The sequence below is a fragment of the Mesorhizobium sp. M1217 genome (assembly GCF_040318275.1).
In the GTDB taxonomy this organism is placed as follows: Bacteria; Pseudomonadota; Alphaproteobacteria; order Rhizobiales; family Rhizobiaceae; genus Mesorhizobium.
Genome location: NZ_JAMYMA010000020.1, coordinates 1 through 56,051, shown reverse-complemented (window position 1 = coordinate 56,051; position 56,051 = coordinate 1). Strand labels below are relative to the sequence as shown.

The following is a 56,051-nucleotide window of genomic DNA, read 5'->3' as shown; positions in this document are numbered from 1 at the left end:
TGCTGCGCACCCCGAGCGTCTTGCCGCCCTCGCTCCCGCCGGTAGGAATCAATCGCGAGCAGGCTGCGACGTTCATCGGCGTAAGCTCAACGACCTTTGATGAAATGGTCCAGGACGGCCGGATGCCGCAGCCACGAATGCCGAGCAAGGGGCGCATTGTTTGGGACGTCGAGGAACTTGTATTGGCGTTTCGAAAGCTCCCTCACCGCCAAATCGGAGGAGCACCAAAGCTTGACGAAGATTCGCCGCCACTAGACAATCCTTGGGATCGAAAACCACGAACATGACGGATGAGCCCGTGAAGGTCGATCTTAAGGGCGTAGTGAAGGACACTGATCGCCACGGCAATGATCGGTACTATTTTCGCGCACCGGGTCGGAAGAAGGTCCGGCTCCGTGAACCGACCGGCAGCGACGAGTTCCTCGAGGAACTGCGGTGCGCGCGCGCCGAGGTCACTTATGTTCGGCCCGGCACTCTTCCCGAGATTTGCCGGCGCCTCCCCAAGCCTTCCGAGCCAGCGAAGAAAGGCACGTTGCTGTGGCTTTGCCAGGAGTATTACCGTCGGGGCGGCACGGAAATCACCCAAGACACTATGGCGCGCCGACGAGCAATTCTGGAGCGCGTATGCGAATTACCTCATCCCCTCGAAGGTGACCCGGATCCTCAGTATCCCACCAAGGGATCTCTGCCATTCGCCGGTATGAAACGGTCTCATGTTAAGGAGATCAGGGACACCAGGCTCGACGCCCTTGGCGCGGCAAACAATATCGTAAAAGCCATCAGCGCGATGTTTGAGTGGGCAAAGGACACAGAGATTCCGGGCGTCGACTCCAATCCCGCCCGCGGCATCAGACGGCTAAAGAGCGGCGACGGCTGGCACCCATGGGACGTGTCGGAGATCGTTCAATATGAGAAGCGGCATCCGCTGGGTACCGCAGCCAGACGTGCGCTCTCGATCTTCATGTTTACTGGCCTGCGGTTGTCCGACGTCGCGATCTTCGGTCGACAGCACATCACGCTCGTCTACAACGAGGAGACCGAGCAGTGGGAGAAGTGGATCAGAATTAAGCCTGGGAAGACCAGTCGTAACAAGGATGCGGTGTTGGTGGAGCTCCCGCTTCTGCCCGAACTAGAGGCGGAACTTGAGCACACGCCCTCCGACCAGATGACCTTCCTGGTCAATGAGTATGGTCGCCCGTTCTCGGAGAACGGTCTGGGCAACAAGATGCGCCAGTGGTGTGATCAAGCTGAGCTGCCGCACTGCAGTGCTCATGGAATTCGCAAGGCCGGCGCGACGATCGCCGCTGAGAACGGCGCGACGCACGAGCAGCTGAAGGCGATATATGGGTGGACTACGTACCAGCAGCCCGACCACTACATCAAGAAAGCGCGTCGCCGGAAGGTAGCGAGAGCGGCGAAATACCTGCTGGTTATCGATCGAAAAGAGAACAAAATTGTCCCACTTTCTGAGGGGGTTGAAAGAGGTGGGACAAAAATGGCCAAAAAATCCAATTAAATCAACGGCCACAAAAGCCAATGGTGGGCCCGGAGGGACTCGAACCCCCAACCAAGCGGTTATGAGCCGCCGGCTCTAACCATTGAGCTACAGGCCCCACGGCGTTGGATTAGTGTTTTTCCCTGAACCGCACAAGGCTTTCAGAGCGGCTTTCCGAGGGGGCTGGCCGAGACCGCCCAAATCAGCCCATATTGATAACCTATTGCACGTCCCCCATTGGAGCCGCTCGACACTCGGCAGTCTTGGGATCGCAGATCGAGGAGATTTCATGACCAGACGTATTTTGCCACTGGCGATTGCCGCCGCAATCGCATTTCCGGCGATCGCCGGCGCCGCCGATTCGCCGCCGCCGCCGCGCATCGTCGTCACCGGCGAAGGCGAGGCGGCGATAGCACCCGATCTGGCTCTGCTGACGCTCAGCGTCATGCGCGAGGCCAAGACGGCGCGTGCCGCGCTCGATGCCAATAACGACGCCATGGCCGCGGTGATCGCGGCAATGAAATCGTCCGGCATCAAGGAGCGCGACCTGCAGACCGCGGGCATCCAGATCAACCCGCGCTATAACTACACCAACAAGCCCGACGGCAGCCAGGAGGCCGAACTTGTCGCCTATCAGGTGACCAACACGCTTTCGGTGCGCATCCGCGACATCGACAAGACCGGCGACATTCTCGACAAGGCGGTGTCGCTCGGCGTCAACCAGGGCGGCGGCATCTCCTTCTCCAACGACGATCCGGCGGCAGCCGTCACTGAAGCGCGCAAGAAGGCCGTCGCCAATGCCATGGCCAAGGCCAAGACGCTGGCCGAAGCGGCCGGCGTCGGCATCGGCCGGGTCCTGGAAATCACCGACCAGAATTTCGCACCGCCGCCGATGCCAATCAACGCCAAGGCTTTCGATGCGGCCGGCGCATCGGTCCCCGTGCAGGCCGGCGAGAATTCCTATACCGCGCAGGTGACGGTGACTTTCGAACTGAAGTGATCGTCGATCGCAGCGCATGAAAAACCCCGGAGGACCGATCCTCCGGGGTTTTCGAGCCGCACCTTTCCGTCCTGGCGGAAAGAGGCTCCGCTACTTTACCGGCTGAAAGACGCCGGCCGCAAAGCTTCGACCGGCTTAGCGATAGATAATCGGACAACCGCGCTCGTTGGCGAATACGATCACCACGCGGTCGCCGTACTGGCGGCCAGCGATCTTGACCGTGCGGCGGTTGATGTCGACGATGCGGGCGCGGCGCAGGCCCATACGTTCGGCCTTGTCGAGTGCACGCTCCGGCGAACAGGAGCGGCGCCAGTTGCGCTCACGGCGGTGTTCGCGATAGTAACCATCATCTTCGTCGCCGGTATAGACGCCGACGCGCGGATCTTGGTTGTTGCCGAAGCCGAGATAGATACTGTCTGCATGGGCTGGGATGGCAGCAAGCGTGCCAAGGCCGACAAGAGCCGAAAGAGCCGCCGTCTTGATAGTGTTGAACATTGTCTTCTCTCCTTGTTTGAGGGTTTCCACCCGTTTTCGTCGAACCGATGGGAGGAGAATGCACCCGCCTGTCTGAATTTTTTGCGAACCGGCCGTTCATCTCCGGTTCATGCGGCAGAACCGGGATAGTCTCTCGCTTCCGGAACCGGTGCTATGGACGGCGGTCCTACATAGGGTGGACCGGCATGGGCGGATAGGGAACGTCCGTTTTGCTGTCGGTTCTGGGTCCTCGATTCCGGAGTAAATCCTAAGGCTCGTCTGCAAGCATATGGTCGAAATAATCCTCCGGCTCGGCAAGCTCCGTCTCGCTGGCGCTGACCCGGCCGCGCATCGAGATGCCGGCCTCGTGCACAGTCTCGTCGCTTCCCGACACCAGCCTGTGCCACCAATAGAGATCGCGGCCCTCGGCAACCAACCGGTAAGCGCAGGTCTTGGGCAGCCAGCTGATGGTGCGCACATTCTGCGGCGTCAGCCCGACGCAATCCGGAACACGCGCCAGCCGGTTGGTATAATCGGAGCAGCGGCAGCTTCCAGCGTCGAACAGCCGGCAGCCGACGCTGGTCCAGTAGATATCTCCGGTGTCCTCGTCTTCGAGTTTGGACAGGCAGCATTTGCCACAGCCGTCGCAGAGCGATTCCCACTCGGCCGGGGTCATCGCCTCCAGCGTCTTGGTTTTCCAGAACGGCTTTTCCATCGTCGGCATGTGGACCTCGGAGGCGTCAAGGTCAAGCGCAGCAACCCATGCACCCTCGTCCGAACCATACGCCGGGACCATACGCCAAGACCATACGAATGACATGAAGTCGCCTTCAAAACGCCGGTCAATCGCCCTGTGCCACCGCTAAGACCTACAAACAGGAACCAAACATGGTTGCTGAAAGTTTGGGCAGGGATGGGACGCCACAAGGAGTGTTTATGATGAAACGCCAACCACGGATTCTGGCAGGCACGGCGCTTGGCCTGTTGATGGCGTCCGCGCCGTTAGGCGCGTTCCCGCTGCAAGGCAGCGCCGCATTCGGCCCCGCTCGGAACAGCGCAGTGCTTATCCCGGCGCAGTCGAATTGCGCCGAAGGCGAGTCGGCCGAAGCCTGTGCCCAAGGCGGGCAGGCGGAGCCGGAACAGAAGCCCGGCAAGAGGCGCGAACGGCAGGAGCGAACCGAAGCACCCGCCGAACAATCGGGCGAGTCCGAGCAAAAGCCGCGCCGGAACAAGCGCGAGCAGCAACAGACCGAATCCGCGCCCGCCGAACAACTCGCGCCCTCGGGCGGAGAGGAGCAGGGCAATCAACGCAGGAAAAAGAGGCAGCAACAGCAGATCGAAGCCGAACAGCCGGCCGAGCAGGCTGCACCCGTGAATGACGATCAGCAGATCAAGCCGCGCAGGAAGAAGCGCGACCAGCAACAGCGGGAAGCCGCACCTGCTGAACAGCCGGCCGAGCAAGCTGCGCCCGCGAGCGACGATCAGCAGCAGCTCAAGCCGCGCAGGAAGAAGCGCGACCAGCAACAGCAGGAAGCCGCACCTGCTGAACAGCCGGCCGAGCAGGCTGCGCCCGCGAACGACGTTCAGCAGCAGCTCAAGCAGCGCAGGAAGAAGCGCGACCAGCAACAGCAGGAAGCCGCACCTGCTGAACAGCCGGCCGAGCAGGTTGCCCCTGCAAACGACAACGAGCAGGGCAATCCGCGCAAGAGGAAGAATAAGCAGGACCAGCAGGCGGCGCCGGCTCTCCCACAGGCCGAGCCACTTCCAACCGACAAGCAAGCCGCTCCTGCTCAAGCCGAACAGCCCCAGGACCAGACGAAGAAACGCGGCAAGAAGCCCGTTGGGGAAGAGCCGGTGACAGGCGAACAGCAGCCCGCAACCGGTGAGCAACCCGCCACCGGCGAACAGGCAGCACCCGCCGAGGGTGGGCCCCCTGCTTCGGGCGAAGCCGCGGCCAACCCGAACGAGGCGCCCATACTGGACAGTCAGAAGGATGTCAGGCGCAGGCACGGCAAGGACCAAGGCGGCCAAAACGCGGGTCGCCAAAATGGCGGCAAAACGGGTGGTCAGGAAGGCAACCAGCCCGTCGAGGAGAACGGCAACCAGGCGGAAGTCTCGAAACCGGCTCCGGTCGACCAGGGGCCGCCCCCGACCGACGACCGGGCAGCGCAGCAGGAGATCAAACCTGAAAAGATCGCTCCCGTGACCGAGGAAAAAGGCAAGCGCGTCGAGCGCTCAGCCGATTTCGAGGATGTTCGTCGTCGGCGGCGCCCGCAAGGCACCAATGTCCTCAGGGAATTCGGCGACCGCGTCATCCTCCAGTTCAACAACCAGACGTTCGTCGAAAGCAGCGACGCCCCGCGTATGCACCGCGGCGCCAGGAATGTCTATTATGAGGACCTGTCGGGCGATCGCACCCGGGAAATCGTCGAGCGTGACAACGGTTTCCGGATCGTCACCATCCGCAACCGCTACGGCGACGTGATCCAGCGTTCACGCATCGCGCCTGACGGACGCGAATATGTGCTGAGCTATGTCGACGAGCGGAACTATGACGATGATGCAGACTGGCGCGACCCGGGCGACGACCTGCCGCCGATGCGCCTTACCATCCCGCAAGAGGAATACATTCTGGATTCCGAAGAGGTCGAGGATCCGGACGACTACTACACCTTCCTCGAACGACCGCCGGTGGAGAAGGTCCAGCGCCTCTATTCGATCGACGAGGTCAAACGCTCGGCCCGCGTGCGCGACATTGCCCGCCGCATCGACCTCGATACGCTCAACTTCGAATTCGGTTCGGCTTCGATTTCCGACACCGAGGTCCAGAAGCTGGAGGGTGTTGCCAACGCCATGGACAAGCTGCTGAAGAAAAACCCGGCCGAGACCTTCCTGATCGAAGGCCACACGGATGCAGTCGGCAAGCCGGAAGCGAACCTTGCATTGTCCGACCGCCGCGCCGAGGCAGTCGCCGAAGCCTTGACCAATGCCTTCGGCATCCCGCCGGAGAACCTGACGACACAGGGCTATGGCGAGGAGTATCTCAAGGTAGACACGTCGGGACCCAACCGTGAGAACCGCCGCGTCGCCATCCGCCGCATCACCTCGCTGGTGGCGCCGGTGGCCAGCGCCCAATAAGCGGAATGTGAACCGCGCGATCCGATCAACCATTGAATCGCGCGGTCACCAATCTTGAAACGCGAGGTCACCAATCCCAAATTTTGGAAAGGGCGTCCCTGCCCCGTCCCGACTCCAGCGGGACACACGAGCCCCGCCGGTTCCCCTCCCCGGCGGGGTTTCGTTTTTTAGAACCTTGCAAACCGCCGCAGCCTGCCCGAAATACGGCACTCCGACAACGGAGCCCGGAATCGCCGCATGAAGCGCCTCGAACTCGCCATCGAATCGATCATTCTCGCCTCGCGCTGGCTGCTGGTCGTCTTCTATCTCGGACTGGGCGCGGCGCTTGCCATCTATGCCGTGTCCTTCGGCAAGAAGCTGTTCGAGTTCGTCTCCGTGGCCTTCACGCTCGACGACACCGATACCATCCTGAAGATCCTCGGCCTCATCGACGCCGCGCTGGTCGCCTCACTGGTGGTGATGGTGATCATCTCGGGCTACGAAAACTTCGTAAGCCGCTTCGATGAAAATGACGGCAAGGTGCATTGGCTGGGCACGATCGATGTCGGCTCGCTGAAGGTCAAGGTCGCCTCGACAATCGTCGCCATCTCCTCGATCCACCTCTTGCAGGTTTTCCTGAACTCGGTCTCCTACACGACCGACCAGCTGATGTGGCTGACCATCATTCATCTGGCCTTCGTTCTATCGGCACTGATGCTTGCCTATATCGACCGGCTGATGGGTCTTGGCAAAGCCAAGAAAGCCGAAGGCTGAGCACGCGTCTGTGCCGGTCTTTAAGAGATACGCCTGTCAGCTAGATGCTTTCCGTCAGTAAATACCTTTGATTTTGGTATCAGTCCGCTCGAACACCTCGTCCGGCACAAAAAAGTCGCCGGCGAGCGGGCCTGTCGCGCCCGGCGCATAGGCTGAGAAATCGCTGACGCCTTCGGCGCGCAGCACTTCTTCGTCGATGTAGAAATTACCGGTTGCCCCGCGCGACGGCCTGACCAGGATGGCGTGTGCGGCATCGGCCATGATGTCGGGCGAACGGCTCATCGCCGCCACCGTCGCCCCGCCCAGGAGGTTGCGCACCGCCGCCGTGTCGATGGTCGAGATCGGCCAGAGCGAATTGACCGCAATGCCATCCCTAGCGAACTCGGCGCTCATGCCCAGCGTGCACATCGACATGCCGAACTTCGCCATCGTGTAGGCGACATGGTTCTTGAACCACTTGGCCTTCATGTCGAGCGGCGGCGCCAGATTCAAAATGTGAGGATTTTCCGCCAACCTCAAGTGTGGAATGCACATTTTGGAGACGAGAAAAGTACCGCGCGTGTTGATCTGGTGCATCAGGTCGTAGCGTTTCATGTCGGTCTCCAGCGTGCCGGTGAGTTGGATGGCGCTGGCATTGTTGATGCAGATATCGATGCCGCCGAACGTCTCCACGGTTTTGGCGACGGCTTCGGCGACCTGCGCTTCATCGCGGATGTCGCACAGCGCCGGCAGCGCCTTGCCGCCGGCCCGCTCGATCTCTTGCGCCGCTGTGTAGATCGTTCCCGGCAGCTTCGGATGCGGCTCGGCGGTCTTGGCCGCGATCGTCACATTGGCGCCGTCGCGCGCGGCGCGCAGCGCAATCGCCAGCCCGATGCCGCGTGACCCGCCAGAGATGAACAGCGTCTTTCCCTTGAGCGACATCCTCGCCCCTCCCTGTGCTACTCTCTTTTCTACCATCTTTTCTCCTTGCGATCCTTGCCTGCACCGCCGGCGGATACAAGCGCCCTTAACCCGCAGCGGTGGTGTGACGCTACGGAGGGTCGTGGATTTCGCGGGAGCGCGCGTTGAATCTGTCGGGCAAGTTGGTATATATTCTATACGAAAAGGGAGAATATATAAATGGCCTTATCGATCAAGAATATGGCGGTCGAGCAACTGGCACGTGAGCTCGCCCGCCGGCGCCAGGTATCGGTGACGGAGGCCATCCGTCAAAGCCTCGAGCGCGAAGTTGCGCGCGAGCGGCTTGTGCCGCGCGACGAGACCGGTGACCTTTTTCAACGTCTGATGGCGATTGCGGAACGAGCTGCACGAATACCGGAGCGCAAAGACGCGATGAGCGACGATGAAATTCTCGGTTATGACGAACTGGGTATCCCGACGCGATGATCATCGATTCCTCGGCGCTGGTCGCCATTTTACGCACGGAGCCGGGCTACGACCGCTTCGTTTTGGCGATCACCCAGGCTGAAAGACGTTTGCTTCCGGCACCGACACTGCTTGAAACGACAATGGTGCTCGTCGGCCGCTGGCAGGACCAGATTATCGATCGCTTCGAAACTTTTTTGCGCACCGCCTCGATCGAGACGATCCCCTTCACGGCCGACCACGCCGCGGTCGCTCGTCAGGCGTTCCTGCGCTATGGCAAGGGCCGGCATCCGGCCGCCCTCAACTTCGGCGACTGCATTGCCTATGCTGCGGCACGTATCGAAGCCATGCCGTTGCTGTTCAAGGGTGACGATTTCCGGCTGACCGACATCGAACCGGCTGTTTGATCCACGGCTAGACCAGCACCAGGCCCTGCCGCATGGCGATGGCGATCGCATCGGTGCGGTTGGCGGCACCGAGCTTCGTCAGGATCGCTGCGACGTGGAATTTCGCCGTATGCACGGAGATGTTCAGCCGCCGCGCGATGACCTTGTTGGGCGCGCCTTCGGCGAGCAGTGCCAGCACCTCGCTTTCGCGCGGCGAAAGCGTCGGCCGGACGATTTGCTCGTTACTCGGTTCCTCGTCGAACCGGTCGCTGTCATGAAAGGTAAAATCGTGCCCGTCTGACAGAGCGTGGCTGTCACGCGAAATCCGGTAGCCAGCCGCCGCCAGCCGCGCCGCAGCGGCGATCAGCACGTCGTCCGCTGCCACCGGCAGCACGGCAAACACTGTATCGGCCGGCCGCTCCCCGGCCGCTCGCGACGATAGCAGCACCCGAGGCATAGCGGCGTCGACGAGCCCGCCTTGCACCCCATGATCATCGACGATGGCGACATCCGCCGCCCAACGCCCGTCGACTTCGCCCGCCAGAAAAGGCTGCAGGTCATCGGTCGCAGCGAGAGCCGCGGACAGACTTCGCGCGCGCTCGACGTCACCGAGCACGATCAGCACCGTCAGCCGTCTGCCAGCGACCTCACCGCTTACCATCTATCCCTCAGCTCAGTGGTTTTTCACCGATGGTCAGTGAGACCTCACGGTTCTCGCCGCCGCGCACCACGCCGAGTGTCACCAAGGCACCGGCGCTGTCCGGCCCGAGCTTGCGGATCAGCTCGCGCGGGCCATGCACCGTCTCTGCGTTCCACGATACGATGATGTCGCCGAGACTGAGACCGGCGGCTTTCGCCGGGCCGCTATCGTCAAGGCTCATCACCATGGCGCCCTGTGTATCACCATTGCGGACCGGATGCAGGCCGGCACCAAGATAGCCCCTCGCCACATGACCCTTCTCGCGCAGCGTCGTGACTGCCCGCTCGATCGTTTCGTAAGGCATGACCAGCGCCCGCCGGCGTGGCCCGAACAGCAGCATGCCGATCAGTCCGCCCTTGGCGTCGAGCACAGGGCCGCCCTCGAAACGGCCGCCGGCATTGACGGCAAGGTTGATGCGCCGGTCGATCGTGCCGCCGCGCATTGAACGCCAGGCCGGGCCGACCTCGCCGACCGTGCCGAAGGTAGCGAGCGAGGTGCCGTCGCTATTGCCCGCGACGATCGCCAGATTGCCCGGCCGCACTGCATCCGCCTTCACCAGGGACGGCACGCTTGGTGCGCCGGTGGGTTTCAAAACGGCCGTGCCGGTGGACGGGTCGCGGCCGACTAGCTCGGCCTTGACGGTTTCGCCCGAAGGAAACGTCAGCTCGATCTCCTCGCCGGCCTCGACCGCCTCCTCGGCAGTGACGAAATAGCCGTCCTGCCAGTGGAAAGCGGTAGACGTGCGGTGGTGGTGCGTCGCGAAGCTGGCCGTCGCTGGAGCCGCGGCTGCGGCGATGTCGGCAATGGCGTCGGAAAATGTGCTCAGATTGAAATCGCTCATGACTTGTCTCCTGGGTTCCTCGTGACCCAGATATCGCCCGGCAGGGCGTTGGCGGATACTCGCCTGACGGCTAGTTGGGCGTTTGACTGGCCATCTGGTCAGGTCGCGGCCGGTCCGGCCGCTCCGCACATATAGGCATTGTTCATCTTGTTCCAAAAGCTACGGAGCCCCGCAGATGGCCCTGCCCGCCCAGCAATTGCAATATGACGATGCCCTTCTCGATGCCTATTCGGCGACGGTCGCCGATGCCGTCGACCGCATCGGGCCCGCCGTCTGCCGCATCGAGCGTGTCGGTGGCCCGGGCGGCCATGGCTCAGGCTTCGTCATCGCGCCGGACGGGCTGGTCGTCACCAACTTCCACGTCGTCGGCGATGCGCGCAGTGTGCGCGTGTCGATGCCGGACGGCGCCTCCAGGGAAGGCCGCGTGCTCGGCCGCGACCCCGACACCGACATTGCGCTGGTGCGCGCCGACGGCAACTTTGCCGACGTTGCGCCGCTTGGCGATTCCAAGCGTTTGAGGCGCGGCCAGATTGCAATTGCCATCGGCAACCCGCTCGGCTTCGAATGGACCGTCACCACCGGCGTCGTCTCGGCGCTCGGCCGCTCGATGCGTGCCTCCACCGGCCGGCTGATCGACGACGTCATCCAGACTGACGCCGCGCTCAACCCCGGCAATTCCGGCGGACCGCTGGTGTCCTCGGCCGGCGAGGTGATCGGCGTCAACACCGCGATGATCCACGGAGCGCAAGGCATCGCGTTCGCGGTTGCCTCCAACACCGCCAATTTCGTCATCTCGGAGATCATCCGCTTCGGCCGCGTGCGCCGCGCCTTCATCGGCGTTTCCGCCGACACCACCAACCTGCCGCGCCGCGCAGCACTCTTGTCGCAAGTGTCGAGCAGCACGGCGGTGCGCCTGCGCAGCGTCGAGAAGAACAGCCCGGCGGACAAGGCCGGCCTCAGGGAAGGCGACATTATTGCCGCCATCGACGGCCGCCCGGTCACCGGCGTCGACGATCTTGTGCGCATGCTCGACGCCGAGCGCATCGGCCGCGAGACACTGTGCACGGTGGTGCGCCGCTCCGGCATTGCCCAGGTCACGGTGATGCCGTTGGCGAGGGCAAGCTAGCTCGCTGCAGCACCCTGCGCATATTGCGCCAGGAATTCCGGGCTCGGCGGGATCGGCCTGATCACGTCGATCAGCACGCCGTTGGGATCCTTGGTGATGAAATGGCGCTGGCCGAAGGGTTCGTCGCGCAGCGTTAGCAGGATCGGCAGGCCGGCGGCGGTGATCCGCTCATAGACGGCATCCGGGTCCCTGACCTCGAAATTGATCAGCACGCCAGACGCGCGGCCCCGCCCCTCCTCCGGGATCGTCTCATGATCGCCCTGGACGATGCCGAGGTTGACGCGGCGATCTTCGGCTGAGCGCAGATGGATGTACCAGTCGGCCTCGAACAGCGGCTTGAAGCCGAAATGCGCGACATAAAAGGCTGCAGTGCCGGCAACATCGCCCGTCATCAGCACCGGATAATAGCTCGTCGTCCTCATCTTTCCTTCTCCCGGCGAACAACATACAATCTGCATGTAAATGTAACTAACATACAGGCTGAATGTATGCAACAGCGATCCGCTCGCCGCTCCAACCGTGATCGCACCGAAGCGACACGCGCCGAGCTCATCGCCGCGGCGCGAAAACTGTTCACCGAAAAATCCTATGCCGAGACCAGCACACCCGAGATCGTCGCCGCTGCCGGCGTAACGCGCGGCGCGCTTTATCATCACTTTGCAGACAAGCAGGCGCTGTTTGCCGCTGTGGTCGAACAGGAGGCGCAAGCCGTGGCGGAAGAGATCGAACGCGCGTCGCCGCCTTCGCTATTTGCCCGCGATGCGCTGATTGCCGGCTCGGATGCCTATCTGGCTGCCATGCGCGCCCCCGGCCGAACTCGGCTCTTGCTGCTTGATGGCCCCGCCGTGCTCGGCCGCGCCGCCATGGATGCGATCGACAATCGCCATGGCAACCGTTCGCTGTGTGAGGGCCTTGTTGCCGCGATGCGCTCGCACTCTATGACGAGATTGCCTGTGGAAGCTCTGACCGCTTTGCTCGCCGCTGCCTTCGACCGCGCAGCGCTCGCCATTGAAGCTGGAGCATCGATCGAGGACTATCGCGCCGTTCTCATCGCGCTGATCGACGGTCTGTCTCCGGCTCCTCCTTAGGCACCTCACCCGGCTCGAATTCGTTGAAACAACCAAGCTGGCGCTTGAACTGATCGATCAGCCAGGCGGCCGCCGGTTTCGGGCTGCGATCGGCGCGGTGCATGGCATAAAGCGGCGAGCGGACTTCGCTGTAAGGCTCGAGATCGAGTTCGACGAGCCGGCCGTTCGCCAGATCATCGGCAATCAGCCATCGCGGCAGCCCGCCCCAGCCCAGCCCCTCGCGCATCAGCACGTGCTTGGTGCGCACATCCGTCAGCCGCCAAGTGCGGTAGGCGAAGACGCCATAGTCGCGCCCGCGCGTACGCTCGGACTGGTCCGAGACGACCAGTTGGATGTGTTCGCGGACATCCTCCAGCGCCACTGGTCTGGGCAGCAGCGCCAGCGGGTGATCAGGCGCTGCGGCCGGCACCAGGGAGAAGAAACCGATGCGCAGCAGATTCACGTCCGCCTCGCCCAGAAGCCCTCCGATGCCGAGATCGGCCTGTCCGCGGACAACATGATCGAGGATAAGGCCAAGCGAGCCGATATGCAGACGCAGTGTCACGGCCGGAAACTGCACCTCGAATGCCTTTAGCACCCGAACCAGCACCGGCGACGGTAGCGTCACGTCGACCGACAGCGCAACTTCCGCCTCCAATCCCTGCCGATATCCGTCGATACGCGAGCGGATGCGTTGCAGCACGCCGACCATGCGCCGCGCATCTTCCAGCGTCGCCTTGCCGACATCGGTCAGTTGCGGCTCACGCGTGCCCTCACGCTCAAACAGCTTCAGCCCAAGCTGCGCTTCGAGGTTGGCAATGGCGTAGCTGATGACCGACTGCGCGCGGTTGAGCTTACGGCCGGCAGCCGAGAAGGAACCGGTGTCGGCCACCGCAACCAGGATCTGCAGTTGGTCAAGCGTCGGGTTGGGCTGCATCTTTCAATCCACAATTTAGATGGATCATATACAAAATATACCAGTTTTTCAAATGGGTCTGCGCACACATATTTGCCGGGAGATTTTAATCCAACCCTGGAGAGTCACCATGTCCATCCTTCTTGTCACATCCAGCCCACGCGGCGCCGCCTCGCACTCGACCCGCGTCGCCAACGAACTCGCCGACAAACTGCTTGCCGCCGATCCTTCGGCCAAGCTTGTCGCCCGCGACCTCGTCGCCAACCCGCTGCCGCATATCGACCCCGACTATTCGACCGGCATCTATACGCCGGCCGAAGCGCGCACCCAGCGCCAGGCTGAGGTCGTCGGCGTTTCCGATACTGTACTGGACGAGCTGTTTGCGGCCGACACCGTCATTCTCGCCACTGGCTTCATCAACTTCAACATCTCGTCGACGCTGAAATCCTGGGTCGACCACGTCGCCCGCTCCGGCAAAACCTTTGCTTATGGCGATGCTGGCCCGAAAGGCCTCGTCACCGGCAAGAAAGTCTATATCGTGCTGGCCTCGGGCGGCATCTATTCCGAAGGTGCAGCCGTGCAGTTCGATCATGCCATTCCCTACCTGCGCAGCGTGCTCGGCTTTCTCGGCATGACCGATGTGGAGGTCATCCGCATCGAAGGAGTCGGCATGGGCGCCGATGCGGTAGCAGCAGCGCTGGCCAAGGCCTCGACCAAGGTCGACGCCATTGTGGCTGCAACCGGAAGCGCCGAGCGCGTCGCCGCCGCGGCGTAAAGCCAGCATCGTTTGAATTGAACAAGGGCAGGCGCTCGGTGCCTGCCCTTGCTGTCGTTGGCGACAACCTATTGTGGTGGGCCAACAACTGCCATTGGTTATTCCGCTTGTCTGCGCTATCGGTCGCGGATGTTCCTGTCCGTTGCCACAACGCACCGTCCGGCCACCGATCTCGGTTTCCTGCTGCACAAGCATCCCGATCGTTTGCACGAGACCGACCTCTCCTTTGGCAAAGGGTGGCTATTCTATCCCGAAGCGACCGAAGAGCGTTGCGAGGCAGCACTCCTGCTCGATGTCGACCCGATAGGGCTAGTGCGCGGCAAGGGGCGGGCGGAAGGCTTGCTGGACCAATATGTGAACGACCGGCCTTACGCGGCATCGTCTTTCCTGTCCGTGGCGCTAAACAAAATGCTGCGGACGGCGATGACCGGAATGTCAAAGGAGCGCCAGGAACTGGCTAGCGGCGAACTGCCGCTGGAGGCAGTCGTGACTCCACTGCCGATGCGCGGCGGTGAGGCTCTGGTTCGAAGCCTGTTCGAACCCTTGGGCTGGACAGTCGATCTGACGCCAATCGAGGGAATCGGGTCTGGTGCAGGCGAGTCCCGGTACGGCCATCTGAAGCTGACCGGCACGGGCCGGCTCAGCGCCTTGTTGAACCACCTCTACGTACTGATCCCGGTGATGGACGATGCCAAGCATTATTGGGTCGGCGAAGCAGAGGTCGACAAGCTGCTGTCCAAGGGAGAGGGCTGGCTGGAAAAACATCCCGCCAAGGACCTGATAGTTCGCCGATACTTGCGCAACCGCGGTGCCTTGGCCCGCATCGCTCTGGAACGACTGGTTCCTGAAACGGCCAGGGAGACTTTGCCGCCCGAACTGCGTGTCACACCTGAGGAAGCGCTGGAGACGCCGATCCGGCTCAACGATCTGCGCATGGAAGCTGTTGTCCGAGCCATCCAGGCAACGGGTGCAACCACGGTTGCGGACCTGGGATGCGGCGAAGGCAAGCTACTTTATCGGCTCGTGCGCGAGCGATGGGTCCATAAGCTGTTCGGGTTGGATCCAGCGGCACGCGAACTGGAATGGGCTGCAAAGCGTCTCAAGCTGAACGAGTTTGGCGGGCCGCCGGGGGGCCGGGTTACGCTGCTGCACGGATCTCTGACATACCGGGACGGCCGCTGGGCGGCAGCCGACGTCGCCGTGCTGGTCGAGGTCATCGAGCATCTCGACGAGGACAGGCTGCCCCTGGTCGAACGCATCGTTTTCGGCGAGACGGCGCCTAAATCCGTCATCGTGACCACTCCGAACGCGGACTACAACGCTCTGTTTCCCAGATTGGCCCCTGGCGCATTTCGCCATCCCGATCACCGTTTCGAATGGAGCCGGGCTCAGTTCGAAACCTGGGCGGCCAAAATCGGTGAGATCTATGGCTATGCAGCCACCTTCAGCGGTATCGGAGCCCAGGATTCTACCCTCGGCGCGCCCACGCAGATGGCGGTGTTCACCCGATGAGAGAACTGGACAAGACCGATCTCGCCATTCCTGACTTTGCCCTCGTCGTGCTGATCGGCTCGACCGGATCGGGCAAGTCGACTTTCGCGGCCAGGCATTTTCTGCCGACCGAGATCATCTCCTCGGATCAGTGCCGGGCGCTGGTCTCCGACGATGAGACCGACCAGGACGTCTCTGCAGATGCCTTCGATCTGGTGCGCGAAATAGCCGGCAAGCGGCTTAAACACCGCAGGCTGGCCGTCATCGACGCCACCAACGTGCGAGCCGCCGACCGCAAGGCCTGGATTGAGCTGGCGCGCAAGTGGCACGCTTTGCCCGTCGCCGTGGTCCTCGATCCAGGCGTCGAGGTGTGCGTCGCACGCAATGCGGTGCGAGCCGACCGGCCGGTCGGCGCCGGGGTCGCCCAGCGCATGACAACCGAGATCCGCAAGGGTCTTGGCGGCCTGCAACGCGAGGGCTTCCGCCAGGTCTGGACGCTTTACCAGCGAGGCCAGCATCGACGCGGCCGAGGTGTCGCGGCAGCCGCTATGGACCGACAAGCGCGACGACCACGGCCCGTTCGATATCATTGGCGACATCCACGGCTGTTCGGATGAACTTCAGATGCTGCTCGCTCGACTGGGCTACAGCGTCGCCTGGTCTGAACATCAGGGCGACCGAACGGCCACTGTGATCCCGCCGCAGGGCCGCAAGATCGTCTTTGTCGGCGACCTCGTCGATCGCGGCCCCAACTCGCCCGACGTACTGCGCATCGCCATGAGCATGGTCGCGGCCGGGACCGCCTATTGTGTCCAGGGCAACCATGAACGCAAACTCGGCCGCTGGCTGGAAGGTCGCAAGGTCACGGTCGCCCACGGCCTCGAGCAGACGATAGACCAGTTGAACACGCAGGACCGCGGCCTGCGAGAGGCGCTGCCGGCCGTTCTCGACGGCCTGCGCAGCCACGTCTGGCTGGACGGCGGACACCTCGCCGTCGCCCACGCCGGTCTCAAGGAGGAAATGATCGGACGCGGCTCCGGCGCCGTGCGCGAGTTCGCTCTGTACGGCGAGACCACAGGCGAGACTGACGAGTTCGGGCTGCCCGTCCGCGCGGACTGGGCCGCAGCCTACCGTGGCAAGACAGCCGTAATTTATGGACATACGCCAACGCTGTCGGCCGAGTGGGTCAACAACACCCTGTGTATCGACACTGGATGCGTGTTCGGCGGCAAGCTGACGGCCTTACGCTGGCCGGAACGCGAACTGGTAGAGGTGCCGGCAATCCAGACATGGTCGGAGCCGATACGTCCGCTGGGCGGGTCCTGTCTGGGCAAATCGGCACAGGCCGACGCCGACGGCGTGCTCGATTACCAGGATGTCTCCGGTCGCCGCTGGATCGAGACCGGGCTGAGGGGCCGGATTGTGGTGACCGAGGAGAACGCCTCGGCGGCACTGGAAGTGATGAGCCGCTTCGCGCTGTCGCCGCAATGGCTGATCTATCTGCCGCCGACCATGTCGCCGTCCGAGACCAGCAGCCAACACGGCTGGCTGGAACGTCCGGAAGATGCCTTCGCTTATTTCCGCGAACGCGACGTCGCCCAGGTCGTGTGCGAGGAAAAGCATATGGGTTCGCGGGCGGTGGTCGCGCTGTGCCGGAACGCGCAGGCGGCGCGCAGCCGCTTCGGGATCCCGGGCGACGAGACCGGCGCAATCTGGACCCGCACCGGACGTTCCTTTTTCAACGACGGCACCATGACGGAAGGCCTGCTCGCTCGTCTCCGGGTCGAGGTCGACGCGGCGGATCTGTGGACGGAATTGAACAGCGACTGGCTGCTGCTGGACACCGAGATAATGCCTTGGTCGGCAAAGGCCGGCAGCCTGATCGAAAGCCAGTATGCGCCGGTGGCGACATCCTCAGCCGCCGGTTTCAAGGTCAGCCGCGAGGCGCTAGCCCGTGCGATGGCGCGCGGCGTCGATGCGGCCGGCCTGAACGCACGCCTTGAAGACCGGGCCGCCCGTGCGGCTAAATACGCCACGGCCTGGGCGCCTTACGTGTGGCCGGTCTCCGGCGTCGACGACCTTAAGGTCGCGCCTTTCCACCTGCTCGCCAGCGAGGGACGTGTTTGGTTTGACCAGGATCATGTCTGGCACATGTCGCTCGCGGACCGTCTGGCTGCCCATGTTGGCGTGGTCACGCCGACCCGATGGCGTACGGTTGATCTGGCCGACGGCAGCGCGTGTGCGGAGGCTATTGCCTGGTGGGAGGCGCTGACTGGCTCGGGCGGCGAAGGCATGGTGGTCAAACCACGCGACTTCGTCAGCCGTGGCAAGAAGGGACTCATCCAGCCGGCGCTGAAGGTCCGCGGCCCGGAATATTTGCGCATCATCTATGGTCCCGAATATGACGCGCCGGACAATCTCATCCGCCTGCGAGAACGCGGCCTGAGCGGCAAGCGCAGCCTGGCACTCAGGGAGTTCGCGCTCGGTCACGAGGCGCTGACGCGATTTGTCGCCAAGCAGCCGCTACGCCGCGTTCACGAGTGTGTCTTCGCCGTGCTGGCGCTGGAAAGCGAGCCAATCGACCCAAGGCTGTAATAACGATCTACCCGAAGATCTTCTCGCCTTGCTCATCGACCAGCTGGATGCCCTTCTTGATCGAGATGTCGACAGCGTCATCAAGCCCGGCAAAGCGATCGGCGCGGATGAATTTGTGCTCCTTCATCACGCCGTCGATCTCCTTCGAAACCACGCCGCAGGTCTGGTACTGGCCCTCCGCCTTGTAGGGCGTGGCGCTGATCAAAAATCCCTTGTGCTCGATTTGCTTTACCGGCGCCGCTGTCTTTGGCTCAGCGGCTTCGTTGCCGCCGCCGAAAAGACGCTTCAGAAAAGACATGGGGTATCCTCCAACGGCAATCATCCTGCACCACATAGCGTGGTGCAGGATGATTTTCAGTACCGGTCCTTGGCCGAGCGGGCAAGGGCCGCAGTTGGCTTGGCACTCAGGGGTCAGTCGCGCGACAGCGCTTCCAGGGCCTCTGCGGCAGCTTCCAATATGCTGATTGCCTCGGCCTGCTTTGCTTCAGGCGCATCTACGATTTCGCCGAGCGCGGCGCGCAGCCGGTGGCGCACGGCGCGGAATTCGTCGCGCTTTTCCGAGCGGCCGCGGCCGCGCCGGCCACCGTCGCCGTCATCGTTCCAGCCGAACCACTCGCGCGCCTTCGCCATCTTGCGGCCGAAGCGCTCGAGATGGTCGAGCACGTGGTCGATCATCTCGCGATTTTCGTTGAGATGCGCCTGCCCTGCCTCGGTGATCGAAAACACCTTCTTGTTGCCTTCCGCCGCAGAAACGGCATAGCCGGCCTCTTCCAGGAAGGTCAGCGTCGGATAGACGACGCCGGGGCTCGGGCTGTAGACGCCGCTGGTGCGCTCCTCCAGCGCCTTGATGATGTCGTAGCCGTGCCGCGGCGCCTCGGCCAGCAGCGACAGCGTGATCAGCTTGAGATCGCCGTCAGCCAGCATACGCCCGGCGCGGAACATGTCGCCTGGTCCGCCGCGTCCGCCGCCGCCTCTCATGCCATGCCCGAACGGGCCGAACCCGCCGCGTCCGCCGAACTTGCCGGCCATATGCATGAAAACGCGCTCGGCGTGTTCGCCAAAACGATGATGCCCGAAATGATTGTCTTTGTGCATTGTCTGCTCCTTGAGTTATGTCTTACGATATATCTCAATTAGGTGCTCGCCACGATCGAGTCAAGATATATCTTACGATGTATCTGAAAATGCGCCAGCAGGATTGATTTCGCCGGCAAGGGCAGCTAGGAAGCGCGTGAGGGTCGAAGACCCCTCCGTAAGCGTCTGACGTGAAGCAACGCATCCACCCCGGTCGTTTCCGGGCAGTTACGCCGGAAGACCGGCGAATGGATGCCAATGCGACGGACCGGATGCTTCAGGGAAAAATCCAAATGACCATGAAAACCCCGCGCAGGAAGCTGCCTGCGCGCTATGCCGCCGTCCTCGGCCCGCTGGTGCTGTCGTTGCTGATGACGTTCATCGTGTCGTTCATCTCGACACTGAAAAGCCTTGGCTTCCAGCCCGACCTGCCGGCCACCTGGCTGACGGCTTGGGGCCTGTCCTGGATGGTGGCCTTTCCGACGCTGCTGCTGTTGCTGCCGGCGGTGCGCCGCATCGTTGGCTGGCTTTGCGAGCCCGTGGCTCGATAGCAGGCTGCGCCAAGGGCCCGAAGCAACTTACGGGTCTTTCAGTGCGAAGTGAACGGACACTATCACCAACGGCCTTTGCGGCGGTTCCAGGCATAGAGCAGATCGGCGAAGCGATCATAGGCATAGCGCGTCAACGGCAGCGTGGCGGGATTGCCAAACAGCGTCGCCAACCAGCCCTCGCCCGGCGTTATCAGCCAAACCGCAACGGCAACATCGGCGCCGACCAGCAATTTGCCACCGGCGTCGGTCGCATGCAGCCGGCGCCGGATATCCTCCAGCCCGATGCCGTAGCGGGCCAGCGCCGTCGGTTCGGCATTGATGTCGCGAAATTCGATCCGCCCCGCCTTGACCGCCTCGATCAGCCGCCGCTTCTGCCGGCTGATGCCGGCATCGCAGACCGGACAGCGCGTATTGTACCAGACGGTCAGCAGAGGCTTGGCCATGGTTCGCAACACCAGCGGAGGACGCGCGACGACTATCCAGCAAATGCCGTTGCGCCGCAACGTGACGCGACACCGCGGAATGTCCCGGCTTCGGCTAATGCACGTCGCCCCAAAAACATGTCCTCGGGCCTGGCCCGAGGGTGCGCGGCGGTTTGCCATACCGACCTGTTTAAAAAGAAGAGCGTAAAGCGCGTCGCAAGAGGCCGTTCAAGCGCGACGCGCTTCAGGCACGGCACTCAGCCGAGCGAGGTAATGATCTCGCGATAGGCATCCTCCGGGAAAGCCTTGAGTGTCCGCGTCCTGACGTTTCCGCCCGCCGCCAGCATCAGCGAGAAACGAGCTAGTACGGCATCGTCGGGGGCTTCGACCACCGCCACCATGTCGCAATCCCCCATGGTGAGATAAAATGCCTTGAAGGACCCGCCCATGTCTCCCAACAGCTTCTTGGCGGCATCGAGCCGCTTCGGCGACTCGCGCACGTTTTTGGCGCCTTGCTCCGTCCAGTTGATCAGCACGATGTAAGTTGTCATGGCACACCTCCCTCCGGGGCCACGGAGCACGGCGTCACAGCCGGGGCGGGCATCCGGGTTTGTCGCCCAGAAAATGCATCCGTCGCGGAATTATCCTCTCGTAGGGCACGACCCGCAAGAGCGGCGCGTCCAATCGTGATCGCCTGTGCCCAAACGGAAAAGGACGCCACCGGCGCCCTTTAAACTGCTTATCCGTCACCCAGACTCAGCTGTCGAGGAAGCTTCTGAGCTTGCGCGACCGGCTCGGGTGCTTGAGCTTGCGCAGCGCCTTGGCTTCGATCTGGCGGATGCGCTCGCGGGTGACCGAGAACTGCTGGCCGACCTCCTCAAGCGTGTGGTCGGTGTTCATGCCGATGCCGAAGCGCATTCTGAGCACGCGCTCTTCGCGCGGCGTCAGCGAGGCCAGCACGCGCGTCGTCGTCTCGCGCAAATTGGCCTGGATCGCCGCGTCGATCGGCAGGATCGCCATCTTGTCCTCGATGAAATCGCCGAGATGCGAATCCTCCTCGTCGCCGACCGGCGTTTCGAGCGAGATCGGCTCCTTGGCGATCTTCAGCACCTTGCGCACTTTTTCCAGCGGCATTGCGAGCTTTTCCGCCAGTTCTTCCGGCGTCGGCTCACGGCCGATCTCATGCAGCATCTGACGCGAGGTGCGTACGATCTTGTTGATCGTTTCGATCATGTGCACCGGAATGCGGATGGTGCGCGCCTGGTCGGCGATCGAACGGGTGATCGCCTGCCGGATCCACCATGTCGCGTAGGTCGAGAACTTGTAGCCGCGGCGGTATTCGAATTTGTCGACCGCCTTCATCAGGCCGATATTGCCTTCCTGGATCAGGTCGAGGAACTGCAGGCCGCGATTGGTGTATTTCTTGGCGATGGAGATGACGAGACGCAGATTGGCCTCGACCATTTCCTTCTTGGCGATCGCGGCTTCGCGCTCGCCCTTCTGCACCTGGTTGACGATCTTGCGGAATTCCTGGATCGAAATCGCCGTCTCGGTGGCGAGGTTCTGGATCTCGGCGCGCAGGTCGCGGATGGCGTCCTTCTCGTTCTTGGTGAACTCCTTCCAGCCGCGCGAGGTCAGATTGCCGATCGAACGCGTCCAGTTCGGATCGAGCTCCGAGCCCTGATATTCCTTGAGGAACTCCTCGCGGCGCACGCCATAGCTTTCGGCCAGCCGCAACAGCTTGCCCTCGTTCTGCACCAGGCGCTTGTTGATGTCGTAGAGCTGCTCGACCAGCGCCTCGATGCGCGCCGTGTTCAAGGACAGCGACTTCACCGCCTTGATCAGCTGGTCCTTCAGCTCCTTGAGCCGACGGTCCTGGCTTGGCGACAGCGTGCCGGCGGCGGCCAGCCGGTTCTCGACCTGCTGGTCCTGCAGCTTGCGCAGCTTCTTATAGGTGTCGGCAATGACGTCGAGCGTCTCCATCACCTGCGGGCGCAGTTCCGCTTCCATCGCCGCCAGCGACAGGCTCGCCTCGTCATCGTCCTCCTCGTCGTCGTCCACCAGGCCACGGGTGTCGCCGCCGACATTGGTGATGTCGTCCTCGTCCTCGCGCGAACGGCGCGGCTTTTCCTCGGTCTTGGCTTCCTCGATACGCTCGACCACCGGCGCCTGCTTGGCCTCCGGCCCGGCATAGGTCGCCTCGAGGTCGATGATCTCGCGCAGCAGGATCTTCGATTCGTTGAGCTCGTCGCGCCAGATGATGATGGCCTGGAAGGTCAGCGGACTTTCGCAGAGGCCCGCGATCATCGTCTCGCGGCCGGCCTCGATGCGCTTGGCGATCGCGATTTCGCCCTCGCGCGACAGAAGCTCCACCGAGCCCATCTCGCGCAGATACATGCGAACCGGATCGTCGGTGCGGTCGGTCGGCTCTTTTTTGGTCGTGGTGGCGGCGACGGCGGTGCCGGTCTGCTCGGCCAGCTCGTTGGCATCCTCCTCGGCGTCAGCGGCGGTATCGGCGGCTTCGGGCTCCTCGCCCTGCTCGTCGTCCTCGACCACGTTGATGCCCATGTCGGAAAGCATGGCCATCGTGTCCTCGATCTGCTCGGAGGTCACTTCCTCCGAGGGCAGCACCGAATTCAGCTCGTCCATGGTGACATAGCCGCGCTTCTTGGCGGCCTTGATCATCTTCTTGACAGCATCGTCGGAAAGGTCGAGCAGAGGGCCATCGGTCGCGGCCTCGCGTTCGGTCTCGACTTCTTCCTTTTCTTTTGTCGCCATAGTCTTTATTTTCTCCAAGCGGCTGAGTATCAAAGCCGCGTAAGCTGCCGGTCCGGTCAAATTGGATGCGCTCTTTCCAGAACGCGCTTTACCGGGCCAGTAACTGCATCTCTCGTTAAGTCCAGATTAACCCTGATATCTGTGGCAAGCTGACTGCCTGTCCAGTGATCAGTACCTTACATCGCTGCATTCCCGTCGATGCCGGGGCGGGTTAACGTTTCGAATCGACCTGATTCCGCCATTCTGCCGGAAGGTCAAGCGCCTCTCGCATGATTCGCATGAAAAAAGCGAATCAATTACCCGACTTAGAGCGCCGCACGCTTGATTCGACGCGCAAGCACGTCCTTACATTCAGTCTTCTGGAGGCTTCGATCTAAACGCGCCCAGCCCTGCCCGACGATACGCCAAACCCTTCGATCAGCGCTTCCGTTGCCTGCACATCACGAAATTGCGCCTGGATTTCGACCAGGTGCCGGTAGTTTTCGTCCGTGGGGTCGCTGGCGAGCGCTGCTTCCGCCTGCTTCAGCTCCTTATGTAAGGTGCGCGCGCTGCGCTGCAAGTGGAGGGCCTGGCTGAACGCATCGCGGGCATCGTCGAGTGCCGCCGTTTCCAGCGCCGGCCATTGCCGCGCACGTTTGATCAGCGCCACCGCACGCTGCCAGATCTCGCCGCAGCCGGCCCGCTCGATCGTCGCGATCACCGCGTCGCGGTCATTGGCCATATCATGCGCCATGGCGTCGAGGATCGCCGCATGCAGCCGCTTCAGATCGGAGTTGGCGAGATCGAGGAACTCGACATGGGCGAAATTCTCGTCGATCAGCACGGGATGGTTGACGAGGGCGGCAATGATCGTCGCCTCGCGTACCGACATGCCCTCGCCGCCGCGCTTGACCAACGCCGAGCGACCGAGGCTTTCGGTGATCGCGGTGCGCCCACCGGCATTGCCGCCGCGCGCAAACTGTCCGCCGGGTGCTGAACCCTTGCCCTGGAAACGTTCGCCGGGCCGTCCGTCCTGACGCCCCGGGCGTCCGCGCTGGGCACCGAAGAAGCTCTGCACCCGCTCGCGCATTTCCTGTTGGTAGTGATAGCGAAGGCTCTCGTCGCGGATACGGCTGGTCAGTTCGCGCAGCGTCTTTTCGAGCTCGGCTCGCCGTTCCGGCGTGTCGAAGATGCCGCCGGCCGTCTCGCGCATCCACAAGAGGTCGGCCAGCGGCCGCGCCTCGGAAAGCACGGCGCGGAACGCATCCGGTCCGTCACCCTTGACCAGATCGTCGGGATCCTTGCCCTCCGGCAGCAGGGCGAAGCGAACCGAGCGGCCCGCCTGGACCGCCGGCAGCGCCATGTCGGCGGCGCGCCATGCTGCCTTCAACCCGGCGTGGTCGCCGTCGAAGCACAGCACCGGCTCGCCGGCCATGCGCCATAGAAGTTCGAGCTGGTTTTCAGTCAATGCGGTGCCGAGCGGCGCCACCACGTTTTCGAAGCCGGCCTGCGCCAGCGCGATCACATCCATGTAGCCTTCGACGGCAATGACCGTGCCGCCCTTGGCCAGCGCCCCCTTTCCCAGCACTTGGCGTGCACGAGCGAAATTGTAGAGCACGTTGCCCTTGTGGAAGAGCTCCGTATCGGGCGAGTTCATATATTTGGCCAGCGCATCCGGCGCTAGCGCCCGCCCGCCGAAGGCGATGATCTTGCCCCTGGAATCCGGGATCGGGAACATAATGCGGTCGCGGAACCAATCGTAGGAAACCGGGACGTCGTCGCCATGGCGCACCAGCCCGCACGCCTCGATGTCGGCCTTGGGGACGCCCTTGGCGGCAAGATGCTCCTTCAGCGCGTTGCGGCTGTCGGGCGCATAGCCGAGGCGGAAGGACTGCTGCGTCGCCGGTGTCAGTCCCCGGTCGCGCAGATAGGCGCGGGCCTTTGCGCCTTCCGGTCCCTGCAGCCGTTCCTGGAAGAACACCGTCGCCATCTCCATGACATCGGTCAGGCTGGCGCGTTCCTTTTCGCGCCGTTCCTCATCGGCGTCGCGAACCGGCATCGGCACGCCGGCCATGTCGGCGATCTTCTCGACGGCCTCGGGAAAGCTCATCCCGTCGAGTTCGGTCAAGAACTTGAAATGGTCGCCCGAAACCGAGCAGCCGAAACAGTGATAGCGGCCCTTCTTGTCCTCGCAATGGAAGGACGGGCTCTTCTCGCCATGGAACGGACAGCACGCCCAATAATCACCGCGCGGCGCGTTTGTCTTTTTCCTGTCCCACGCGACGCGCTGGCCGATCACCGAAGAAATCGGCACGCGGTCGCGGATCTCGTCGAGGAAAGCAGGCGGAAAGCGCATGAGGGACAGCTCGTTTGGCCTCCATATAATCACACGGGCCAAGCCCGACGACTCCTAATGCGGAACCATACCCGGTTTTCACAGGCCAAAAAGAGAAGGCGGCCTGCGGGCCGCCTTCTCGATCTAATCCGGCGCAGCGCCGGTCAGCCGTTCCGCACCTACTGCGCGGCGATAGCGCCGAAGATCAGGCCCGAGAGGTTGCTGACCAGCAGATAGTCGTTGCCGACCCGGATCCACTCCTGGCCGGGACCGGGACGGCGCAAGCCGTAGTGGCGATAGTCGCGGATCGGCTGGTGACGCTTCCAGCTGGAATATCTCTGGCCGTTGCGCCAATGGCTGCGCTTCACCACGATCTTTTTCGTCACTACGACGCGCTTGTTCACCTCGACATGCTTGTTCACGTCGACATGCCTGCCGGGCTTTTGCCAGTCGACCTGGCTATAACTCGATTGCGGTGCGTTTGGTGGGTTCAATGGTGCAGCCTGGCCCTGCAAGGCCGTTGCAGCCAGCATCGAGAAGGCAATGGCGGAAAGAACGATGCGTTTCATAGCGGGTACTCCTTGGTTGTCGATGCCTCTGGAATAGAGCCGGAAGGATGAACCGAAACTGAACGCAGAGATTACGTTTTCGTAATGATTTCCTACATTTAGCACGCCTAATTCAGCACTACCTTTAAAGCGGCTGTCCGAGCACGGACGCATGACCCTCCGTAACTCCGCGGGCAATGCAACCATTTTGCCGGCCATCCATTTCCGACACGCCCCGTCGCGGGGCAACACTCGTCCGAACCGGGCAAAATTTATTATTCGGCTAAAATAAATCGGAGTAATATCAACCTCTGCAATGTCCACGATTCGCGCCCACTTTTGCCCTCGTGACGTCACGGCGCCCGCGTCGCTGATACCGGTCGGGTTGCGGGGTCGGGCATGAGCGGCTCGGTCGTTTTGCTGCACCTTGCCGGTGCGGTCGCACTGATGCTGTTTGCCACCCGTTTGGTGAAGACCGGCGTCGAGCGCGCCTATGGCGATGTGCTGCGCCACAAACTGCGCGCCACCATGCGCAATCCCTTCATGGCGGTTCTGGCCGGCTGCGGCCTGGCGGTCGCGCTGCAAAGCTCGACCGCCGTTACCTTGCTGGTCGGCTCATTCGCCGGCTCCGGCATTGTCAGCGGCATGTCGGGCCAGCTTGCGGTGCGCGGTGCCGAGATCGGCTCGGCGCTGGTGGTCAAGCTGCTTACCTTCGATCTGTCGCTGCTGGTACCGGTCTGCCTGGTCGCCGGCACCGTCATGTTCATGGCCACCGAGCGGCGCGACTGGCGCCAGTTCGGCCGCATCCTGGTCGGCATCGGCCTGCTGCTTCTGTCGCTGGAGATGATCGGCCAGGCGTCGGAGCCGCTGCGCCAGAGCACGCTGATGCCGCTCATCGTCGATTACTTCTCCGGCGATCCGGTCACCGCCTACCTTCTGGCGGCGTTGGTCACCTGGCTGTTCCATTCCTCGATCGCCGCGGTGCTGCTTATGGTGACGCTCGCCGGCCGCGGTTTCATCCCGCCCGAACTCGGCATCGTGCTGGTGCTCGGCGTCAATCTCGGCTCTTCGATCATCGCGCCGCTTCTAACCCGCAACGCAGAACCCGGCGTTCGCATCGTGCCGATCGGCAATCTCCTGATGCGCGGCATGGGCTCTCTGATCATGCTGATCCTGTTCCTGACGTTCAAGCCGCCAGTCGCCTTCTTGGGCAGCACCGTGCCCGAGCAGATCGTCAATGCCCACATCGTCTTCAACATCCTGATCCTGATCGCCGGCCTGCCGCTGGCGCGCCTGGTCTATCGTGCCTCGGAAAAGATCGTGGCGCTGGGCACCAGGCCCCAGCCCGCCAACGCGCTCGACGTCATCGAGCTTTCGGCGCTCAACGAAAGTGCGCTCGACGTGCCGAGCCAAGCACTCGCCAATGCCACCCGCGAGGTAGTGCGGGTCTGCGAGACGGTCGAGATCATGCTGAAACGGATCATCGAACTCTATGAGAGCGCCGACGCCGACAAGATCAGTGCGCTGGCCGCGCTCGACGACCGTGTCGACAGGAAGCACGCGGCGATCAAGCTCTATCTCGCCAAGGTCACCAAGAACCCGCTGAGCGAGGACGAGGCCCTGCGTTGCCAGGAGTTGATCGGCGCCTGCGTCAAGCTGGAGCAGGTCGGCGACATCATCGTGCGCAACATGCTGGTCCATGTGAAGAAGAAATTCGAGCGCGGACTGGAGTTCACGCCGGAAGGCTGGCGCGAGCTTTGCGCCTTCCACGCCTTGGTGCTTGCCAATGCCAGGCTGGCCTTCAACGTCCTGGTGTCCCGCGATCCGGAGACCGCTCGCCAGTTGGTGCTGGAAAAGGACCGGCTGCGCGACCGCGAGAAGGAAACCAGCCAGAGCCATTTCGTGCGGCTGCGCGACGGCACCGCCAAGAGCGTCGAGACCAGCTCCATCCATCTCGACACCATTCGCGACCTCAAGCAGATCAACTCGCTGCTCGCCTCGATGGCCTATCCCGTGCTTGAGGAACGCGGCCTGCTAACCGGTTCGCGGCTGAAGGCCGGATAGATTGCGTCCACAGGCCGGTAGCTTCAGAAGCTCGCCTATGCTGTGAGCCAATGCGCAAAATTACCTTTGCGCCACCTCCTGTCTGTCGGCTAAAGATCGCCAGATCTACCGGAAGGAAAGTAGATGGACACCCATTCTCGCAGCTTCGCCAAGGCGCTTTCCTGGCGTGTCACCGGTACCATCGACACGATGATCATTTCGCTCGTCGTGACGGGAAGCATCAAGCTCGCTGCGGCCATCGGCCTGACCGAGGTCGTCACCAAGTCGCTGCTCTACTACCTTCATGAGCGGGCGTGGCTGAAAATTCCTTACGGAAGGAAGGCGGCCGCGTAGCTCTTGCCGCCGCGGCCGGCACCTGACCGGTGACAAAGAAAATCTAAAGCGGCGTCGCCAATTTCTGAATTGCCCGGTGCCCTTATCCGTGGTTTGAGGTCACCTTATCCGAGGATCGCCTTCCCGCCATGCTTCCCCTCATTGCCCTGTTCATTGCCGCCTTCGCCTTCGGCACCACCGAATTCGTCATCGCCGGCGTGCTGCCGCAGGTGGCGGATGGCCTTGGCGTCGCGATCCCGACCGCCGGCTATCTCGTTTCCGGCTATGCCGGCGGCATTGCAGTCGGCGGCCCGCTGCTGGCGCTCGCCACCAAAAGGTTCTCCCGCAAGGCCCTGCTGCTTGGACTGACTGCAGCCTTTACCATCGGCCAGGCGGCCTGCGCGCTGGCGCCCGACTTCGCCTCGATGCTGCTGTTGCGGATTGCGGTGGCCGTGGCACACGGCGCCTATTTCGGCGTTGCCATGGTGGTGGCCGTCGGCCTCGTGCGCGAAGACCAGCGCGGCATGGCGGTGGCGCTGATCCTGTCCGGCCTCACCGTATCGAATGTCATCGGCGTTCCGGCCGGCACGGCAATCGGCAACATCTGGGGATGGCGTGCGACATTCTGGGTGATGTGCGCTCTCGGCGTGGTGGCCTTCGCCGCCATCGGCGCCCTGCTGCCGCGCAAGACAGGATCGTCGAGCCCGTCCGTCAGCCTTGGCAGCGAGGTACGCGTGCTCGCACGCCAGCAGGTCTGGACCTCGCTCATCATGATGCTGATGCTGATGATCGGCCAGTTCGGCCTGTTCACCTACATCACGCCGACGCTGCTTGAGGTCACCGGCCTCGACGAGAAATGGATACCTTGGGTGCTCCTGCTCAACGGTGTCGGCGCTACAATCGGCGTCTTCGTCGGCGGGCGCCTCGCCGACTGGAAGCTGATGCCGTCGCTCATCGCAATGCTATTCCTGCAGGCGGCGATGCTCGCCTCGATCTACGCCGTCAGTCCTTACCCACTGCCGATGGTGATGGCGATCTTCGTCTGGGGCGGCCTCAACTTCGCCATCGGCACGCCGATCCAGACCCGCATCCTGACCTGGACCGCGGACGCCTCCAATCTCGCCTCGTCGCTCATTCCGTCAGGCTTCAATGTCGGCATCGCGCTCGCCGCATCGCTCGGCGCGGCGATGCTCAATGCCGGCTATGGCTATCGCAGCTTGCCGGTGGTTGGCGCGATCGCCATGCTGGTCGCGGTCGCGGTTGCGCTTGCCTCGCATGTCTGGGAATGGCGGAGCCGGGCGGCGCCGCCGCTGCCGGCTGCCGCCGAATAGGGCTACAGATCGATCCGGTAACGCAGGCTTTCCGCGCCGCCATAGGAAGCATCCTCGAAGAAACGCCCGACGAGCCCGCCGCCATTGGCCAGAACGACCTTCTGCGAGGGCACATTGTGAGGCTTGCAGGTGATTTCGACGAAGGGCAGGCCAACCGCCCTCGCCTCCTCCAGCATGAGCCGCAGCGCCTCCGTCGCATAGCCGCATCCCCGTTTCCACGGCACCACCGCATAGCCGATGTGGCCGAGCACGTGCGATGGCAGCGCCGCGGTTCCGGGCTGCCAGCGCAAGCCGATCGAGCCTGAGACTTCCCCGTCCCAGATCCAGCGCCGAAATCCAGGCAGCCGCGGCACCGTCGAACCGTCCGGCAAGACGATCGGCGGTCCCTTGCCATCAGGATCGTCGAGATCGGCAAGGAAAGTCGCTGGATCCTTTTCGATAGCCGCAAGCTGCTCGCGCGTCGCGTCGAGCAGCCGCACATTGTCCGGCGACCAGCCGCGCTCGAGGGCCGCCTTGTAGGACGGCAGGTGTTCAAACGCCGGTTTGACGAGTTCGATCATGAGCGCGAGCTTTTGGCTGTCGGCCCTCAAAGGCGGGCTTGCGGCTGTAGCGACTACGACAAAACTGCCCCGCCATCGACCGTAATTCCCAAGTTTTCCGCATTGCGCCCATGTCGCGCAATGATTGCGACCGGGCGCATAAGGCTGGCTCCGCTTGGATGAGGCAAGCCGGCCAATTGCCCGCGAACGACCGTGAGATGGATCTCGAACTATCCAAGGGCGTCTGCAAGCATCTCATTCAAGCGTGCGAATGCTGCGGACTCGTCTGGCGCATGGGCCGGATTAACTTCTGTGATGGTCAGGCCGCGCCATTGCGGCAGGGCTGTCAGTTGCTTTAGCACAAAGGCGACTTGCTCCAGTTTGAGACCGTCGCAACGGCGCACATTCTCCGCAATCGGAAAATCGATAAAGGAGAGCACATCGACATCGAAGTGGATAAGCACGCAGTCAAAGCGCGCCGCCCATTCGGCCGCGCGCGCCGACGCCGCCTCGATGTCACTCAAAGCTTCCTCACGCGATATGATCTTGATCGCGTGATTTCCGATCACGGCCGCTTCGGGCGGGGTGATGTTCTCGATGCCGAAATAGAGGAGTTGCTGAGGCACGAGCATCGGGCGGGTCGGGCCGAGCCTCGCGAGCGAAGGCTCGCATCCATGGATATTGAGCAGATGGGCGACGCCGGTCCAGTCCAAGGCGCCGTCGCTCGTGTCAGGTGTGTTGAGATCGGCGTCGAAGTCAATGTAAACGAGTCCGATCCGCGCGCCGGCCGCATTCGCCCCGGCGACCGTCCCCAGTTCCACAGTACAATCGCCACCTAAAACAAGCACGTCTTCCTGCGCTGCGATCGCCGTCGCTACGTGGCTTGCGACCAACTCACAGGCGTCGCGCACTGCTTCCAGGTTCATAGCCTGCGACCGCGAAGGGTCCGGTCGCCATCGGAACGATGCAACATCGCCACGATCCCTGATGGATCTGCCTCGGTTCGTGATCGCTTCTGCGAGCCCATTTCGCCGAAAGGCCGCGGGGGCCTGTTCCTGACCCGGCGAATAGGCGCCGGCACTCGTGGCCGCACCGACAATATTCAACAAACGCGCCGCCAAATCGAAGCTCCATTTTCGCATGATCTTCTCGCAAACGTGTCCGGAGGGAGGAAGGTTCCTCCTCGACTTGAGAGGTTGCCGCCCGGCATCGGCACGAGGCCTAACAAGCAAAAAGCTCGCCGCATCGATGCCGTCGTGAGACGCCAGACGTCGAACATACAGGTTCATTCGCGCGGCCGTGGCGATGAACATGTCGGTGCGAACTGCCGTCCGCTCCGCCCGCTCCTAGCCTGGCTCCTCGCGATGGTCTCTTCGAGTCTCATGAGCACCGCTAAGGCGGGAAAAATCCCTACTGAAGCAGGCTCTTGACGATGCCGCTCGCCTTGGAGAAATCCATCTGGCCAGCATATTTCTCCTTGAGCGCCGCCATCACCTTGCCCATCTCCTTGACGCCGCTGGCACCTGTCTCGGCGATAGCGGAACGGACGGCGCTTTCCGTCTCGGCCTGGCCCAGTTGCGTCGGCAGGAAGTCGCGGATGATCGCCATCTCGTCGCGCTCCTGCGCGGCAAGTTCCGGCCGCTTGCCGTCATCGAACGCCTTGGCCGATTCCTCGCGCTGCTTCACCATCTTGGCCAGGATCTGCAGGATCTCGTCGTCGCTGGCCGGCTCCTTGCCGGCGCCGCGATTGGCGATGTCGCGATCATGAATGGCCGCCTGGATCAGCCGCAATGTCGGCAGCCGGCGCTTGTCCTGTGCCTTCATCGCGCTCTTCAGGGATTCGGCGATTTTGCCTCGCATGGTGCTTTCTCCTTCGAATGCGGCGGACAATAGCCGTGCCGAAAGCCCAAGGCAAATTCAAGTCTGTCCGGCAAATCCCTGATATTGTTCGACGAAATAAATCCAGGCACGTACGGCGCGGCATCATTGACCGCCTTGGCGCCTTCCCCTATGTACTGTGCCTTGCATGAATTGAATTCTAGTGCACGTCGCCCAAAAGTGCGTAGCGGTTTTGGGGCAACGACATGCAGCGCGCCGAGGCTGTGAGATTGCCGCTTCGCGCTTTTTGTTGCGCCGATTGAGGAGCGCAGCCTTTAGGAGTGCCGCCATGGCAACGATGACCGCCGCATCGACCCCCCCTTGGGCCACCGAGAAGCCGACCGCTCTGCTGGTGCTGGCCGACGGCACCGTCATCGAGGGCCGTGGTCTGGGCGCTTCCGGCTCCGCCGTTGCCGAGGTCTGCTTCAACACCGCGCTGACCGGCTATCAGGAGATCCTCACCGACCCCTCCTATGCCGGCCAGATCGTCACTTTCACCTTTCCGCATATCGGCAATATCGGCACCAATAACGAAGACATCGAGGATCTCAATCCGCTGGCCCGCGCCGGCGCCGTCGGCGCCGTGTTCAAGGCCGATGTCACCAACCCGTCGAATTACCGCGCCGGAACCGGTCTCGACCAGTGGCTGAAGAAGCGCGGCATCGTTGCACTTTCGGGCATCGACACGCGCGCGCTGACCGCGCTGATCCGCGAAAAGGGCATGCCCAATGCCGTTATCGCGCACGCCTCAGACGGTATCTTCGACATCGATGACCTCAAGCGCCGCGCCGCCGCATGGTCGGGGCTTATCGGGCTTGATCTGGCCAAGGGGGTCACCTCCGGCCAATCCTCGGTCTGGCGCGAGACACCCTGGGCCTGGAACGAGGGCTTTGGCGAACAGGCCGACCCGTCGATGCACGTCGTTGCCATCGATTATGGCGTCAAGCGCAACATATTGCGCCTGCTTGCCGGCCTCGGCGCCAGGGTTACCGTGGTGCCGGCCAAGACCGGAGCCGAGGAGATCCTGGCGATGCGGCCCGATGGCATCTTTCTATCCAACGGCCCCGGCGATCCGGAAGCCACCGGCGACTACGCCGTTCCGGTCATCCAGGATCTGTTGAAGACCGATATCCCGCTGTTCGGCATCTGCCTCGGCCACCAGATGCTGGCGCTGGCGCTGGGCGGCAAGACCGCAAAAATGCATCAGGGCCACCACGGCGCTAATCATCCGGTCAAGGACCACACCACCGGCAAGGTCGAGATCGTCTCGATGAACCACGGCTTTGCCGTCGACGCTGACTCATTGCCGAGCGGCGTCGAGGAAACCCATGTCTCGCTATTCGACGGTTCGAATTGCGGCATCGCGCTCACCGGCAAGCCGGTCTTCTCGGTCCAGCATCATCCCGAAGCCTCGCCCGGCCCGCAGGATTCGCACTATCTGTTCCGCCGCTTCGTCAACCTGATCCGCGAAAAGCGTGGCGAGCCGGCACTGGCCGAGCGCTGACCAAGCGGATGCATCAGCTATAATATTTCGGCGGCGCGTGATCTGGACAACTTGCCGCCGGACGTCCGCGAGCAGGTCTCGGAAGGTCCGATTTCTTACGCAGTCGGCGGTCGCGGAGATACCAAGCGCCTCGTCGGCAGGGAAGGTTACAGACTTCGGATCGGTCGCTACCGAGTCATGTTTGACGAAGACCGCGCCACGATCCTTGCGGTCCATGTCGGCACACGCGAAACGACAACCTACCGTCGGCCATAGTAGGACAGAACACCATGAACGCCCCGCAAATCATCAAGACCCCAACCGGTGAGGAGCTGGTCGCTATCCCAAGGGGACTACGAGATCCTTTTGCGTGCCGCCGAAGAAGCTCTGGAAGACGCTGCCGATGCGGCGATCTACGACGAGCGTAAGGCCGATCTCCGAGCGGAAAGGGCACTGCCCGCGGACGTGACCATGGACATCTTGCGGGGCTCCAGCCGGCTCAAGGCGCTGCGCAACTGGCGGCGGCTGACGCAAGCCGATTTGGCGGCCATGATCGGCGTCAGCCAGGGTTTTCTGTCGGACCTGGGGTCCAATCGCCGCAAACCATCGGCGCAGACAGGTGCAATGCTGGTCAAGGCGCTCGACATTCCAACCGAATGGATTGAGCACTAGGTGATGCTACACTGGTTTGCGGCTTCTTCTCCCTTGGTTTTAGCTGATCCCGGTCATGGCGCGCCGGCGCCCGCCCGCTTCTCAATCAGCTCGGCAACCGCATCAGGATTGTCGGCCAGCACATAGTGGCTCGCATCGGGGATCTCGGCGCGCTCGACATGGCTCATGCCCTTGGCGCGGTAGCCGGCGAGGAAGGTCGGCAGCAGCGCAACAAAGGGGGACTTCTGGCCGAAGGCGATGACGAGCGGAACGGTACTCGGCGCCGTCTGGGCGGCGTTCCATTCGGCATCGCTGGGGAAGGCGCGGTAGATCTCGAACGCGGCATGCAGTTGAGGCGCTCGATAGATGCGAAAATAGTATTTGCGTTCCTGCCTGGTGAATTTGCCGAAGTCGAGGAACCAGCCAAGCACGGCGGCCTGCCGACCGGGAACCACCTTTTCGGCGAGGCCGCCGGGCGCCTGGATGAAACCGATATGCCACGTGCCTGATATCGCCTTGTCCCAGCCGTCGATGCCGGGCATCGGAACATCGAGGATCATCGCACCGCGCAGCGTGTCGGGAAAGCGCCTGAGATAGGCATAGGTGACGATGCCGCCAAGGTCGTGACCCACCACATAGGGTTTTTCCAGATGCAGAGCGTCGGCAAGCCCATGGATCTGCGCCGCAAGATTGGCGGCTTCATAGCCGCCCCTGGCAGGCTCCGAGCGGCCTATGCCGGGCAGGTCGACGGCAACGACGGTGAAGCGTTGCGCCAGTCTCGGCATGACGGCCTGGTATTCGTTCCAATCTTCCGGAAATCCCTGCACCAGGATAAGGGCTGGTCCGTGCCCGCCACGCAGGTAGTGCATGCTGCTGCCGTTCACCGCGGCTTTGGCCGAGGTGAACCCGGGCGGCACCTGACCTGCCCGTCCAGCAGGCGCCGCATGAGCCGCCACTACAACGAGCACCGCGCAGACAGCCACAGCCATGAGCGCCGCGCGATGAAGTATCCGGTTCAACATGTTGCTCTCCTCTCGTCTTCGATCCAGGTCCCGCGTTTGTTGCTTCTGACGTAAACTAGGGCGGGAGTTCGAATGGTCAGAGTTACAAAATGCGGCGCGAATGCCTCGAGGCCGGACCGCGCGATTACCGGAGTTGCGTTGTTGCCCTCATTCCTATCGCCTTTTTTCAATGAAGCCATTAAAACCGGTCAACCGGTCTGTTTAAGTCGCGCAAAGAGAAGAAGGCTCCCGAAGAACCAGTGTGATGGGCATTTCGTTGGCCGGATCTGTCTCCACAGCCCGTCCTTGGTCAGGGCGATGCGGCCGTCATGGCTCATATCTGTGCTCCGTCTTCAGCAACGCCGGACGTGACGTTTCTGAGCGCCGCCGGCTTGGCTACTTTCGTGACGAAGACGATGAGCGCCAGCGTCAGGAAAATCGCGCCGAGCAGGTAGGGTGCGCCGCCGAAGGTCACGGGCGCGTTCGGCCCCGTGAACCAGGAAAAGATCGCCGTATAAAGCAGCGGCGTGATGATCGAGGTGATCGAGAAGATCGACGTCATCGCGCCCTGGAGTTCGCCTTGTGCCGAAGGCGGCACCTTGGCGGCGGCAAGGCTCCTGAGCGGCGGATCGGCCAACGCCTCGAGGCAGCCGACGACGATCACTGCATAGATCATCCAGCCTTGCGACGCGAATGCGTAGCCGAAGGCGCTGAGTGCCGTAAATGCCAGACCGATTACCGCCGTCTTCCACTCACCGAGCTTGGGGATCACGCGCGGCAGGACCGTCGCCATGACGATAGCCCCGCACAGGCCGAAGGCACCGAGCGAGAAGCCGATCTGTTGTTCGCTCCAGCCATAGCGATAACTGGAGACGAACGACCAGACCGCAGGATACATCATGTGCCCCAGCGTCATCAGAAAGAAGACAAGCCCGATCCAGCCGATGCCTTCGTAGTTGCGCATCTGGACGAGCGTGCCGACCGGGTTCGCGCGTTTCCACTCGAAGCGGCGACGATGCTTGCTATCGAGCGTTTCCGGCAACAGAAACAGCGCGATCAAAAAGTTTACGAAGGCAAGCCCGGCAGCGGAATAGAATGGCACGCGCGGCCCGAACGTGCCGAGCAACCCGCCCAGGACCGGCCCGATGACGAAGCCGACGCCGAAAGCGATGCCAAGCAGGCCGAAATTCTTCGCACGGTTCTCGTCGGTCGAGATATCGGCGATGAATGCCGATGTCGTGGAATAGCTGGCGCCGGAAATGCCGGCCAGCACACGCCCGATGAACAGCATGGGATAGGACCAGGCGATGGCACAGATCAGATTGTCGATGGAAAACGTCAGCACGGAGGCGAGCAGAATCGGCCGTCGTCCGAACCGGTCGCTCAACCCGCCCATCACTGGTGCGAAAATGAACTGCATCGCCGCATAGGCGAAGAACAGCCAGCCGCCCTCGATAGCCGCCTCACTGATGCCGACGCCGGTCAATTCTCTGAGATAGGCCGGCAGCACCGGCATGATGATGCCGAAGCCGATGATGTCGAGCAGCAGGGTGGTGAAAACAAGCGCAAGGCCCCGCCTGGCGGTTTTGGGGTCTATCATGATGGTATCTCCTCGGGCCGCCCGAGCGAACGGGAACACACCTTATAGGCGAGCACATCGCTGGGAACAATGAGGGAACGGGCAGGGTGTTTTCATCCTGACATCCCCTGACTGCGATCCAGTCTCTCGGATTACGAGAAAACCGTCGGGCTCAGATCGGGTTGTTGAACGTGTCGCAGTCCGAAAGCTTGCCGTTCTGGAAGCCTCGAGCCAGCCAGGTCTGCCGCTGCTGCGACGTGCCGTGGTTGAAGCTTTCCGGCACGACGTAGCCCTGCATCTTCTTCTGAAGCGTATCGTCGCCGATCTGCTTTGCGGCGTTCAATGCCTCCGCCATGTCGCCCTGTTCCAAAATGCCCTTCTGGCCGGTGAAATGTGCCCAGATGCCGGCAAAGCAGTCGGCCTGCAGCTCGACCTGCACCGACATGTGGTTGGCGTCGGCCTCGCTCATATTCTGCCGCATCTGGTTGAATTTGGGCAGGATGCCGACGAGGTTCTGCACGTGATGGCCAACCTCATGCGCGATAACATAGGCCTGTGCGAAATCGCCCGAGGCACCGAACTGCTGATCGAGTTGCTGGAAGAAGGTGGTGTCGAGATAGACCTTGCGATCGTTGGGACAGTAGAATGGTCCGGCCGCTGACGAGGCAGAACCGCAGGCGGAGCGAATCTGGCCGCTGAACAGGACCAGTTTTGGATCTTGATAGGTCAGGCCCTCGGACTGGAAAATACCAGTCCAGGTATCCTCGGTCTCGGCCAGCACGGTCGACACGAACTGCTTCATCTCGTCGGAGGCCGGCGCACCGGTACCGCCGCCTTGCTCGCCGCTATTGTCGGTGATCTGGCCGCCGCCGCCGGGCTGCAAGCCGCTGTTATCGAGGATCTGACTCGGGTCGAAGCCGAAATACCACCCTGCCAGGAAAATCAATCCTACGATGATGATGCCCGACATGCCGCCGCCGCCGGCGCGACCGCCGATCGGGATGCGAAACTGCCCCGGCCCGCCGCCAAGCCCGCCGCTCTGGCCGCGCTCGTCCTCGACATTGTCACTCTGACGACGGCCCTTCCAGAGCATGGCAACTCCCCGTGATGCACGTTTGCAATCAACCCGCCGATGTCCTGGCCGGTTCCAACCCAGCAAACAATTATCCCAATGGTTACGCCAAGTCACAGTATTTTTCGCGCTAACAAGCAATGCCTGCTGACGCGGGTCTGCTCTGGCTTAGACGTCGCAAGGTCTGTAGCATCTACCGTGGCTGTGGAAGCGAGGGGCGCTTGCGGATGATCGGGCGGGTTCTGTTGCTGTTTGCGGCATTGTCTTGCCTAGGCCCCGCGCCGGCCAGCGCCGTCACTCTCGATTCCAGTGTCGCAATCACCGATCCCGAGACCTTGCAGGCGCTCGAGCGCGGCGGGCTATCGATCAGCCATCTGCTTGGGCCAGCGCTCGGACTGACACGCGACGTCGACAATCGCGGGCTGTTTTCGGTGCGCGCGCTGAGCCCGGTCCGCAACGCCGTCAAACAGCAGATCGTAGACGAACCAAGGAACAGCCCCGACTCCTATGTAGCCGCTCTGGCAAACTCGAAAGACATCACCCAGAAGTTCAATCCGAAATACATCGACGACGACGGTTCGACGCTGGACCTGACCGGCATCGTCAATCGCATGGATCGCGGCTATCTCGGCCACACCGAATGCGGCGAGATCAGGCTGATCTACCGCTTCCACTATTCGGTCGAGGAGAAGCCTGGGCAACGCATCTCGTCGCGCCTGCCGCTGACCCTGAGCCTGGTCTTCAACGCCATACCGACTTCGGCACAGACTCGCGCCTCGAAGGACCGTCCGCGCTCGGCTAACGGTTCCTGCGCGGACGTGGCGAAGCGCTGGCTTGGCGCCGGGCAGAAGAATCTGGAGCCGGATCAACTGGCGGCCTGGCTGCGCTCGGAAGAAGGCCCGCTTTCCAGCGCGATGTTGAATTCTTCGCAGATCATGCGGCTCGAGCTCAACATGCAGGTCGTGCGCCTATCGGCTTCGAGCCGGCGCGATTTCGGCGGCCACGCTGAGTATCTGTTGAAGATATTCAAGTGGGACCCGGCCAAAGCCATTTTCCAGGAAGCGAAAATGGAGAACCAGATCGACCGCAAGCTGGTGCTGGCCGACAGGCAAACCTTCGAAAGATGGCTGCTCACCGACCGCAACATCTATGATCTCGACCGTGGCCGCCTGGTGATCGACGAAAAATTCCTCGCGACCACCGCGGTTTCGGTGGCACCCGGCGGTATGAGCCGGTCGCAAAACAATTTGGCTTTTGGGCTGCTCGATGACGATGCTATCGACAAAGCGCTCAAGGTCTATGTCGCCAAGGGCAATACGCTTCGCACCGTCAAATCGGTGGCCGGCTTCAATCTGCGCCTCAACGAGATGACCTGCACCGGCTGTCACCAGACGCACGGCATCGCCGGGTTCCATTACACCGGCGCCGACCCGGCCAGCGAACCGCGCCGCAACGCGGTGTTCGTGCCGGGCTCGGCTGTGTTTTTTGCCGACCTGCCGCGCCGCCGCGCCATTGTCGAGTCGTTCGCCGCTGGTAGACACCCGGATTTCAGCCGCGGCTTTGCCGGCCGTCAGGAGGCAAAATACGCCGAAGCGCTGAAAGGCACCGATCTCTACAATGGATGGGGCTCGACCTGCTATCGCGGCACCGACCCAAGTTTCGTAGACTGGACCTGCGACAAAGGCCTGCGTTGCGCCGGGGTCCACGAGAGCGCCATCCATCCGGGCTTTGGTACCTGCGTCAGCGAGGCCGGCACCGCGGTCGGCGATCCGGTGGAGTTCGGCGAGATCAGGATGTCGAAATGGGGCAACGACCAATATTGCCGTCTGTCACCGGCAACCGCGAAGGCCTGCGCCATCGACCCGGCCAGGGACAGAAAACCGCCGATAAAGCTCGCCGGCTATGGCGCGGCGCGCCAGCGTTACGATAATCCCGAGCAGAAGACTGGCGGCTTTCCCGGCGGCATGCTGCGCAAGGCGACCTGCGAAAAGCTGCCCGACGAGGCAAGCTGCGGCCGCCTCGCCAAGACCGGCTTCAACGACTGCGTAGGCTCCGGCAAGGACCACAAATTCTGCACCAGGGAATTCACCAAGACCGCTGGCCTGCGTGCTTGCGACAAGGCCCATCCCTGCCGCGAGGACTATATCTGCACCGCCGGTTTTGACGATCTGCCGGAAGCAAAGCCCGGCAAGGGCACTTGCATCCCACCCTATTTCATCTTTCAGTTTCGCGTCGATGGTCACCCGCGCAACTGGGTGCAGGATACGAATGAGTGAGCAGGCCAGTCGCACTGCATATCGCTTCGATCAATCAGCGGGCGGCGATTATTGCCTTGCGAAAGGCTTCGAGCGTCTCGGCGCTGACATGGTGCTCGATGCCTTCGGCGTCGATCCGCGCCGTCTCGGCGCTGACGCCGAGCGAGCGCAGGAAAGCCTCGACCGTCTGGTGGCGAATGCGGCTCTCTTCCGCAACCTTGCGGCCGGCATCGGTCAGGAACACGCCGCGATAGGGTTTCCGGGAGACCAGCCCGTCGGCGCACAGCCGCGTCAGCATTTTCGCCACCGTCGGCTGGGCGACGCCGAGCCGTGCCGCGATGTCGACCTGGCGCGCCTCGTTGCCGTCCTCGATCAGGTCGGCGATGAGCTCGACATAATCCTCGACCAGCGCGCTGCGGCGCGCTTCACGCGTCTGCCGGAACCCTTCCGAGTGGATTTCTGCGTCAGGCAGCGGCTTTTCGCGAGGAACCGGTCTTTTCTTCAGCGCCAATACGCGCTCCTCCCGGCAGTTTGAATCGGCATTGCAGTCATAACACGGAACCCTATTGGTTCTGGCCGTTTATTTCCATTCGGTGGCCGGCGCAACCGGCGTTCACTGCCGTTCCGGTCGCACCGTCAAGCGGCCATACGAAAAAGCACGAACAATGAAATATAGCATATTGCATAATGTTCAGCCGTGGCATAGATAAGGAGACAACATCGATCGTTCCAGTGGAAAGCCATTTCATGTCGGAAGCCGAAGCCACCTCAGCCCCCCGATCCATGTGGCGATTTGCCCGCCCGGAAGACGACGAGCAGCCCAGCCTTCGCGAAGTCAACGCAACGATCGCGGTGCCGCACTCGGGGATATGGCTTCGCCGGCTGTTCGCCTTCGTGGGGCCGGGCTACATGGTTTCGGTCGGCTACATGGATCCGGGCAATTGGGCGACCGACCTCGCCGGTGGTGCCCAGTTCGGTTACACGCTGCTATTCATCATCATGTTGTCGAACCTGATGGCGATCCTGCTGCAGGCGCTCGCCGCCCGGCTCGGCATCGCCACCGGCCGTGACCTTGCGCAGGCGTGCCGCGCCTATTACCCGCGGCCGGTCAATTTCATGCTGTGGGTCGCTTGCGAACTGGCCATCATCGCCTGCGACCTGGCCGAGGTCATTGGCACGGCGATCGCCTTGCAACTGCTGTTCGGGATTCCGCTGATCGGCGGCGCCATCATCACCGCGCTCGATGCCTTCCTGCTGTTGTTGCTGATGAACAAGGGCTTCCGTTTCCTCGAGGCCTTCATCATAGCGCTTTTGATTATCATCTTCGGCTGCTTCGCCATTCAGATCTTTGCCGCCGCGCCGCCGGTCGGCTCCATCCTGCACGCCATGTTCGTGCCGTCGTCCGAGATCGTCACCAATCCGGCGATGCTTTACATTGCCATCGGCATCATCGGCGCCACGGTGATGCCGCACAATCTCTATTTGCACTCCTCGATCGTGCAGACCCGCGCCTACGAGCGCACCGATCGCGGCAAGCGCGACGCCATCAAATGGGCGACGACCGACTCGACCATCGCGCTGATACTGGCGCTGTTCGTCAATGCTTCCATCCTGATCGTGTCGGCGGTGGCGTTCCACGGCACCGGTCATCATGACGTCGCCGAGATCGGCCAGGCCTTCGAGCTGCTGTCGCCGCTACTCGGCCTCGGCATTGCTTCCATTCTGTTTGCCGTGGCGCTGCTTGCCTCCGGCCTGAACTCGACGGTGACGGCGACGCTGGCCGGCCAGATCGTGATGGAAGGCTTCTTGCGGCTGCGCATCCCGCAATGGGCGCGCCGCCTGCTGACGCGCGGCATCGCCATCATCCCGGTGGTGGTCGTCACCGCCCTCTATGGCGAGAAGGGCACCGGCCAGTTGCTGGTCTTCAGCCAGGTGATCCTGTCGATGCAGCTTCCCTTCGCGGTCGTCCCGCTGGTGCAGTTCGTCTCGGACAAGCGCAAAATGGGCAATTTCGCCATTTCCCGCGCCGTCGCCGTGCTGGCCTGGGTGGTTGCCGCCCTCATCCTGGTGCTCAACTTCAAGCTGCTCTACGATACGGTCGTCGGTCTGGGCTGAGCGTCTGCTCCAAACTGACGCAACTAAGGTCGGCAGTCATCCGCCCTTCCAGCCCTGGAAATTTGCCGGCCGCTGTCGGACAAATGTCCGTTCGCCCGTCCTTGGCTCGAAGTCCGGCCATGACGGCACGGATCAGGGAAAGGGAGCTCCAATGAGGAAGATCATCGCCGCAACATTCGTCAGCCTCGACGGCGTCATGCAAGCGCCCGGCGGCCCGCACGAGGACCCGGTCGGCGGCTTCAAGTTCGGCGGCTGGACGTTCCACTACTGGGACGATGTGATGGGCGCCGCCATGGGCGAGACGTTTTCAAAACCGTTCGCGCTGCTTCTCGGCCGCAAAACTTACGACATCTTCGCCGCCCACTGGCCTTATCAGAAGAATGACCCGATCGCCGACAGCTTCAACGCCGTCACCAAATATGTGGCGACGCACAGGCCAGATACGCTGTCCTGGCAAAACAGCCAGCCGCTCGGCAGCGACGTCGTGGCGACATTGCGCCGGATGAAGCAGGAGGACGGCCCGGACCTGCTCATTCAGGGATCGAGCGAGCTGATCCAGACCTTGCTCGCCAATGACCTGATCGATGAGATCAGCCTGCTGATTTTCCCGCTGGTGCTGGGCAAGGGCAAAAAACTGTTCGGCAGCGGCACAATACCTGCCGCCTTCAAGCTGACCCGCTCGCAGGCATCGACCACCGGTGTCATCATGGCGAGCTATGAACGCTCCGGCGAGATCAAGACCGGGTCCTTTGCCACGGAGCAGCCGTCCGAAGCCGAGATCGAGCGGCGCAAGAACTGGAAATAGAGGCTGCCGAGGCGATCAAGGACGGCTGAACACTGGCCGTCCTTTTTGCTGTTTTCTAAGCCGCCTCCCGTCGCCGTGCCAACCCATCGCGGAGGTGGCCCGCGAACGCCAGTGCAGCCGGCGCAAGGCCGTGCTTCGGCAAATGCAGATTGATCGAAAAATTCGGCAATGACGGCAGTTCCGGATCGTTGGCCAAAATATCGAGGTCGGTAGGCACGGTCGATGCCAACCAGGTGGTGACGGCCAAGTCCGAACGCACCGTCGCTGTCGTCGCGTCGATGCTGCCGTTTTCGAATACGGTGCGCCATTCCAGGCCGTGCTCGTTAAGCGCCTCCAGCACCACCGGGCGGAACGCGCAGGTCTCGGCCACCATCGAAACCGGCAAGGGGCGCTTGCTGCGAGCCCCGCCGCCTTTGGCGCCGACCCAAACCAGCCGGTCGACAACAAGGCATTCGCCGGCCGACCGACCGATCGGCTCCTCGATCACCGCGAGCTCTATCGTGCCGGCCGCCAAGGCCGCAGCCAACTCCGGCGACGAAGCACAGATCAGCGAAATCTCGACCTGCGGATACGCCTCGGCATAGGCCTTGAGCACCGGCGCAAGCAAGGTGCCGACAAGGTCATACGGCACGCCAAGCCGCACCTGACCGGCAACCGCATCGCCCGCTATCTCCGCCAGGATCTCGTCATTGAGGGAAAGCAGGCGCTTGCCCTTGCCGAATAATCGCTCGCCGGATCGGGTCAACCGCAATCCACGCCGGTCGCGCTCGAACAGCCTGCAGCCGAGAACCTCTTCCAAACGCTTGATCTGCTGGCTGACGGCACCTTGCGTCAAATGCAGCGCATTCGCTGCTGCCGTCATGCTGGCCTTATCGGCAACGGTGACGAAGGTTCGGATCAAGGCGGTATCGAGATTGCGAGCCATCTGACTATTATGCTTCTTAATAGCGACCATCGCAAACATTGAATTTACTGATGAGCCAAAAGACCTACCGTGCAGGCTTCAAAGGAAGCAGCATGCTTGAAACCGTCCTTCCCCTCGTGCTGTTCGCGCTGGTCTCAACCTCAACGCCCGGCATGGCCACGACCTTGTCGACGGCGTCCGGCGCGCAGTTCGGCTTTCGCCGCTCTATACCGCTGATGGCCGGAAGTGCGGCCGGCCTGGCCACGGTGGCTGCGGCAGGTGCTGCCGGGCTCGCCGGTCTGCTGGCCGCCGCCCCTTCTTTGCAACTGGCAATGAAAATAGCCGGCACCCTCTATCTGGTATGGCTTGCCCTCAAGATCGGCCGCAGCGGCCCGCCCAATCTGGACGTGACCATGGCAAAGCCGAACAGCTTTTTGGGCGGCGCCGGCCTGCAATGGATGAACCCAAAGGGCTGGGCCATGGGGCTGGGAGCGGCGGCATCTTTTGCCGCGCTCGCCAGCGGGCCACTGCAGCTCGCCTTGCTGCTCGGCACGGTCTTCGGCCTTGCCGCGGCGCTATCGCTGGCGGCGTGGTGCGTGGCGGGCACGCTGCTCGCCCGGTTGCTGCGAACCGAGCGGCAGTGGCGCATCCTCAACGCCGTGCTTGGCTTGCTGCTGGCCGCCTCGATCATTCCGATGTGGCGGACAGCGTAAGACCAGTTATTTCAGGCAGCGTAGCGTGCCGCCGGCTTGCCGGCCAGCAGGCTACCGAAGAAGCCTTGTCGGACGCCAAGAAAGGCATCCACCCCGGCAACGTCGGCAAGACCCGGTGCCGTGAACGCTTCACCCTTGGCCAGGCCGGCAAGCGCGGCATCGACCAGATCGTCCGCAGTCATGACAATCTCTTGGGGCACATTGGCAATATCGCTTCCAGCGACTTCCCAGAACTCGGTCCGCGTAGCCCCCGGCAGCACAACCTGTACGGCTACACTGCTGTCGGCGACTTCCCGCTGCAGGGCCTCGGTGAAGTTGACGACATAGGCCTTGGTGCCGCTATAGATGCCGCCGAACGAGGTGTCGAAGGCCAGCACCGAGGCGATGTTGACGATGGCGCCGCGGTTGCGCGCCAATAGTCCTGGCAGCACCGCGCGCGTCAGCCGGGTCAGCGCCACCACATTGACCTTGATCATGCGCTCGGCGACATCGGCGTCGGCCGTTGCCACCACCTGCGCGCCGCCAAGGCCGGCATTGTTGACCAGCAGCGTCACGCTGTCGTCGGTTGATATCGCCTGTTCAACCCGTCGCAGATCGGCGTCGTCGGCCAAGTCGGCGCTGATGACGCTGACCTTGATGCCATACGCGTAGCGGAGCCTCTCCGCCAATTCCTCCAACCGGTCGGCGCGCCGCGCCACCAGCACCAGATCGTAACCTTGGCCGGCGAGCCGGTCGGCATAGATCGCGCCGATGCCCGACGAGGCACCGGTGACGACCGCCGTGCCTTTGTTCTGTTCGCTCATTGTCTTGTTCCTTCTGGTTCGATTCCAATGCCGGTGCCGCAGGGCAACACCCTTGCTTCGAACGGCAGGCTAATTAAAGGCATATGCCACTATTCATACGTAGGCATATGCCACCATCTTGTCAATCCGCGGAGTAAGGACTATTTCTGGTTCGCATCGAGGGTCCCTTCCGGTCCCCTCATCGGAAATCCGCCAATGTCCCGAACCACCCTGCCCGGCCTGGTGCTTTGCAACAACGCCATGCTGCGCCGCGCGACGCGGAAACTCGGCCAGTTCTATGACGATGTGCTCGCACCCTCGGGCATTAAGGCCACGCAGCAGGGCCTGCTCTATCAAATCCACGTCGGCAATGAACCGACCATGGGTGCCATTGCCGCAGCCCTCGTCATGGACCTGTCGGCCCTCGGTCATACGCTGAAGCCGCTGATCCGGGACGGTTATGTCGAGGCCTTCGCCGACCCTGCCGACCGCCGCATCAGGCGCGTCAGGCTGACACCGCAGGGCTGGACCAAGCTCGAAGAAGCTCTGAAGCTGTGGCAAGTCGCCCAGCAGCGCTTCGAGGAGATGTTTGGAAAAGAGCAGGCGGCAAGCCTGCGAGCGGCGCTGGACGAAATCGCCGCGTTGGATTTTGACGCAGCGCCGGCCGCGAGTTGAATTATCGGCGGCCGGCAGCCAAGCTTTGCTAACAAGCCTTATTCGGCCGGCATCGCCACCGGACGTGCGGCCAGGTGTCCCGCCAGCATCACGCCCAAACCAATGATCGGGAATGCCGCCGCGACCACGCCGAGGTCGGCCGGTGCGCCATAGCGCAGCACCGCGGCGCCGACCACGGCCCCCAGTGCGACGCCGAGATAGAGCGCCGAAGCGTTCAGCGACAGCACGATGGGCGCGGCATCGGGCGCCAGCTTGATGATGCGGCTGGCCTGCGCCGGTGGGAACGCCCAGCCGACGATACCCCACGGCACCATCATGGCCATCAGTGCCGGCCCGGCGATCTCGCGCGGCAGGAATGTCGGGATCAGCGAAAACGTGACCAGCATGGCGGCACTCAGCGCCAGCGACCAGCAGACGGTGCGCGTCGCGCCGAAACGGTCGGCGGCCTGCCCACCGCCGATATTGCCGATGACCGCGCCGACGCCGAAGGCGAGCAGCATTCCAGGTAGCGCGATCGGGCTCAGGCCGCCGCCTTCGATGGCGAGCGGCGCGACAAAGGCAAAGACAGTGAAGGCGCCGATCAGTGCCAGGATCGTCGTCACCAGGATGGGCATGACGCCGGGGCGAAGTGCCGCTGCCAATCGCATCCGGAGCGGCAGCCTGGTGCCGACGATGCCGCGCGGCAGCCGGTACCACAGGATCGCGCCGGCGAGCGCGCCAAGGCCGGCAATGGCAAAGAAGGTGCCGCGCCAGCCGGCAACCGTCGCAACAAGCGCGCCAAGCGGCGCGCCGACCGCCACCGCAACCGTGGTGCCGCCGACGACCACGGCAATGGCGCGGGCGCGGTGATGATCGTCGACAAGCGCAACGGCCGTTCCCTGCGCGGTCGCCGCGAACAGGCCTGACGACAGCGCCATGACGATGCGCGCGATCAACAGCAATTCGAAGGAGGAACTCAGCGCCGCGGCGACGTTGCCCAACACGAAGAACACCAGCGTCCACAGGATGACGCGGCGCCGGTCCCATTCGCCAGTCAGCGTTGCCAGGATCGGCGTGCCGATCGCATAGGCGAGCGCAAACGCCGTGATCAGCGTGCCGGCGAGCGGAACGGAGATGGCCGCATCCTTTGCAATGTCGGGCAAAAGGCTGGAGATGACGAAACCTTCGGTCGAAATCGTGAACGATCCGAGCGCAAGCCAGATGAGGCGCTTATCCATGGCAATTTCCTTAGTTCAAAGGTTATTGAACAATTGGACATAACAGGGCATGATGTCAATGAGCTTGTGCAGACTAATCGAACCCTACTGACAGCCCTGTGTCAGGACAGGCCCGAATACCACCAGAACCGCGAAGGATCAGATGCGTTGAAATCGGCCCCGAATGTGCTTAATTCCTGGTCATGACCTTGCCCCATCCCACCGCCGACCAGATCAGCCTGCCGAACGTGCTTGCCGTGCTCGGCGACCCGACGCGACTGGCCATCGTGCGCTATCTCGCGAGCAAGGAGGGCGTGCCGCTGAATTGCAGCCGGTTCCTCGACCTCTGCTCGAAGACCAATCTGAGCTACCATTTGGCCAAGCTGCGTGAGGCCGGCGTTACCCGCACCGAGGCGGTTGGCACCAGCCGGCTGATCACGCTGCGCCGTGACGATCTCGACCGCCGCTTCCCGGGTCTGCTCGACAGCGTCATTGCCGCGGCCGGCGACGACGCATCGTTGCCGGCGGTCGGCGGCCACGAGATCGAGGTCCGCGCCTAGAGCGACCCCGAAACTGGGTTTCGCTCTCGCCCGCTTCGCGACGACGAGCAAAATAGCTTCACCTGCTCTCCAGCCATTAACGGAGCCTGCCATGCGCATTGCCGTCCTCGCCGACATCCACGGCAATGTCCTGGCGCTCGACGCCGTGCTCGACGATCTGCGGCGACGCGGCGGCGCCGACCTCATTGTCAATCTCGGCGATTGCGTTTCCGGCCCGCTCTGGCCGCGCGAGACCATGGAGCGGCTCGAGGCGCTCGACCTGCCGACGGTGCGCGGCAACCACGACCGCCGCGTTGCCTACGACACCGCCGACGAGACCATGTGGCCTTCCGACCGCTACGCGCATGAACGGCTGGCGGCAGCCCAGCGCGAGGCGCTGTTCGCGCTGCCCGTCACGCTGGAGGTGGCGCCTGGCGTGCTCGCCTTCCATGCCCGGCCCGACCACGATGAAAAATACCTGGCTGACGCGATAGTCGACGGCCGGCTGGTGCGCGCCCCACTGGCCGCCATCGAACGGCGACTCGGCGTGATCGATCCCGCCTGCCGCATCATGCTTTGCGGTCACAGCCACCGCAGCGAGCTGGTCCGCATTCCCGGCGGTCCGGTCATTTTCAATCCAGGCAGCATCGGCTGCCCGGCCTATCACGACGACACGCCGCCGGCGCATGTCTCCCAACAAGGCTCGCCGCACGCCCGCTATGGCATCGTCGACCTGCATCCCGATCGCTTCGAGGCCATCGCCGTCGATTACGACCATGAGGCGGCAGCGCGTCAGGCCGATCAGGCGGGACGGCCGGAATGGGCTCACGCGCTACGCACCGGCTTCATGCCGGGTTGACCGCGTTCATACCGGGCCGAACGAGGAACAGGCTGAGCTTGCCCATGCCAGGCTGAACGGATGACCGCCTTCGAGCGGCAGGCAAGCAGCCTCAATGGCCGCGACCGGTCCAATCTTCACTTGTCGGACGCGGATCGCTTCGATCGCCTGGCAGGACGTCGGGTGCTGGCCGCCGAAGTCTTGGTCACTGAAGTCTTGGGCGATGAAGCCTTTGGCCGTGAGGTCTTGGGCGCCAGTTGCGTTGGGTTGAAAGTCTGTGCGGGGGCCGATTCGGATCCGGCCCGAATGTCGGCGTCGCGCACCTGCTGGCCAAAGTTCAGGCCAGTCAGTTCTTCAATCTCGGCCACCGTCGAAAGGAACTCCGATACCCTGGCAATTTCAAGCGGGTCGTCGAATGCCTCGGCACGCCCACCGAACGCTTCGGGCATCACTTCCAAAACCGGCTTCTGGTCCGCCAGCAGCGCGATGGCGCGCAGGCCAGCTTGATCGGACCACAGCGCGATCTTCCAGAATTTCAGCGGAACATGGCTGTTGAAGCGGTAAGGAGGATCGTCCTCGCGGAACACTGGGCCGGCGAACACCGTGACACGGCCTCGCGTCGTATAGGCGTTGCGCAGCACATAGGTTTCCACCGCGCGCCATCTCAGTTTCCCCTTGGAGCCGGGATGGTCAAGCGAGCTTCCCTGATTGAAGAAGCCGACTTGCGGCGCAGCATTGGGATAGAAAAACGTGTCCCGCTCTGCCGCGACCGCCTCCTGATCCACTCCCCATGCAGGGTCGCCGCGAAGCGTAATATGGCCCTTCTGGAACATTCGAGCTATTCGTTCCTTGGATTTTAGGACGGGAAATCCAGGCACATTCTGGCTCGAATAGAATTCCTGGGTCATCTGCTCGCCAGGGTCGATGCGACGGTCGGGCCGGAAAGCGTCGCTGGCTTCCGCACCGGAAATCGACTCCACTCCCAACTCGACAAGCGACGGGTTGTCGATGACGGTCTTGTCGTCACGATTGACCGCCTTGGTGCGAGATCCATCGATATTGCAGGCGGTGACGAAGGCAAGCCTGCGATCGGCGTTCATCAAGATCGAAAAATGATGATAGCGCAATTCGTGTGGATCCTCGCCCGGTTTGGCAAGAAGGTTCTTGGCCAACCGGTAGGGTGAATTGGCAACCGTCGGCATTGGCAGGACAAAGCCCGGTATGAAGCCGGGTTCATACCCTCCGCGATCGTCGAAATCCTCTGTTTTCCAAGCCGCTGCCTCGGCGATTGCTAACTTTGCGGGTTCGCTTGCCGGGCCTTCGTCGCTTCGTCTCGCATCGCCTCCGTCGCGGTCGATCAAGGGCGCCCGGACATTTATCTCGACGGGAAAAGTCCAGGTGACCGAGCCATCGGCGTTGTGTCTCGTCGCCGGTGGATTGTCATCCGGTTCCGGCCGCTGCACCGGCTTGTCCAGCACATCTTCGCGAATGTCGGCGTTCAGCCGAACTGTCTCGTCCATCATGCGCGGCGTGCCGGCCCAAATCGCCAGAGCTTGCGAAACCGCCGATGCCGAGGAGCCCGGCAGCCTGGACTTTCTAGCGCCCAGATCGTCAACGATGGCGCTGATCCTTATGCCTTCGTTGATCTCGCGCGTCAGCGCATAGCCACCTATGCCCGTCACCTCGTGGAATGGCCCTGCCCAATGGTGCAGGGCAATTGGCTCCCATTCATTGTTGAAAACCGGTGAACCGGACGAACCCTGTTCGGTATCGGCAACATAGTGCAGCACTTGAACCGTTTCGTCGCGGGCCACCAGCCGGTTTTCACGCAGCACCAGTTCCTTGAAGCGGCCATCGGGGTGCTGAACGATGTTGGCGATTTCGCCAAGCATATGCTTGTCGCGCGCGTCCGACAGCGAGATAAAACCGAACTCCCCCAGTTCCTTTGGGCCGGAACGCCGCTCGCCGACCCCGATCAGCGTATAGTCCAGACCCTCTATGCTATCGGTCACGAAACAGGATTCAGGATCGAGCAGGAACGTCGTCGGCGTGCGCACGGCATTCGCACCGTCCTGCTCATAATCGAACTGGACCTGGAAGCGCCGGGAATCTGCCGGCGACGAAATCACATGGTTGTTTGTGAGGAACAGCCTTGGCCCGACCAGGAAACCCGATCCTTGTGGATTGCCGTTGAGAAAGGCAACGCGGCCGACCGCATCGGCCACACGGCGCCCACGCTCCAGAAATGCGACACCGATGAAATCGAGCGTTGGGCCGAGAATTGCCTCCGGTCCTGGCTGTTTGGCGGCGGCCTTTCTCTCCCCGGCAGACCTCATGTCGATTGCTGCCGATATCATCTCCGCTTCGGTGCGGCTGAGCGACGCTTTTACCTGCAACCTGTCGAGTCGCCTGGAGAGGGTCTGTTCGGCGGCCAGCGGATTGCCGTTGGCGATGTGACCAAGTGAAGCCTCAATTTCCGCGCGCGTTTTCTTGATACGCTGGCGAACTATGTTTTCCACTTGCGCGAATATTTCAAGGTCGACCATCTTTCCCTCCCAAACCTTACTTGAGAGAGTGCATATTTACATGAAATGTGCAATATTTTGCCGGCTTTCAGCTCACGGAAGGGGCCTGCTCCGCGATTCAACACGCGGCACCTTACTCATTTTCGGGGCTTACACAGCGCCGCCTCGTCGCCTATAAAAACCGGCTGGCGTGCGATGGCGTTTCCGTGCCTGGCCGCGCCTTCGGCAATGCAACCTACCGCCCATGGCAGATGATTAGGCGCACAGTAACACTCCCGACGACGCTGCTTGCGGTGATTGCCGCTCCGCTGATGCTGGCGGGCCCGCCGGCCAGTGCCCAGGAGCCGGAGCCCATCATCTCGATTGTGACTGGTCTCGCTCCGGGTGATCTCCTGAACGTGCGCGCCACGGCATCGGCGATGGGCAAGATCGAGGCGCGGCTGCCGATTGGTTCGAGCTTGAAAAATCTCGGCTGCGGCGACGTCAGCGGCCATCGGTGGTGCAAGGTTGAAGACATTGACGACCCCAAGCTGAGCGGATGGGCGCCCGCGCGCTACCTCGACCCTATCAATCCCCAGCAAGTGACACCCCAGGCGGCGGCCAATACGGAGAGCCCTGCCTCTCAACCGCTGCCCGATCTGACAACGCGCCTCGGCGCGACCGCTCCCGAAACGGAGCTGAACTCCGCTGACGCAATCGGCAGGGTGGCGATCGAGGATGCTTACCGCCTGGCCCTGGCCGCTGGAAACCCCTCGACCGGACAGGTTGATGGATCGGCGCCCGCGGCAATGGGTCCCGTCCAAAATTTCGGCGCGGCCAACGCGGCGCCTCCGCCCGACGCACAGACCGTTGCGCGGCTTCAGCCGCCGGGGACACCGGTCCCTGGTGCTGGCAACGCCATCCCTTGCGCGCGCTATCTCGGCCAGCCGATGACCAACTGCAAGGCGGCGGTCGTGCGCACCGGCGACAAGACCGACGTGACCGTGACATGGCCCGATGGCGGCACGCGCATCATCAGCTTCAAGGCCGGCAAGCCGGCCGGCTCAAACGGGCCCGGCGAATTCCGCTTCACGCGCGAAGGCAGCCTGAACATGATCCGCATCGGTGCTTCCGAGCGGTTCGAGATCACGGATGCTTTGGCGTTGGGGGATAGTGGTAAGGGAATAAGGCAGTAGGGCAGTAGGGCAATATGTTTAAAGGGCGCTCGAACCTACTGCCCTACTCCCTACTCCCCTACTCCCCTACTCGCATTTTAGGGGGTTACATCCGGCAAAACTCTTCCCTATAAGGCCCTCCTAGCCTGATACCAGAATCGCGAGCACAACCGGCCGGGTCATCCCGTCCGGCTTTTTGTGCAAGCCGCCCGCCGAACGGACCCTCGACATGCCAAGACGCACCGACATCAAGTCGATCCTGATCATCGGGGCCGGCCCCATCGTCATCGGCCAGGCCTGCGAGTTCGACTATTCCGGCACCCAGGCCTGCAAGGCGCTCAAGGAAGAGGGTTTTCGCGTCATCCTGGTCAATTCCAATCCGGCCACCATCATGACCGACCCGGAACTGGCCGACGCCACCTATATCGAGCCGATCACGCCGGAAGTTGTGGCCAAGATCATCGCCAAGGAGCGGCCCGACGCGCTGCTGCCGACCATGGGCGGGCAGACCGCGCTCAACACCGCTTTGTCGCTGCGCCGCATGGGCGTGCTCGACCGCTATCAGGTCAAGATGATCGGCGCCGACGCCACCGCAATCGACAAGGCCGAGGACCGCGCGCTGTTTCGCGAGGCGATGAACAAGATCGGCCTGGAAACGCCGAAGTCGATGTTGGCCAACGCCACCGACGTCAAGAATGCCGACCGCAAGACACACGAGGCCGAGCGCGCCGCGCTGAAGGCGGAAAAGCCCGAAAATCTCGACGCCGCGCTCGATGCGCTGGAAACGCGCTGGAACCTCGGCGAAGGCGACCGCAAGCAGCGCTACATCAGCCACGGCATGGCGATCGCAGCACAAGCGCTCGACCACGTCGGCCTGCCCGCCATCATTCGCCCGTCCTTCACCATGGGCGGCACCGGCGGCGGCATCGCCTACAACCGCGCCGAATTCTACGAGATCGTCCAGTCCGGCCTCGACGCCTCGCCGACCACCGAAGTGCTGATCGAGGAGAGCGTGCTCGGCTGGAAGGAGTATGAGATGGAGGTCGTCCGCGACAAGGCCGACAACTGCATCATCGTCTGCTCGATCGAGAACATCGACCCGATGGGCGTGCACACCGGCGACTCGATCACCGTCGCCCCGGCCCTGACGCTGACCGACAAAGAATACCAGATGATGCGCAACGCCTCGATCGCGGTGCTGCGCGAGATCGGCGTCGAGACCGGCGGCTCCAACGTCCAGTTCGCCGTCAACCCGGCCGACGGCCGCCTGGTAGTCATCGAGATGAACCCGCGCGTCTCGCGCTCGTCCGCACTTGCCTCCAAGGCGACCGGTTTTCCGATCGCCAAGATCGCCGCCAAGCTCGCCGTCGGCTACACGCTGGATGAGCTCGAGAACGACATCACCGGCGGCGCCACGCCGGCCTCGTTCGAGCCGAGCATCGACTATGTCGTGACCAAGATTCCGCGCTTTGCCTTCGAGAAATTCCCCGGCGCCGAGCCGGTGCTGACCACCTCGATGAAGTCGGTCGGCGAGGTCATGGCCATCGGCCGCACTTTCCAGGAATCGCTGCAAAAGGCTTTGCGCGGGCTGGAAACCGGGCTGACCGGTCTGGACGAGATCGAGATCCCGGGCATCGGCCACGGGAACGCGCCGGCCAGCCATGTCGATGACCGCAACGCTATCCGCGCCGCTCTGGGCACGCCAACGCCCGACCGGCTGCGCATGGTGGCGCAGGCGATCCGCATGGGCACCTCGCTGGAAGACGTGCACGCCATGTGCAAGATCGACCCGTGGTTCCTCGAACAGATCGCCGGCATCCTCGCCATGGAGGATCGCATCCGCGAGCACGGCATCCCGCAGGACGCCGCCAATCTGCGCATGCTGAAGGCGATGGGTTTTTCCGACGCCCGCCTCGCGTCGCTGGTCAGGAAGGATGTCGAAGAGATCCAGAAGATTCGCGACAAGCTCGACGTTCATCCCGTTTACAAGCGCATCGACACTTGTGCCGCCGAGTTCGCCTCGCCCACCGCCTACATGTATTCGACCTATGAAGTGCCGTTCGCCGGTGCGCTCGCCAATGAGGCGCAGGTCTCGTCGCGCAAAAAGGTCGTCATCCTCGGCGGCGGCCCCAACCGCATCGGCCAGGGCATCGAGTTCGACTATTGCTGCTGCCACGCCGCCTTTGCGCTGCGCGACGCCGGCTTCGAGGCGATCATGGTCAACTGCAACCCCGAAACCGTCTCGACCGACTACGACACCTCCGACCGGCTCTATTTCGAGCCGTTGACGCCGGAGGACGTGCTGGAGATCCTGCGCGCCGAACAGGCCTCGGGCGAACTCGTCGGCGTCATCGTCCAGTTCGGCGGCCAGACGCCGCTGAAGCTCGCCGACGCGCTGGAGAAAGCCGGAATCCCGATCCTCGGCACTTCGCCCGACATGATCGATCTGGCCGAGGACCGCGACCGCTTCCAGAAGCTCTTGCACAAGCTCGGCCTCAGCCAGCCGAAGAACGGCATCGCCTACTCGGTCGAGCAGGCCCGCCTCGTTGCCGGCGAACTCGGCTTCCCGCTGGTGGTGCGCCCGTCCTATGTGCTCGGCGGCCGTGCCATGCAGATCATCCACGACGAGAGCATGCTGCAATCCTATCTGCTCGACACCGTGCCCGGCCTGGTGCCGGAGGACATCAAGCAGAAATACCCCAACGACAAGACCGGCCAGATCAATACGCTGCTCGGCAAGAACCCGCTTCTGTTCGACACCTATCTGTCAGGCGCCATCGAGGTCGATGTCGATTGCCTCTGCGACGGCAAGTCGACCTACGTCTCCGGCATCCTGGAGCACATCGAGGAGGCCGGCATCCATTCCGGCGACAGTGCCTGCTCCCTGCCGGTGCACTCGCTGCCCTCGGAACTGGTCGACGAGCTCGAGCGCCAGACGGCAGCCCTTGCCCGCGCGCTCAATGTCGGCGGCCTGATGAACGTGCAATATGCGATCAAGGACGGCACCGTCTATGTGCTGGAGGTCAACCCGCGGGCGTCGCGCACCGTGCCGTTCGTCGCCAAGACCATCGGGCGGCCGATCGCCAAAATTGCCGCCCGCATCATGGCCGGCGAAAGCCTGGAAGACGCCTTCGCCCATTACGGCGCCATGCCCGACCCGCGCAATCCCGGCCACATCGCGGTCAAGGAAGCGGTGTTCCCCTTCGCCCGCTTCCCCGGCGTCGACATCTTGCTCGGCCCGGAAATGCGCTCGACCGGCGAGGTCATGGGCCTCGACCGCGATTTCGCGCTTGCCTTCGCCAAGAGCCAGCTCGGCGCGGGTGTTGATCTCCCCCGCGCGGGCACGCTGTTCGTCTCGGTGCGCGATGAGGACAAGAAGGGCATCCTGCCGGCGGTCAAGCGCCTTGCCGGCCAGGGCTTCAAGGTGCTCGCCACGTCAGGCACCGCCCGCTTCCTCGCCGAAAACGGCGTCGCCGCCGAGAAAATCAACAAGGTGCTGGAAGGCCGCCCGCACATCGAGGACGCCATCCGCAACCGCCAGGTGCAGATCGTCTTCAACACCACGGACGGCCAGAAGGCGGTCTCGGACTCGAAGTCGCTCCGCCGCGCCACGCTGATGCAGAAGGTGCCGTATTACACGACGCTGTCGGGCGCGGCTGCGGTGGCTGAGGCGATTGCGGCGCTGCGGGCGGGAAGCCTCGAGGTGAGACCGCTGCAGGAGTATTTTGCCTAGCACTACTTTGGCAGATTTTTAGTTCCGGGAGCGTTTCGAGGATTCCCAAGAGCGGTTTTGCGTGATTCATGAGAGGTCGGCTGTTGGAGGGGCCGGCC

At 62.8% G+C, this 56,051-nt stretch carries 53 protein-coding genes and 1 tRNA gene; 27 read left to right on the top strand and 27 right to left on the bottom strand.

Features of this window, described 5'->3' with window-relative positions; all coding sequences use genetic code 11:
• Positions 1-298 precede the first annotated feature (298 nt).
• Entirely contained in the window at positions 299-1,516 is a 1,218-nt protein-coding gene (locus NKH37_RS27425; protein WP_352715572.1) for a tyrosine-type recombinase/integrase, read from the top strand.
• A gap of 21 nt (positions 1,517-1,537) precedes the next feature.
• Here the strand turns inward: NKH37_RS27425 and NKH37_RS27420 are convergent.
• Positions 1,538-1,613 (bottom strand) — tRNA-Ile (locus NKH37_RS27420).
• 171 nt (positions 1,614-1,784) lie between these two features.
• Here NKH37_RS27420 and NKH37_RS27415 point away from each other — a divergent pair.
• A complete protein-coding gene (locus NKH37_RS27415; RefSeq protein WP_023719319.1) occupies positions 1,785-2,495 on the top strand; it encodes an SIMPL domain-containing protein in 711 nt (236 codons plus the stop codon).
• Positions 2,496-2,630: 135 nt separating this feature from the next.
• Here NKH37_RS27415 and NKH37_RS27410 read toward each other — a convergent pair whose 3' ends face one another.
• The 3 genes from NKH37_RS27410 to NKH37_RS27400 all read right to left on the bottom strand — a co-directional run bounded on the left by NKH37_RS27410 (position 2,631) and on the right by NKH37_RS27400 (position 4,859).
• Complete coding sequence (locus NKH37_RS27410) at positions 2,631-2,990, bottom strand: hypothetical protein (protein ID WP_353006007.1); 360 nt, start codon at positions 2,988-2,990, stop codon at positions 2,631-2,633.
• A 247-nt stretch (positions 2,991-3,237) separates the two neighbouring features.
• Entirely contained in the window at positions 3,238-3,684 is a 447-nt protein-coding gene (locus NKH37_RS27405; protein ID WP_023719321.1) for a YcgN family cysteine cluster protein, read from the bottom strand.
• Positions 3,685-3,971: 287 nt separating this feature from the next.
• Positions 3,972-4,859: a hypothetical protein gene (locus NKH37_RS27400; RefSeq protein WP_352494951.1), complete on the bottom strand. Its 888-nt coding sequence runs from the start codon at positions 4,857-4,859 to the stop codon at positions 3,972-3,974.
• Here NKH37_RS27400 and NKH37_RS27395 point away from each other — a divergent pair.
• Together NKH37_RS27395 and NKH37_RS27390 are read left to right on the top strand one after the other, a co-directional pair.
• A complete protein-coding gene (locus NKH37_RS27395) occupies positions 4,824-6,107 on the top strand; it encodes an OmpA family protein (RefSeq protein WP_348633220.1) in 1,284 nt (427 codons plus the stop codon). The genes NKH37_RS27400 and NKH37_RS27395 overlap by 36 nt on opposite strands.
• A gap of 237 nt (positions 6,108-6,344) precedes the next feature.
• On the top strand, positions 6,345-6,860 hold the full coding sequence (locus tag NKH37_RS27390; protein WP_023719323.1) for a TIGR00645 family protein: 516 nt from the start codon (positions 6,345-6,347) through the stop codon (positions 6,858-6,860).
• A 54-nt stretch (positions 6,861-6,914) separates the two neighbouring features.
• Here the strand turns inward: NKH37_RS27390 and NKH37_RS27385 are convergent, their stop codons facing one another.
• Positions 6,915-7,781, bottom strand: coding sequence for an SDR family oxidoreductase (locus NKH37_RS27385; protein WP_352494950.1), 867 nt, complete (start codon positions 7,779-7,781; stop codon positions 6,915-6,917).
• Positions 7,782-7,979: 198 nt separating this feature from the next.
• Here NKH37_RS27385 and NKH37_RS27380 point away from each other — a divergent pair, with 198 nt between their 5' ends.
• Both NKH37_RS27380 and NKH37_RS27375 read left to right on the top strand, forming a co-directional pair.
• Positions 7,980-8,246, top strand: a complete 267-nt coding sequence (locus tag NKH37_RS27380; RefSeq protein WP_023719325.1) for a type II toxin-antitoxin system VapB family antitoxin — start codon at positions 7,980-7,982, stop codon at positions 8,244-8,246.
• Positions 8,243-8,632: a type II toxin-antitoxin system VapC family toxin gene (locus NKH37_RS27375; RefSeq protein ID WP_023719326.1), complete on the top strand. Its 390-nt coding sequence runs from the start codon at positions 8,243-8,245 to the stop codon at positions 8,630-8,632. Before NKH37_RS27380 ends, NKH37_RS27375 begins: the two co-directional genes overlap by 4 nt.
• Positions 8,633-8,639: 7 nt before the next feature.
• On the opposite strand, the gene NKH37_RS27370 is transcribed toward NKH37_RS27375, so the two are convergent.
• Both NKH37_RS27370 and NKH37_RS27365 read right to left on the bottom strand, forming a co-directional pair.
• A complete protein-coding gene (locus NKH37_RS27370; protein WP_352483191.1) occupies positions 8,640-9,272 on the bottom strand; it encodes a helix-turn-helix transcriptional regulator in 633 nt (210 codons plus the stop codon).
• A 7-nt stretch (positions 9,273-9,279) separates the two neighbouring features.
• Positions 9,280-10,152: a S1C family serine protease gene (locus tag NKH37_RS27365; protein ID WP_023719328.1), complete on the bottom strand. Its 873-nt coding sequence runs from the start codon at positions 10,150-10,152 to the stop codon at positions 9,280-9,282.
• A 175-nt stretch (positions 10,153-10,327) separates the two neighbouring features.
• Here NKH37_RS27365 and NKH37_RS27360 point away from each other — a divergent pair, with 175 nt between their 5' ends.
• The gene (locus tag NKH37_RS27360; RefSeq protein ID WP_023719329.1) at positions 10,328-11,278 is read left to right on the top strand and encodes a S1C family serine protease; all 951 of its coding nucleotides are present in this window, start codon (positions 10,328-10,330) and stop codon (positions 11,276-11,278) included.
• On the opposite strand, the gene NKH37_RS27355 is transcribed toward NKH37_RS27360, so the two are convergent.
• Positions 11,275-11,700 carry a VOC family protein gene (locus NKH37_RS27355; RefSeq protein ID WP_352483190.1) on the bottom strand — a complete coding sequence of 142 codons (426 nt, stop codon included), beginning with the start codon at positions 11,698-11,700 and terminating at the stop codon, positions 11,275-11,277. The two genes, NKH37_RS27360 and NKH37_RS27355, sit on opposite strands and share 4 nt — an antisense overlap.
• 66 nt (positions 11,701-11,766) lie before the next feature.
• Between NKH37_RS27355 and NKH37_RS27350 the strand changes: the two genes are divergently transcribed.
• The gene (locus NKH37_RS27350; RefSeq protein WP_353038981.1) at positions 11,767-12,366 is read left to right on the top strand and encodes a TetR/AcrR family transcriptional regulator; all 600 of its coding nucleotides are present in this window, start codon (positions 11,767-11,769) and stop codon (positions 12,364-12,366) included.
• Here NKH37_RS27350 and NKH37_RS27345 read toward each other — a convergent pair.
• Positions 12,326-13,282, bottom strand: a complete 957-nt coding sequence (locus NKH37_RS27345; protein WP_023719332.1) for a LysR family transcriptional regulator — start codon at positions 13,280-13,282, stop codon at positions 12,326-12,328. The two genes, NKH37_RS27350 and NKH37_RS27345, sit on opposite strands and share 41 nt — an antisense overlap.
• A gap of 109 nt (positions 13,283-13,391) precedes the next feature.
• Between NKH37_RS27345 and NKH37_RS27340 the strand changes: the two genes are divergently transcribed.
• From NKH37_RS27340 to NKH37_RS27325, 4 genes are read left to right on the top strand one after another with little or no spacing between them, the layout of a single operon-like run.
• Positions 13,392-14,036, top strand: coding sequence for an FMN-dependent NADH-azoreductase (locus NKH37_RS27340; RefSeq protein WP_023719333.1), 645 nt, complete (start codon positions 13,392-13,394; stop codon positions 14,034-14,036).
• Positions 14,037-14,084: 48 nt separating this feature from the next.
• Positions 14,085-15,548: a 3' terminal RNA ribose 2'-O-methyltransferase Hen1 gene (locus tag NKH37_RS27335; RefSeq protein WP_353041839.1), complete on the top strand. Its 1,464-nt coding sequence runs from the start codon at positions 14,085-14,087 to the stop codon at positions 15,546-15,548.
• Positions 15,545-16,144, top strand: a complete 600-nt coding sequence (locus NKH37_RS27330; RefSeq protein ID WP_353041837.1) for an AAA family ATPase — start codon at positions 15,545-15,547, stop codon at positions 16,142-16,144. The genes NKH37_RS27335 and NKH37_RS27330 overlap by 4 nt, the downstream gene beginning before the upstream one ends.
• Complete coding sequence (locus NKH37_RS27325; protein ID WP_353041835.1) at positions 16,059-18,122, top strand: polynucleotide kinase-phosphatase; 2,064 nt, start codon at positions 16,059-16,061, stop codon at positions 18,120-18,122. The genes NKH37_RS27330 and NKH37_RS27325 overlap by 86 nt, the downstream gene beginning before the upstream one ends.
• A gap of 7 nt (positions 18,123-18,129) precedes the next feature.
• Here NKH37_RS27325 and NKH37_RS27320 read toward each other — a convergent pair whose 3' ends face one another.
• Entirely contained in the window at positions 18,130-18,420 is a 291-nt protein-coding gene (locus tag NKH37_RS27320) for an HlyU family transcriptional regulator (RefSeq protein ID WP_023719334.1), read from the bottom strand.
• Positions 18,421-18,533: 113 nt separating this feature from the next.
• Positions 18,534-19,217 carry a PadR family transcriptional regulator gene (locus NKH37_RS27315; protein ID WP_023719335.1) on the bottom strand — a complete coding sequence of 228 codons (684 nt, stop codon included), beginning with the start codon at positions 19,215-19,217 and terminating at the stop codon, positions 18,534-18,536.
• Between the two features lie 272 nt (positions 19,218-19,489).
• Between NKH37_RS27315 and NKH37_RS27310 the strand changes: the two genes are divergently transcribed.
• A complete protein-coding gene (locus tag NKH37_RS27310; protein ID WP_023719336.1) occupies positions 19,490-19,747 on the top strand; it encodes a DUF2798 domain-containing protein in 258 nt (85 codons plus the stop codon).
• Between the two features lie 62 nt (positions 19,748-19,809).
• On the opposite strand, the gene NKH37_RS27305 is transcribed toward NKH37_RS27310, so the two are convergent.
• From NKH37_RS27305 to NKH37_RS27285, 5 genes are all read right to left on the bottom strand, one after another.
• Positions 19,810-20,190 (bottom strand): thiol-disulfide oxidoreductase DCC family protein, encoded by a 381-nt coding sequence (locus NKH37_RS27305; RefSeq protein WP_031194130.1) that lies wholly within the window; start codon positions 20,188-20,190, stop codon positions 19,810-19,812.
• Between the two features lie 236 nt (positions 20,191-20,426).
• The gene (locus NKH37_RS27300; RefSeq protein WP_023719338.1) at positions 20,427-20,720 is read right to left on the bottom strand and encodes a GYD domain-containing protein; all 294 of its coding nucleotides are present in this window, start codon (positions 20,718-20,720) and stop codon (positions 20,427-20,429) included.
• Between the two features lie 205 nt (positions 20,721-20,925).
• On the bottom strand, positions 20,926-22,947 hold the full coding sequence (rpoD, locus tag NKH37_RS27295) for an RNA polymerase sigma factor RpoD (protein WP_023719339.1): 2,022 nt from the start codon (positions 22,945-22,947) through the stop codon (positions 20,926-20,928).
• Between the two features lie 373 nt (positions 22,948-23,320).
• Positions 23,321-25,282, bottom strand: a complete 1,962-nt coding sequence (gene dnaG, locus NKH37_RS27290) for a DNA primase (RefSeq protein ID WP_353006003.1) — start codon at positions 25,280-25,282, stop codon at positions 23,321-23,323.
• A 158-nt stretch (positions 25,283-25,440) separates the two neighbouring features.
• Entirely contained in the window at positions 25,441-25,830 is a 390-nt protein-coding gene (locus tag NKH37_RS27285) for an RcnB family protein (protein ID WP_023719341.1), read from the bottom strand.
• Between the two features lie 378 nt (positions 25,831-26,208).
• Between NKH37_RS27285 and NKH37_RS27280 the strand changes: the two genes are divergently transcribed.
• The 3 genes from NKH37_RS27280 to NKH37_RS27270 all read left to right on the top strand — a co-directional run bounded on the left by NKH37_RS27280 (position 26,209) and on the right by NKH37_RS27270 (position 29,516).
• Complete coding sequence (locus NKH37_RS27280) at positions 26,209-27,873, top strand: Na/Pi cotransporter family protein (protein ID WP_023719342.1); 1,665 nt, start codon at positions 26,209-26,211, stop codon at positions 27,871-27,873.
• A gap of 123 nt (positions 27,874-27,996) precedes the next feature.
• Positions 27,997-28,206 carry a DUF2061 domain-containing protein gene (locus tag NKH37_RS27275; protein WP_023678301.1) on the top strand — a complete coding sequence of 70 codons (210 nt, stop codon included), beginning with the start codon at positions 27,997-27,999 and terminating at the stop codon, positions 28,204-28,206.
• A gap of 128 nt (positions 28,207-28,334) precedes the next feature.
• The gene (locus NKH37_RS27270) at positions 28,335-29,516 is read left to right on the top strand and encodes an MFS transporter (protein WP_023719343.1); all 1,182 of its coding nucleotides are present in this window, start codon (positions 28,335-28,337) and stop codon (positions 29,514-29,516) included.
• A 2-nt stretch (positions 29,517-29,518) separates the two neighbouring features.
• Here the strand turns inward: NKH37_RS27270 and NKH37_RS27265 are convergent, their stop codons facing one another.
• The 3 genes from NKH37_RS27265 to NKH37_RS27255 all read right to left on the bottom strand — a co-directional run bounded on the left by NKH37_RS27265 (position 29,519) and on the right by NKH37_RS27255 (position 31,915).
• Complete coding sequence (locus NKH37_RS27265; protein ID WP_023719344.1) at positions 29,519-30,076, bottom strand: GNAT family N-acetyltransferase; 558 nt, start codon at positions 30,074-30,076, stop codon at positions 29,519-29,521.
• Between the two features lie 209 nt (positions 30,077-30,285).
• Positions 30,286-31,368, bottom strand: coding sequence for an arginase family protein (locus NKH37_RS27260; protein ID WP_352592386.1), 1,083 nt, complete (start codon positions 31,366-31,368; stop codon positions 30,286-30,288).
• Positions 31,369-31,465: 97 nt separating this feature from the next.
• Positions 31,466-31,915 (bottom strand): GatB/YqeY domain-containing protein, encoded by a 450-nt coding sequence (locus NKH37_RS27255; RefSeq protein ID WP_023719346.1) that lies wholly within the window; start codon positions 31,913-31,915, stop codon positions 31,466-31,468.
• A gap of 307 nt (positions 31,916-32,222) precedes the next feature.
• Here NKH37_RS27255 and carA point away from each other — a divergent pair, with 307 nt between their 5' ends.
• Positions 32,223-33,437: a glutamine-hydrolyzing carbamoyl-phosphate synthase small subunit gene (carA, locus tag NKH37_RS27250; RefSeq protein WP_353006002.1), complete on the top strand. Its 1,215-nt coding sequence runs from the start codon at positions 32,223-32,225 to the stop codon at positions 33,435-33,437.
• Positions 33,438-33,782: 345 nt separating this feature from the next.
• A complete protein-coding gene (locus NKH37_RS27245; protein ID WP_353006001.1) occupies positions 33,783-34,088 on the top strand; it encodes a helix-turn-helix transcriptional regulator in 306 nt (101 codons plus the stop codon).
• Between the two features lie 53 nt (positions 34,089-34,141).
• On the opposite strand, the gene NKH37_RS27240 is transcribed toward NKH37_RS27245, so the two are convergent.
• The 3 genes from NKH37_RS27240 to ypfJ all read right to left on the bottom strand — a co-directional run bounded on the left by NKH37_RS27240 (position 34,142) and on the right by ypfJ (position 37,740).
• Positions 34,142-35,089 carry an alpha/beta fold hydrolase gene (locus NKH37_RS27240; RefSeq protein ID WP_353041833.1) on the bottom strand — a complete coding sequence of 316 codons (948 nt, stop codon included), beginning with the start codon at positions 35,087-35,089 and terminating at the stop codon, positions 34,142-34,144.
• Positions 35,090-35,402: 313 nt separating this feature from the next.
• Positions 35,403-36,668, bottom strand: a complete 1,266-nt coding sequence (locus tag NKH37_RS27235; protein ID WP_353005999.1) for a TCR/Tet family MFS transporter — start codon at positions 36,666-36,668, stop codon at positions 35,403-35,405.
• Between the two features lie 151 nt (positions 36,669-36,819).
• Entirely contained in the window at positions 36,820-37,740 is a 921-nt protein-coding gene (gene ypfJ / locus NKH37_RS27230; protein ID WP_352846776.1) for a KPN_02809 family neutral zinc metallopeptidase, read from the bottom strand.
• A 206-nt stretch (positions 37,741-37,946) separates the two neighbouring features.
• Here ypfJ and NKH37_RS27225 point away from each other — a divergent pair, with 206 nt between their 5' ends.
• Positions 37,947-39,995 carry a hypothetical protein gene (locus tag NKH37_RS27225; RefSeq protein WP_353041831.1) on the top strand — a complete coding sequence of 683 codons (2,049 nt, stop codon included), beginning with the start codon at positions 37,947-37,949 and terminating at the stop codon, positions 39,993-39,995.
• A gap of 34 nt (positions 39,996-40,029) precedes the next feature.
• Here NKH37_RS27225 and mntR read toward each other — a convergent pair whose 3' ends face one another.
• Positions 40,030-40,485, bottom strand: a complete 456-nt coding sequence (gene mntR, locus NKH37_RS27220; protein WP_023678308.1) for a manganese-binding transcriptional regulator MntR — start codon at positions 40,483-40,485, stop codon at positions 40,030-40,032.
• A 236-nt stretch (positions 40,486-40,721) separates the two neighbouring features.
• Here mntR and NKH37_RS27215 point away from each other — a divergent pair, with 236 nt between their 5' ends.
• Positions 40,722-42,089 carry an Nramp family divalent metal transporter gene (locus NKH37_RS27215; protein ID WP_352483177.1) on the top strand — a complete coding sequence of 456 codons (1,368 nt, stop codon included), beginning with the start codon at positions 40,722-40,724 and terminating at the stop codon, positions 42,087-42,089.
• A gap of 151 nt (positions 42,090-42,240) precedes the next feature.
• Positions 42,241-42,894 (top strand): dihydrofolate reductase family protein, encoded by a 654-nt coding sequence (locus NKH37_RS27210; protein WP_352494935.1) that lies wholly within the window; start codon positions 42,241-42,243, stop codon positions 42,892-42,894.
• A 55-nt stretch (positions 42,895-42,949) separates the two neighbouring features.
• Here NKH37_RS27210 and NKH37_RS27205 read toward each other — a convergent pair whose 3' ends face one another.
• The gene (locus tag NKH37_RS27205) at positions 42,950-43,819 is read right to left on the bottom strand and encodes a LysR family transcriptional regulator (protein ID WP_353005998.1); all 870 of its coding nucleotides are present in this window, start codon (positions 43,817-43,819) and stop codon (positions 42,950-42,952) included.
• 92 nt (positions 43,820-43,911) lie between these two features.
• Between NKH37_RS27205 and NKH37_RS27200 the strand changes: the two genes are divergently transcribed.
• On the top strand, positions 43,912-44,511 hold the full coding sequence (locus NKH37_RS27200) for a LysE family translocator (protein ID WP_353005997.1): 600 nt from the start codon (positions 43,912-43,914) through the stop codon (positions 44,509-44,511).
• 11 nt (positions 44,512-44,522) lie between these two features.
• Here NKH37_RS27200 and NKH37_RS27195 read toward each other — a convergent pair whose 3' ends face one another.
• Entirely contained in the window at positions 44,523-45,314 is a 792-nt protein-coding gene (locus NKH37_RS27195) for an SDR family NAD(P)-dependent oxidoreductase (protein WP_023719357.1), read from the bottom strand.
• A gap of 195 nt (positions 45,315-45,509) precedes the next feature.
• Between NKH37_RS27195 and NKH37_RS27190 the strand changes: the two genes are divergently transcribed.
• Positions 45,510-45,968: a MarR family winged helix-turn-helix transcriptional regulator gene (locus tag NKH37_RS27190; protein WP_353005996.1), complete on the top strand. Its 459-nt coding sequence runs from the start codon at positions 45,510-45,512 to the stop codon at positions 45,966-45,968.
• Between the two features lie 38 nt (positions 45,969-46,006).
• On the opposite strand, the gene NKH37_RS27185 is transcribed toward NKH37_RS27190, so the two are convergent.
• Positions 46,007-47,185, bottom strand: coding sequence for an MFS transporter (locus NKH37_RS27185; RefSeq protein ID WP_023719359.1), 1,179 nt, complete (start codon positions 47,183-47,185; stop codon positions 46,007-46,009).
• Positions 47,186-47,367: 182 nt separating this feature from the next.
• Between NKH37_RS27185 and NKH37_RS27180 the strand changes: the two genes are divergently transcribed.
• Both NKH37_RS27180 and NKH37_RS27175 read left to right on the top strand, forming a co-directional pair.
• Entirely contained in the window at positions 47,368-47,724 is a 357-nt protein-coding gene (locus NKH37_RS27180; RefSeq protein WP_023719360.1) for an ArsR/SmtB family transcription factor, read from the top strand.
• A gap of 91 nt (positions 47,725-47,815) precedes the next feature.
• Positions 47,816-48,562 (top strand): metallophosphoesterase family protein, encoded by a 747-nt coding sequence (locus NKH37_RS27175; protein ID WP_353005995.1) that lies wholly within the window; start codon positions 47,816-47,818, stop codon positions 48,560-48,562.
• Positions 48,563-48,678: 116 nt separating this feature from the next.
• On the opposite strand, the gene NKH37_RS27170 is transcribed toward NKH37_RS27175, so the two are convergent.
• Positions 48,679-51,087, bottom strand: a complete 2,409-nt coding sequence (locus tag NKH37_RS27170; protein WP_352494930.1) for a DNA/RNA non-specific endonuclease — start codon at positions 51,085-51,087, stop codon at positions 48,679-48,681.
• Between the two features lie 47 nt (positions 51,088-51,134).
• On the opposite strand from NKH37_RS27170, the gene NKH37_RS27165 reads away from it, so the two are divergent.
• Positions 51,135-52,241 (top strand): SH3 domain-containing protein, encoded by a 1,107-nt coding sequence (locus NKH37_RS27165; protein ID WP_353005994.1) that lies wholly within the window; start codon positions 51,135-51,137, stop codon positions 52,239-52,241.
• 208 nt (positions 52,242-52,449) lie between these two features.
• On the top strand, positions 52,450-55,953 hold the full coding sequence (carB, locus tag NKH37_RS27160; protein WP_353005993.1) for a carbamoyl-phosphate synthase large subunit: 3,504 nt from the start codon (positions 52,450-52,452) through the stop codon (positions 55,951-55,953).
• The last annotated feature ends 98 nt before the right edge of the window (positions 55,954-56,051 follow it).

Bases quoted from the DNA above. Each gene is read 5' to 3' on its own strand.
- NKH37_RS27190 (WP_353005996.1), top strand. From the start codon at position 45,510: ATGTCCCGAACCACCCTGCCCGGCCTGGTGCTTTGCAACAACGCCATG.
- NKH37_RS27405 (WP_023719321.1), bottom strand. From the start codon at position 3,684: ATGGAAAAGCCGTTCTGGAAAACCAAGACGCTGGAGGCGATGACCCCG.
- NKH37_RS27275 (WP_023678301.1), top strand. From the start codon at position 27,997: ATGGACACCCATTCTCGCAGCTTCGCCAAGGCGCTTTCCTGGCGTGTC.
- NKH37_RS27235 (WP_353005999.1), bottom strand. From the start codon at position 36,668: ATGATAGACCCCAAAACCGCCAGGCGGGGCCTTGCGCTTGTTTTCACC.
- NKH37_RS27355 (WP_352483190.1), bottom strand. From the start codon at position 11,700: ATGAGGACGACGAGCTATTATCCGGTGCTGATGACGGGCGATGTTGCC.
- NKH37_RS27280 (WP_023719342.1), top strand. From the start codon at position 26,209: ATGAGCGGCTCGGTCGTTTTGCTGCACCTTGCCGGTGCGGTCGCACTG.
- ypfJ (WP_352846776.1), bottom strand. From the start codon at position 37,740: ATGCTCTGGAAGGGCCGTCGTCAGAGTGACAATGTCGAGGACGAGCGC.
- NKH37_RS27380 (WP_023719325.1), top strand. From the start codon at position 7,980: ATGGCCTTATCGATCAAGAATATGGCGGTCGAGCAACTGGCACGTGAG.
- NKH37_RS27375 (WP_023719326.1), top strand. From the start codon at position 8,243: ATGATCATCGATTCCTCGGCGCTGGTCGCCATTTTACGCACGGAGCCG.
- NKH37_RS27320 (WP_023719334.1), bottom strand. From the start codon at position 18,420: ATGTCTTTTCTGAAGCGTCTTTTCGGCGGCGGCAACGAAGCCGCTGAG.
- NKH37_RS27225 (WP_353041831.1), top strand. From the start codon at position 37,947: ATGATCGGGCGGGTTCTGTTGCTGTTTGCGGCATTGTCTTGCCTAGGC.
- carB (WP_353005993.1), top strand. From the start codon at position 52,450: ATGCCAAGACGCACCGACATCAAGTCGATCCTGATCATCGGGGCCGGC.
- NKH37_RS27315 (WP_023719335.1), bottom strand. From the start codon at position 19,217: ATGCACAAAGACAATCATTTCGGGCATCATCGTTTTGGCGAACACGCC.
- NKH37_RS27300 (WP_023719338.1), bottom strand. From the start codon at position 20,720: ATGACAACTTACATCGTGCTGATCAACTGGACGGAGCAAGGCGCCAAA.
- NKH37_RS27305 (WP_031194130.1), bottom strand. From the start codon at position 20,190: ATGGCCAAGCCTCTGCTGACCGTCTGGTACAATACGCGCTGTCCGGTC.
- NKH37_RS27310 (WP_023719336.1), top strand. From the start codon at position 19,490: ATGACCATGAAAACCCCGCGCAGGAAGCTGCCTGCGCGCTATGCCGCC.
- NKH37_RS27415 (WP_023719319.1), top strand. From the start codon at position 1,785: ATGACCAGACGTATTTTGCCACTGGCGATTGCCGCCGCAATCGCATTT.
- NKH37_RS27330 (WP_353041837.1), top strand. From the start codon at position 15,545: ATGAGAGAACTGGACAAGACCGATCTCGCCATTCCTGACTTTGCCCTC.
- NKH37_RS27210 (WP_352494935.1), top strand. From the start codon at position 42,241: ATGAGGAAGATCATCGCCGCAACATTCGTCAGCCTCGACGGCGTCATG.
- NKH37_RS27205 (WP_353005998.1), bottom strand. From the start codon at position 43,819: ATGGCTCGCAATCTCGATACCGCCTTGATCCGAACCTTCGTCACCGTT.
- NKH37_RS27255 (WP_023719346.1), bottom strand. From the start codon at position 31,915: ATGCGAGGCAAAATCGCCGAATCCCTGAAGAGCGCGATGAAGGCACAG.
- NKH37_RS27365 (WP_023719328.1), bottom strand. From the start codon at position 10,152: ATGAGCGATTTCAATCTGAGCACATTTTCCGACGCCATTGCCGACATC.
- NKH37_RS27185 (WP_023719359.1), bottom strand. From the start codon at position 47,185: ATGGATAAGCGCCTCATCTGGCTTGCGCTCGGATCGTTCACGATTTCG.
- rpoD (WP_023719339.1), bottom strand. From the start codon at position 22,947: ATGGCGACAAAAGAAAAGGAAGAAGTCGAGACCGAACGCGAGGCCGCG.
- NKH37_RS27175 (WP_353005995.1), top strand. From the start codon at position 47,816: ATGCGCATTGCCGTCCTCGCCGACATCCACGGCAATGTCCTGGCGCTC.
- NKH37_RS27260 (WP_352592386.1), bottom strand. From the start codon at position 31,368: ATGTTCATCGCCACGGCCGCGCGAATGAACCTGTATGTTCGACGTCTG.
- NKH37_RS27195 (WP_023719357.1), bottom strand. From the start codon at position 45,314: ATGAGCGAACAGAACAAAGGCACGGCGGTCGTCACCGGTGCCTCGTCG.
- NKH37_RS27200 (WP_353005997.1), top strand. From the start codon at position 43,912: ATGCTTGAAACCGTCCTTCCCCTCGTGCTGTTCGCGCTGGTCTCAACC.
- NKH37_RS27270 (WP_023719343.1), top strand. From the start codon at position 28,335: ATGCTTCCCCTCATTGCCCTGTTCATTGCCGCCTTCGCCTTCGGCACC.
- NKH37_RS27285 (WP_023719341.1), bottom strand. From the start codon at position 25,830: ATGAAACGCATCGTTCTTTCCGCCATTGCCTTCTCGATGCTGGCTGCA.
- NKH37_RS27170 (WP_352494930.1), bottom strand. From the start codon at position 51,087: ATGGTCGACCTTGAAATATTCGCGCAAGTGGAAAACATAGTTCGCCAG.
- dnaG (WP_353006003.1), bottom strand. From the start codon at position 25,282: ATGCGCTTTCCGCCTGCTTTCCTCGACGAGATCCGCGACCGCGTGCCG.
- NKH37_RS27385 (WP_352494950.1), bottom strand. From the start codon at position 7,781: ATGTCGCTCAAGGGAAAGACGCTGTTCATCTCTGGCGGGTCACGCGGC.
- NKH37_RS27240 (WP_353041833.1), bottom strand. From the start codon at position 35,089: ATGTTGAACCGGATACTTCATCGCGCGGCGCTCATGGCTGTGGCTGTC.
- NKH37_RS27215 (WP_352483177.1), top strand. From the start codon at position 40,722: ATGTCGGAAGCCGAAGCCACCTCAGCCCCCCGATCCATGTGGCGATTT.
- NKH37_RS27265 (WP_023719344.1), bottom strand. From the start codon at position 30,076: ATGATCGAACTCGTCAAACCGGCGTTTGAACACCTGCCGTCCTACAAG.
- NKH37_RS27410 (WP_353006007.1), bottom strand. From the start codon at position 2,990: ATGTTCAACACTATCAAGACGGCGGCTCTTTCGGCTCTTGTCGGCCTT.
- NKH37_RS27180 (WP_023719360.1), top strand. From the start codon at position 47,368: ATGACCTTGCCCCATCCCACCGCCGACCAGATCAGCCTGCCGAACGTG.
- NKH37_RS27390 (WP_023719323.1), top strand. From the start codon at position 6,345: ATGAAGCGCCTCGAACTCGCCATCGAATCGATCATTCTCGCCTCGCGC.
- NKH37_RS27345 (WP_023719332.1), bottom strand. From the start codon at position 13,282: ATGCAGCCCAACCCGACGCTTGACCAACTGCAGATCCTGGTTGCGGTG.
- NKH37_RS27360 (WP_023719329.1), top strand. From the start codon at position 10,328: ATGGCCCTGCCCGCCCAGCAATTGCAATATGACGATGCCCTTCTCGAT.
- NKH37_RS27350 (WP_353038981.1), top strand. From the start codon at position 11,767: ATGCAACAGCGATCCGCTCGCCGCTCCAACCGTGATCGCACCGAAGCG.
- NKH37_RS27340 (WP_023719333.1), top strand. From the start codon at position 13,392: ATGTCCATCCTTCTTGTCACATCCAGCCCACGCGGCGCCGCCTCGCAC.
- carA (WP_353006002.1), top strand. From the start codon at position 32,223: ATGGCAACGATGACCGCCGCATCGACCCCCCCTTGGGCCACCGAGAAG.
- NKH37_RS27370 (WP_352483191.1), bottom strand. From the start codon at position 9,272: ATGGTAAGCGGTGAGGTCGCTGGCAGACGGCTGACGGTGCTGATCGTG.